The 49,394-nt window shown below is 37.8% G+C and carries 56 protein-coding genes, 2 pseudogenes and 1 riboswitch (1 of these 59 only partly in view); of the genes and pseudogenes, 17 read left to right on the top strand and 41 right to left on the bottom strand.

All coding sequences use genetic code 11. The features are described from left to right. Positions 1 to 692: 692 nt before the first annotated feature. From N0M92_RS18100 to N0M92_RS18085, 4 genes are all read right to left on the bottom strand, one after another. The gene (locus N0M92_RS18100; protein WP_260287125.1) at positions 693 to 1,700 is read right to left on the bottom strand and encodes a ketoacyl-ACP synthase III; all 1,008 of its coding nucleotides are present in this window, start codon (positions 1,698 to 1,700) and stop codon (positions 693 to 695) included. A gap of 266 nt (positions 1,701 to 1,966) precedes the next feature. Beyond that, a complete protein-coding gene (locus N0M92_RS18095) occupies positions 1,967 to 2,479 on the bottom strand; it encodes a DUF3189 family protein (protein WP_260287124.1) in 513 nt (170 codons plus the stop codon). A gap of 228 nt (positions 2,480 to 2,707) precedes the next feature. Next, on the bottom strand, positions 2,708 to 3,802 hold the full coding sequence (locus N0M92_RS18090) for a D-alanyl-D-alanine carboxypeptidase family protein (RefSeq protein WP_260287123.1): 1,095 nt from the start codon (positions 3,800 to 3,802) through the stop codon (positions 2,708 to 2,710). Between the two features lie 533 nt (positions 3,803 to 4,335). Next, positions 4,336 to 5,307, bottom strand: coding sequence for an acyltransferase family protein (locus N0M92_RS18085; RefSeq protein ID WP_260287122.1), 972 nt, complete (start codon positions 5,305 to 5,307; stop codon positions 4,336 to 4,338). 381 nt (positions 5,308 to 5,688) lie between these two features. Here N0M92_RS18085 and N0M92_RS18080 point away from each other — a divergent pair, with 381 nt between their 5' ends. Continuing rightward, a complete protein-coding gene (locus tag N0M92_RS18080) occupies positions 5,689 to 6,081 on the top strand; it encodes a thiol-disulfide oxidoreductase DCC family protein (protein WP_260287121.1) in 393 nt (130 codons plus the stop codon). 101 nt (positions 6,082 to 6,182) lie between these two features. Here the strand turns inward: N0M92_RS18080 and N0M92_RS18075 are convergent, their stop codons facing one another. From N0M92_RS18075 to N0M92_RS18040, 8 genes and pseudogenes are all read right to left on the bottom strand, one after another. After that, the gene (locus N0M92_RS18075) at positions 6,183 to 7,118 is read right to left on the bottom strand and encodes a DUF3238 domain-containing protein (RefSeq protein ID WP_260287120.1); all 936 of its coding nucleotides are present in this window, start codon (positions 7,116 to 7,118) and stop codon (positions 6,183 to 6,185) included. Between the two features lie 7 nt (positions 7,119 to 7,125). Further along, positions 7,126 to 7,521 carry a hypothetical protein gene (locus N0M92_RS18070; protein WP_260287119.1) on the bottom strand — a complete coding sequence of 132 codons (396 nt, stop codon included), beginning with the start codon at positions 7,519 to 7,521 and terminating at the stop codon, positions 7,126 to 7,128. Between the two features lie 154 nt (positions 7,522 to 7,675). Further along, positions 7,676 to 8,122 (bottom strand): glucose starvation-inducible protein GsiB, encoded by a 447-nt coding sequence (gene gsiB / locus N0M92_RS18065; protein ID WP_260287117.1) that lies wholly within the window; start codon positions 8,120 to 8,122, stop codon positions 7,676 to 7,678. Between the two features lie 182 nt (positions 8,123 to 8,304). After that, positions 8,305 to 8,502 (bottom strand): annotated as a pseudogene (locus tag N0M92_RS18060) (KGG domain-containing protein); the annotation flags it as partial. A 156-nt stretch (positions 8,503 to 8,658) separates the two neighbouring features. Continuing rightward, complete coding sequence (locus tag N0M92_RS18055) at positions 8,659 to 8,814, bottom strand: YvrJ family protein (RefSeq protein ID WP_260287116.1); 156 nt, start codon at positions 8,812 to 8,814, stop codon at positions 8,659 to 8,661. Between the two features lie 51 nt (positions 8,815 to 8,865). Next, entirely contained in the window at positions 8,866 to 9,084 is a 219-nt protein-coding gene (locus tag N0M92_RS18050; RefSeq protein ID WP_053536155.1) for a DUF2922 domain-containing protein, read from the bottom strand. A gap of 37 nt (positions 9,085 to 9,121) precedes the next feature. Beyond that, positions 9,122 to 9,340, bottom strand: coding sequence for a DUF1659 domain-containing protein (locus tag N0M92_RS18045; RefSeq protein ID WP_192206341.1), 219 nt, complete (start codon positions 9,338 to 9,340; stop codon positions 9,122 to 9,124). A gap of 157 nt (positions 9,341 to 9,497) precedes the next feature. Next, a complete protein-coding gene (locus N0M92_RS18040; protein ID WP_260287114.1) occupies positions 9,498 to 9,779 on the bottom strand; it encodes a DUF2798 domain-containing protein in 282 nt (93 codons plus the stop codon). A gap of 129 nt (positions 9,780 to 9,908) precedes the next feature. On the opposite strand from N0M92_RS18040, the gene N0M92_RS18035 reads away from it, so the two are divergent. Both N0M92_RS18035 and N0M92_RS18030 read left to right on the top strand, forming a co-directional pair. Continuing rightward, positions 9,909 to 10,772 (top strand): LysR family transcriptional regulator, encoded by an 864-nt coding sequence (locus N0M92_RS18035; RefSeq protein ID WP_260287113.1) that lies wholly within the window; start codon positions 9,909 to 9,911, stop codon positions 10,770 to 10,772. Positions 10,773 to 10,992: 220 nt separating this feature from the next. Beyond that, positions 10,993 to 11,640, top strand: a complete 648-nt coding sequence (locus N0M92_RS18030) for a hypothetical protein (protein ID WP_260287112.1) — start codon at positions 10,993 to 10,995, stop codon at positions 11,638 to 11,640. Between the two features lie 46 nt (positions 11,641 to 11,686). On the opposite strand, the gene N0M92_RS18025 is transcribed toward N0M92_RS18030, so the two are convergent. The 3 genes from N0M92_RS18025 to N0M92_RS18015 form a co-directional block, all read right to left on the bottom strand. After that, the gene (locus N0M92_RS18025) at positions 11,687 to 11,941 is read right to left on the bottom strand and encodes a sigma-G-dependent sporulation-specific acid-soluble spore protein CsgA (RefSeq protein ID WP_260287111.1); all 255 of its coding nucleotides are present in this window, start codon (positions 11,939 to 11,941) and stop codon (positions 11,687 to 11,689) included. 102 nt (positions 11,942 to 12,043) lie between these two features. After that, the gene (locus N0M92_RS18020; RefSeq protein ID WP_063235187.1) at positions 12,044 to 12,241 is read right to left on the bottom strand and encodes a helix-turn-helix transcriptional regulator; all 198 of its coding nucleotides are present in this window, start codon (positions 12,239 to 12,241) and stop codon (positions 12,044 to 12,046) included. A gap of 10 nt (positions 12,242 to 12,251) precedes the next feature. Next, positions 12,252 to 12,764 carry a DUF6773 family protein gene (locus N0M92_RS18015; RefSeq protein WP_260287110.1) on the bottom strand — a complete coding sequence of 171 codons (513 nt, stop codon included), beginning with the start codon at positions 12,762 to 12,764 and terminating at the stop codon, positions 12,252 to 12,254. Between the two features lie 128 nt (positions 12,765 to 12,892). Here N0M92_RS18015 and N0M92_RS18010 point away from each other — a divergent pair, with 128 nt between their 5' ends. Then, positions 12,893 to 13,024: a hypothetical protein gene (locus N0M92_RS18010; protein ID WP_260287109.1), complete on the top strand. Its 132-nt coding sequence runs from the start codon at positions 12,893 to 12,895 to the stop codon at positions 13,022 to 13,024. A gap of 28 nt (positions 13,025 to 13,052) precedes the next feature. Here N0M92_RS18010 and N0M92_RS18005 read toward each other — a convergent pair whose 3' ends face one another. Further along, entirely contained in the window at positions 13,053 to 13,622 is a 570-nt protein-coding gene (locus N0M92_RS18005; protein WP_260287108.1) for a dihydrofolate reductase family protein, read from the bottom strand. Between the two features lie 192 nt (positions 13,623 to 13,814). Here N0M92_RS18005 and N0M92_RS18000 point away from each other — a divergent pair, with 192 nt between their 5' ends. Both N0M92_RS18000 and N0M92_RS17995 read left to right on the top strand, forming a co-directional pair. Then, entirely contained in the window at positions 13,815 to 14,741 is a 927-nt protein-coding gene (locus N0M92_RS18000; RefSeq protein WP_260287107.1) for an NAD(P)-dependent alcohol dehydrogenase, read from the top strand. A 154-nt stretch (positions 14,742 to 14,895) separates the two neighbouring features. Beyond that, positions 14,896 to 15,249 carry a hypothetical protein gene (locus tag N0M92_RS17995; protein WP_260287106.1) on the top strand — a complete coding sequence of 118 codons (354 nt, stop codon included), beginning with the start codon at positions 14,896 to 14,898 and terminating at the stop codon, positions 15,247 to 15,249. Positions 15,250 to 15,448: 199 nt separating this feature from the next. Here N0M92_RS17995 and N0M92_RS17990 read toward each other — a convergent pair whose 3' ends face one another. After that, on the bottom strand, positions 15,449 to 15,769 hold the full coding sequence (locus tag N0M92_RS17990) for a hypothetical protein (protein WP_260287105.1): 321 nt from the start codon (positions 15,767 to 15,769) through the stop codon (positions 15,449 to 15,451). 482 nt (positions 15,770 to 16,251) lie between these two features. Then, a riboswitch (purine riboswitch) is annotated at positions 16,252 to 16,355 on the top strand. A 176-nt stretch (positions 16,356 to 16,531) separates the two neighbouring features. Here N0M92_RS17990 and N0M92_RS17985 point away from each other — a divergent pair. Beyond that, positions 16,532 to 17,413, top strand: coding sequence for a 5'-methylthioadenosine/S-adenosylhomocysteine nucleosidase (locus N0M92_RS17985; RefSeq protein WP_260287104.1), 882 nt, complete (start codon positions 16,532 to 16,534; stop codon positions 17,411 to 17,413). 262 nt (positions 17,414 to 17,675) lie between these two features. Here N0M92_RS17985 and N0M92_RS17980 read toward each other — a convergent pair whose 3' ends face one another. Beyond that, entirely contained in the window at positions 17,676 to 18,062 is a 387-nt protein-coding gene (locus tag N0M92_RS17980; protein WP_260287103.1) for a hypothetical protein, read from the bottom strand. Between the two features lie 297 nt (positions 18,063 to 18,359). Between N0M92_RS17980 and N0M92_RS17975 the strand changes: the two genes are divergently transcribed. Next, on the top strand, positions 18,360 to 18,740 hold the full coding sequence (locus N0M92_RS17975; RefSeq protein ID WP_397443874.1) for a hypothetical protein: 381 nt from the start codon (positions 18,360 to 18,362) through the stop codon (positions 18,738 to 18,740). Positions 18,741 to 19,063: 323 nt separating this feature from the next. Here N0M92_RS17975 and N0M92_RS17970 read toward each other — a convergent pair whose 3' ends face one another. The 5 genes from N0M92_RS17970 to N0M92_RS17950 all read right to left on the bottom strand — a co-directional run bounded on the left by N0M92_RS17970 (position 19,064) and on the right by N0M92_RS17950 (position 23,656). After that, complete coding sequence (locus tag N0M92_RS17970; protein WP_260287102.1) at positions 19,064 to 19,444, bottom strand: hypothetical protein; 381 nt, start codon at positions 19,442 to 19,444, stop codon at positions 19,064 to 19,066. 196 nt (positions 19,445 to 19,640) lie between these two features. Continuing rightward, entirely contained in the window at positions 19,641 to 20,366 is a 726-nt protein-coding gene (locus N0M92_RS17965; protein WP_260287101.1) for a ZIP family metal transporter, read from the bottom strand. 167 nt (positions 20,367 to 20,533) lie between these two features. Further along, positions 20,534 to 20,872 (bottom strand): hypothetical protein, encoded by a 339-nt coding sequence (locus N0M92_RS17960; RefSeq protein WP_260287100.1) that lies wholly within the window; start codon positions 20,870 to 20,872, stop codon positions 20,534 to 20,536. 606 nt (positions 20,873 to 21,478) lie between these two features. Continuing rightward, positions 21,479 to 22,789, bottom strand: a complete 1,311-nt coding sequence (locus tag N0M92_RS17955) for a short-chain fatty acid transporter (RefSeq protein ID WP_397443875.1) — start codon at positions 22,787 to 22,789, stop codon at positions 21,479 to 21,481. A gap of 660 nt (positions 22,790 to 23,449) precedes the next feature. Beyond that, positions 23,450 to 23,656, bottom strand: a complete 207-nt coding sequence (locus tag N0M92_RS17950) for a hypothetical protein (protein ID WP_260287098.1) — start codon at positions 23,654 to 23,656, stop codon at positions 23,450 to 23,452. Positions 23,657 to 23,849: 193 nt separating this feature from the next. Between N0M92_RS17950 and N0M92_RS17945 the strand changes: the two genes are divergently transcribed. Then, entirely contained in the window at positions 23,850 to 24,344 is a 495-nt protein-coding gene (locus N0M92_RS17945; protein ID WP_260287097.1) for a hypothetical protein, read from the top strand. An 18-nt stretch (positions 24,345 to 24,362) separates the two neighbouring features. Beyond that, entirely contained in the window at positions 24,363 to 24,875 is a 513-nt protein-coding gene (locus N0M92_RS17940; RefSeq protein WP_260287096.1) for a hypothetical protein, read from the top strand. Between the two features lie 78 nt (positions 24,876 to 24,953). Here N0M92_RS17940 and N0M92_RS17935 read toward each other — a convergent pair whose 3' ends face one another. Further along, positions 24,954 to 25,136, bottom strand: a complete 183-nt coding sequence (locus N0M92_RS17935; RefSeq protein ID WP_260287095.1) for a hypothetical protein — start codon at positions 25,134 to 25,136, stop codon at positions 24,954 to 24,956. Positions 25,137 to 25,169: 33 nt separating this feature from the next. Further along, complete coding sequence (locus N0M92_RS17930) at positions 25,170 to 25,310, bottom strand: hypothetical protein (protein ID WP_260287130.1); 141 nt, start codon at positions 25,308 to 25,310, stop codon at positions 25,170 to 25,172. Here N0M92_RS17930 and N0M92_RS17925 point away from each other — a divergent pair. Then, a pseudogene (locus tag N0M92_RS17925) lies at positions 25,255 to 25,506 on the top strand (L,D-transpeptidase); the annotation flags it as partial. The gene N0M92_RS17930 and the pseudogene N0M92_RS17925 sit on opposite strands and share 56 nt — an antisense overlap. Positions 25,507 to 25,577: 71 nt before the next feature. Here the strand turns inward: N0M92_RS17925 and N0M92_RS17920 are convergent. Then, positions 25,578 to 27,032 carry an Msr family ABC-F type ribosomal protection protein gene (locus tag N0M92_RS17920; protein WP_260287094.1) on the bottom strand — a complete coding sequence of 485 codons (1,455 nt, stop codon included), beginning with the start codon at positions 27,030 to 27,032 and terminating at the stop codon, positions 25,578 to 25,580. Between the two features lie 727 nt (positions 27,033 to 27,759). Between N0M92_RS17920 and N0M92_RS17915 the strand changes: the two genes are divergently transcribed. Together N0M92_RS17915 and N0M92_RS17910 are read left to right on the top strand one after the other, a co-directional pair. Then, entirely contained in the window at positions 27,760 to 27,888 is a 129-nt protein-coding gene (locus tag N0M92_RS17915; RefSeq protein WP_260287093.1) for a hypothetical protein, read from the top strand. A 67-nt stretch (positions 27,889 to 27,955) separates the two neighbouring features. Next, the gene (locus N0M92_RS17910; protein ID WP_260287092.1) at positions 27,956 to 28,105 is read left to right on the top strand and encodes a hypothetical protein; all 150 of its coding nucleotides are present in this window, start codon (positions 27,956 to 27,958) and stop codon (positions 28,103 to 28,105) included. Between the two features lie 324 nt (positions 28,106 to 28,429). Here the strand turns inward: N0M92_RS17910 and N0M92_RS17905 are convergent, their stop codons facing one another. The 3 genes from N0M92_RS17905 to N0M92_RS17895 form a co-directional block, all read right to left on the bottom strand. Then, on the bottom strand, positions 28,430 to 30,031 hold the full coding sequence (locus N0M92_RS17905; RefSeq protein WP_260287091.1) for a sodium:solute symporter family protein: 1,602 nt from the start codon (positions 30,029 to 30,031) through the stop codon (positions 28,430 to 28,432). Further along, a complete protein-coding gene (locus tag N0M92_RS17900; RefSeq protein WP_214793556.1) occupies positions 30,032 to 30,172 on the bottom strand; it encodes a hypothetical protein in 141 nt (46 codons plus the stop codon). A 96-nt stretch (positions 30,173 to 30,268) separates the two neighbouring features. After that, positions 30,269 to 32,035, bottom strand: coding sequence for a sigma-54 interaction domain-containing protein (locus N0M92_RS17895; protein WP_260287090.1), 1,767 nt, complete (start codon positions 32,033 to 32,035; stop codon positions 30,269 to 30,271). Between the two features lie 335 nt (positions 32,036 to 32,370). On the opposite strand from N0M92_RS17895, the gene N0M92_RS17890 reads away from it, so the two are divergent. The 4 genes from N0M92_RS17890 (at position 32,371) to N0M92_RS17875 (ending at position 35,801) form a co-directional block, all read left to right on the top strand. Continuing rightward, on the top strand, positions 32,371 to 34,329 hold the full coding sequence (locus tag N0M92_RS17890) for an oxidoreductase (protein ID WP_260287089.1): 1,959 nt from the start codon (positions 32,371 to 32,373) through the stop codon (positions 34,327 to 34,329). Between the two features lie 158 nt (positions 34,330 to 34,487). Then, positions 34,488 to 34,706, top strand: coding sequence for a helix-turn-helix transcriptional regulator (locus N0M92_RS17885; protein WP_260287087.1), 219 nt, complete (start codon positions 34,488 to 34,490; stop codon positions 34,704 to 34,706). Between the two features lie 17 nt (positions 34,707 to 34,723). Next, on the top strand, positions 34,724 to 35,116 hold the full coding sequence (locus N0M92_RS17880; protein WP_260287086.1) for a hypothetical protein: 393 nt from the start codon (positions 34,724 to 34,726) through the stop codon (positions 35,114 to 35,116). 271 nt (positions 35,117 to 35,387) lie between these two features. Further along, positions 35,388 to 35,801 carry a (deoxy)nucleoside triphosphate pyrophosphohydrolase gene (locus tag N0M92_RS17875; protein ID WP_260287085.1) on the top strand — a complete coding sequence of 138 codons (414 nt, stop codon included), beginning with the start codon at positions 35,388 to 35,390 and terminating at the stop codon, positions 35,799 to 35,801. A 5-nt stretch (positions 35,802 to 35,806) separates the two neighbouring features. Here the strand turns inward: N0M92_RS17875 and N0M92_RS17870 are convergent, their stop codons facing one another. From N0M92_RS17870 to N0M92_RS17815, 12 genes are all read right to left on the bottom strand, one after another. Beyond that, a complete protein-coding gene (locus tag N0M92_RS17870; protein ID WP_260287084.1) occupies positions 35,807 to 38,605 on the bottom strand; it encodes a DEAD/DEAH box helicase in 2,799 nt (932 codons plus the stop codon). A gap of 482 nt (positions 38,606 to 39,087) precedes the next feature. Then, positions 39,088 to 39,384: a hypothetical protein gene (locus tag N0M92_RS17865; protein ID WP_260287083.1), complete on the bottom strand. Its 297-nt coding sequence runs from the start codon at positions 39,382 to 39,384 to the stop codon at positions 39,088 to 39,090. Positions 39,385 to 39,690: 306 nt separating this feature from the next. After that, the gene (locus tag N0M92_RS17860) at positions 39,691 to 40,200 is read right to left on the bottom strand and encodes an ankyrin repeat domain-containing protein (protein ID WP_260287082.1); all 510 of its coding nucleotides are present in this window, start codon (positions 40,198 to 40,200) and stop codon (positions 39,691 to 39,693) included. A gap of 238 nt (positions 40,201 to 40,438) precedes the next feature. Further along, on the bottom strand, positions 40,439 to 40,894 hold the full coding sequence (locus N0M92_RS17855; RefSeq protein WP_260287081.1) for an SMI1/KNR4 family protein: 456 nt from the start codon (positions 40,892 to 40,894) through the stop codon (positions 40,439 to 40,441). A gap of 139 nt (positions 40,895 to 41,033) precedes the next feature. After that, a complete protein-coding gene (locus tag N0M92_RS17850; protein ID WP_260287080.1) occupies positions 41,034 to 41,315 on the bottom strand; it encodes a hypothetical protein in 282 nt (93 codons plus the stop codon). A gap of 4 nt (positions 41,316 to 41,319) precedes the next feature. Beyond that, positions 41,320 to 43,149: a ribonuclease YeeF family protein gene (locus N0M92_RS17845; RefSeq protein WP_260287079.1), complete on the bottom strand. Its 1,830-nt coding sequence runs from the start codon at positions 43,147 to 43,149 to the stop codon at positions 41,320 to 41,322. Positions 43,150 to 43,868: 719 nt separating this feature from the next. Then, entirely contained in the window at positions 43,869 to 44,201 is a 333-nt protein-coding gene (locus N0M92_RS17840) for a YxeA family protein (RefSeq protein WP_260287077.1), read from the bottom strand. 116 nt (positions 44,202 to 44,317) lie between these two features. Continuing rightward, positions 44,318 to 45,277 carry a DUF418 domain-containing protein gene (locus N0M92_RS17835; protein WP_260287076.1) on the bottom strand — a complete coding sequence of 320 codons (960 nt, stop codon included), beginning with the start codon at positions 45,275 to 45,277 and terminating at the stop codon, positions 44,318 to 44,320. Between the two features lie 86 nt (positions 45,278 to 45,363). Further along, entirely contained in the window at positions 45,364 to 47,211 is a 1,848-nt protein-coding gene (locus N0M92_RS17830) for an ABC transporter permease (RefSeq protein WP_260287075.1), read from the bottom strand. Then, complete coding sequence (locus tag N0M92_RS17825) at positions 47,201 to 47,962, bottom strand: ABC transporter ATP-binding protein (protein WP_260287074.1); 762 nt, start codon at positions 47,960 to 47,962, stop codon at positions 47,201 to 47,203. Before N0M92_RS17825 ends, N0M92_RS17830 begins: the two co-directional genes overlap by 11 nt. Before the next feature lie 111 nt (positions 47,963 to 48,073). Then, on the bottom strand, positions 48,074 to 49,072 hold the full coding sequence (locus N0M92_RS17820) for a sensor histidine kinase (RefSeq protein WP_260287073.1): 999 nt from the start codon (positions 49,070 to 49,072) through the stop codon (positions 48,074 to 48,076). Continuing rightward, on the bottom strand, positions 49,069 to 49,394 hold the 3' portion of the coding sequence (locus N0M92_RS17815; protein WP_260287072.1) for a response regulator transcription factor. 367 nt of this gene lie beyond the right edge of the window; 326 of the gene's 693 nt are visible here — the last part of the coding sequence; its start codon lies off the right edge, out of view — the gene reads right to left on this strand; the stop codon is at positions 49,069 to 49,071. The genes N0M92_RS17820 and N0M92_RS17815 overlap by 4 nt, the downstream gene beginning before the upstream one ends.

Here is a 49,394-nt window from a genome sequence, read left to right as displayed (position 1 = left end):
ATTATCAACTAGGCACGGAACTAATTCTAATTCAAATAAATTTTATTTTCAAGTATTTAAATAAATTAAATAAAAACTAAAAAGTGCCAAATCCGGGATTTAGAGGCAAAGTAATGAAACGGGTTTTCCTGTTCACTCCAAAAAAAGGTGGAATCAGGATTTTTATATTTACGGACGCTGCCCCTTGTTTAAAGCAAAAAAACTGCCATAAAGACAGCTACGATTTTCAGCTAATGCACCTGATATTTCAATAAGGCCTAAATTATAAGTTACTAAAGACAAGAACTATTTTTTAAATAATAATACGTATTTCCCTTATACTTGCGCATATTAAAAACAATAACATTGAAAGCGAGATGGATACGTATTGTCTAAACAAGGGATGCAAAACAAGGATCAAACGAGAAAGCAAATCGAGAAACAGGATAAAAGAAATGATGTTGAACTAGGTAATGAATTTCAAATTGGAAACACAAGTTCACAGAGCCCTAAAAAAAGTGGACGTCAAGTAAATAAAAAATAACCCCGATTTTTCGGGGTTATTTTTTCTATTTTGTAAAATCGCAATTTAATTTTTCTGAAATAAAGCAGACAGCACTAATATTAGCTAGTAGTGAAAGAAATGCAGCATTTCCATAAGTACATCCTTAATCATCAAATCACTGTTTAGCTAAATGATTACTTTGTATACATCACAACGGTGTAGGCGTATTAATTTGTTCGTCAAAATTTACTTCTAAAAGTTGTCCAGCGTGAACCAATCCAGATCCAAATCCGCACATAAGAACTCGGTCTCCATTTTTGACTTTTCCCTTACGGATTCCAAGATCAAGAGCTAAAGGAATGGTTGCAGCAGAGGTATTTCCAAAGTTGACTAAGCTATAAAGCGTTTTTTCCATTGGGTATCCTAATTTTTCGCAAATAGGCTCTATCAACCTTAAGTTAGCACTATGAGGTATAAACCAATCAACTTGATCTAAACTCGTTTCCGTTTTTTCTAATATCTGTCTTATACTCTCAGGAACATTCCTTACAACCCATCGAAAAACTTCTCTACCATTTTGTACAAGATATTGAGTATCTATTAACTCAATCCCATTGATCTTTTTTGATAGTCCAGACCGATATACATGTTGTGCTCCCCTCCCATCACTTCCTAGATGGAATCCAATGAAACTTTTTGATTGCTCATCTCTTTCAACTAATACCGCACCAGCACCATCACCAAATAAAACACATGTATTTCTATCTGTATAATCTGTAATTTTTGAGAGTGTGTCCGCTCCAATAACTAGTACCTTTTTGTGGAGCCCAGAAGAAATTAAACTGTGTGCTGTATGTACTGCATAAACAAATCCTGCGCACGCTGCACTTAAATCTATGGCACCTGTTTGGGATATATTTAATTGGTCCTGTATGATACTTGAGACAGATGGGAATGGGAAATTTGGTGTGCTTGTTGCCACAATAATCATATCAACATCTTCGACTTTTTTTTTATATCTGTGCATTAAATCTTTTACTGCAGATACACATAAATCACTGGTAAATTCATCAGGACGGGTTATTCTTCGTTCATGAATCCCGGTTCTTTGAATAATCCATTCATTATTCGTTTCGACCATTTGCTCAAGTTCAAAGTTTGTTAATTTTTTTTCCGGTACATATGTCCCGATAGCTGTTATTCTGGCCCCTATCATACGCTCACCCCATATATTTAATTAGAAGTTAGTATTAATACCTGGTACTAACTATAACAATTTATATTGTTAATTTTCAATTTTAATTCCTTTTTTTTCTAAAACAAAAAATACTTACTCCATATTGAAATAAACTGCCCCTTTAGTTCCATAAAAAGAGGCTTTTGCAACAACCCTTTTCCATCCAGGAACATAACAAAAAAAGCCAACATCATTTGTTGACTTAATATATATCGACATTATCATTTTATTAAAATTCATTACTGTTACTTATATATTTCGTTTTCCAATATAATCACTTTTTCCCCATTCGCCGCTTTCCCGATTTGTTTCGTATTTTCAACCAGCCGAAAAATATTATCACAGCATTGTTTGGCACCTATAAGTAAAAATGGTACACCTATAAAATCAAGTTTCAATGCTCTTGATAAGTATCCCCCTATAGACATAGCAATAGGTACAGTTGGTGAAGTATTGGAGAATACTATTACTTCGTTAAAATGAAATTTTTCTTCTAGCAGTAAAGTCAATTCTTTTAATGCTGGAACCACAAGTTTGTCTCTTCTATGTCCAATTGTATAAACGGAGTTGCCTTCTTCATCAATCCCGCGAAAAATTAGCTTTCCAGCATCTTCTTTCGTAAATTTATTAAAATATTTTACATTTATTATTTCTTCCGAAGTTAATTTTCTTTCCGATTGAGGTAATTGTTTTAAATGATATGCGGCAGCCAAAGACGTGGTATGTGTTCCCCCATAATCATTATAGATATACATCATGAAATCATCCCTAATAGTCATATTTAACACTATTATGGTCATATACTCCATTTCCAATTCGGTTGCGGTACCTCTAAATGAATATTCATATCCTGGGATCCTCATAAAAAGAAGAGTACACCTATTTGTCATTACAAGTGCACTCTTCTATCCCCTTTAATCCGGGGTATGTATAAGGCAGCGCCTCTGATTCCATGCGGTCATTTTTTCAGTAAAAAATGACGAAGCCTACCGATGGTAAAGAAAATTCATTAGCTTATTATCATCGATTGTTTCTTTTTTAATCGGGGCAGGCAATACTGTGTTTCTGACATCAGCTACCATTTTAAGGTCAAAGGAATCTATTGCTTCCCCTTGTTGGTTCATGATTGAGAGAATTCCATCATTACTCGTTTTTAGACTTGGTTGATCATTCATTAAATGAGTATAGTATAAGTCTTCGTTCAGCTTGTAGGAATTAGAGTAGTCCGCTGAATAAAGTATGCTATTTTTATCAATTTTGCCTGATTTAAAGTTTTCAAAGCCATAGTTGAATAAAAGCTTAGTATCAGAGTAAGCAACCTTGTCTGAAGGGGCTTTCAGAGTGACGGCAATCAATTCTTGTTCTCCCCTAGTGGCAGTAGAAATCAGAGTGTAACCGGATTTACTGACGAAACCGGTTTTCCCGCCGGTTATTCCTTTATAGGGGAGTTCGCCTTTTAACATTTTATGATGGGTAACTAGAGTGGTGTCCCATGTTTCCACTTCCCATGGTAATTCCTTCTTCCCAAAATACTCACGGAACGTTTCATTTTTCATTGCATATTGGGTAATTTTCGCAAGGTCACTGGCTGTCGTTACATGGTCTTTGTCAAATAATCCATGCGGGTTCGTTAAATGAGTATCGGTGACGTTTACTTCTTTTCTTAAAAACTCATTCAAATCTTCCATGAACAGTTTTTCACTACCAGACATATGCTCGGCAATTGCGATGGCTGCATCATTTCCGGAGTTGATCAGCATTCCTGCAATTAATTTGGAAAGCTCGATTTCCTCCCCAGGTTCCACAAATACCGAAGAACCGTCTGCCTCCGCTGCTTTTTTGCTTATCGTCACCAGTTCGTCCTGATCCCCGTGTTCTATAGCATATATAGCCGTGGCAACTTTCGTTAGACTGGCTGGATACATCCTTTTATTCATATTTTTTTCGTATAATACATTCCCACTATTCGCATCAATAATGATCCCTGCTTCACTATTGAGAGGTAAGTCAGATTCTGCACTTACAGTCGTAGAGGCGAAGGGGATTAAAGCCAAGATGAAGATGAAGAAAAACTTTTTCATATGCCTCTCCTTTAATGATAGTCAAATTCTATATAGTCATAATAAAATAAATCCGAAAGGTAAAAGATGTTTTATTGAAAGTGAAATACAAAAGTAATTCCCCTTTAATAATTTTGGAAACATTTCGGTTAACGGCCTTCATTTTCTTTCCTAAAATAACTTTATAAGGATCATTGCCCTTTTATTGGAGAACCCATTTAATCCCCTTTAAATAGATATTTTTGTAAATCACTAAATCTTTTCATGAAAAAAACCCTTCAAACTGAAGGGCTCAGACTGAAGACAAGCTCGATGAATAACTCAATTTTTATTTAGGTTTATAAAACCTGGAACGTCGCTTTCCGCGGGCGGTCCGGGAGCCTCCACGGCGCTTTTGCGCCTGCGGGGTCTCCCCTTGACGCGCTTTTCCCGCAGGAGTCTCGCACCTTCCGTTCCAATCAACTTTGTTTTAAAATTTTGATAAAACCCCTTTTGCCTACTAACTCAACCATTCAAACTGAAGGGCTGGTTACTTTATAGGTGTTGAAAATCTGTTATGTTTTCATTTTCATTCCTATTAACATACATTCCACTTTTACAATCGGCTTTCTTGATAATATAAATATAATCGTTACAGATATGGCTAATAAAACATAATATTGGCCACTTTCTTTGATCCATTCATAAATAAATGAGTTATAAACATATTCCAGAATAAACATATGAAAAAGATAAATAACTAATGTAATCGATCCTATTTCAGTAAAAAATGTCTGCTTTCTAGGAACAATACAAAGGAAACTATAAGTGGCCGCTCCCATGATTAAATAAACGATCAGCTTATATACAAAACCGAGGGCAATGGGACCTTCCATTAATTCCTTATAACCTAAACGGCCATAAAACCATTCCCTCCAGGTACTTTCACCAAAGAAATAAATGCCGGCAAAGATTAACCCTAGTACACCCCAGCCGATTAGGGCATTCCTTTGCTTTTTAACCCATTCAAAATGATTTTTTTCTAAAAAATGTCCAATTAAAAAGAAAGGAAAGAAAAAGAACGTTCTCGACAAACTTAACCATTCACTTACTTCACCAATGTAACCAATTATTAGAGATACGATTATCGAAGAAACGATCCCATATTTCCTGGAGGTAAATATGGACAATAATATATTCCAACAGAATAAGCTTATTAAGAACCATAAGGCCCACCTGGGGGTCAATATTGAGAATTCAATTGGTTCATCAAATAGCTTCTGATAATAGAAGGTATAAATTACCTGGAATATTGCATAGGGAATCAATATTTTCTTTATTAGCATCCAAAAGTCCTTTTTACTTTTTATCTTTCTTGAAAAATAGCCGGATACTAAAATAAAAGCTGGCATATGGAATGAAAAAACAAACAAATAAATAGTTAAAATCCATTCGTTTTCTTCTACCATTCGAGCTAATGTGTGTCCTAAAACCACTAGTACGATTAAAATAGCTTTCGCATTATCAAAATAAGGATCACGTTTCATTACATCTTACCTCCTCTAAGGAAACTGCTCGTTATATCTCCTAATCCTTAATTATGCTTTGAATGAAAAAACCGGCTTTCCTCTAAAAAAGGATTGCCGGCTTTTTTACTAAAGGAAATTCAATGGAGTATCTACCATATCATAGCTTGTTTACAGGATAGTTAATGGAAAATAACAGTTTGATAACAGAGACTTAAAAAAGGGGGCCAACCGCCAATTGCAGCCTTCTTATGGCACACCCGTTTAGTGACTGGCCGGAACGTATAATCCCTTCCAAAATTTCAAATCTCCAAGCAGTTCCATACGTTTTCGCCTTACCAAAACGGGTAGTGTATTATAGAAGCATGAGTATGATAACGTCTCTCTATAGGAGGAATATTCATGAATCCGGTCATTTTATTTGATGGTGAATGCAACTTTTGCGATTCGAGTGTCCAGTTCATCATAAAGCGGGATCCGCAGGGGCTTTTTCATTACGCTTCGCTTCAAAGTGAGGCGGGACAAGAGTTGCTGAAGAAGTATGATGTTCCTGCAGATATAGATAGCATGGTGCTGATCGAAAGAGATAAGGCCTACTATAAATCGTCTGCAGCCTTGAGGATTTGCCGCCGCTTGCAAGGGACGTGGAAATTGCTTTACGGTTTCATCATCTTTCCAAGCTTCATCCGGAACTTCGTGTATGATTATATTGCCAGGAACCGTTACAAATGGTTCGGAAAGAAAGAAGAAAGCTGTATGCTGCCGTCGCCAAGTGTTCGAAAGCGTTTTTTATAAAAAAGACCTCATCAACGAGTAAAAAGGACTTTAAGTAATTCGAGGTCCTTTTTGTTTTTTGTATTAGAAATGCTATCCGCCATCATTGCTTTTCGTCCTTTTCATTGTGTAAATGTGGAATATCTCCATAAATGGTTGGCCGTAGGATGCGCCATCATTTCAAGCCCTTTGTTTTCCGCTAGGTGCAGGGGGTCCCAGTTCTGTTCATCTGCCTCCTTTAGGTAGACTTCGTGATGCGGTGCCTGATCATGATAGCCGGCTATATTGATTTCGCCATTTCGGTAAAAGGTCCCGATCACTTTATAATCCACGGCAGGAGAAATGATGATTGGGTTGCCTACGGAGTGTGTCAGCTGAATCGTCGTTTTCTCATGATTGGATAATACGCGCTTCACTACAATGTCTTCATCCGAGGCCACTCCTTCTTCAAGGAAATCCCCATCATGATTGTAGGCCTCACTTTTCCCGACTGCTTTGGTACATTCAATCTCGGCTTCACTTTCCTTTTGGTGAATGTACACATCGACCCTAGTCCGGAAACGGGATGATTCAGGATCAAACCCGCGGTTGTCTCCTTTAAAATAGGGAACCTTTGAGGTAAGATTGGGGTTCTTCAACCACCCTTCCGGTAAAAAGGTGGAATAGCGCAGCTGCCAATTTCTTTTCTTTTTACCATCCACGTCGTTTTCAACTGGGTGCAAAAGCTGTTTTACAGGTCCTATCCTTTTTGTATTCGTTATTTCCTCGATCGCTGCCTGTGCTTGGGATGAACCTTTTTTTACGGCTCCGACAATACTCGCTACAAGGGATTTCACGGCATAGGACTCCTGCTCTGAACGCGGAAGGGGCCGCTTTGCTTTAATGGTATATGTGTATTCCTGCTCATCACTAATACTCCGGTCACTGAAGGAACATCCACCCACTTTCCCAATATCCACGCCGTTTCGGTAAACCCGATACTCTTTTATTCCCTTGATGGGCTCCCATTCCAGGCTGGCTTGGCCTTTCGCGACAATCGTGGTGAATACCAAATCCAAAAGGATATTATCCTCTTTTCGCGGTCGTTGATGTCTGTATTTTCATCCTGTTCACTGCCTGTTTTTTTTCATTCAAGCTATCTATCGTGTACGTATAGATGGTTCCTGGAGTCAGTCCCTGATCTGCCATCCTTGGCTCCGGGCCGCTGTAAATCAGCTCTTGCCCCCTGAATACCCGATAGAAACCACCTTCATCTGGCCATATAAGCTTTATGGAATCTTCATTCCGTTCGATCTTACACATCAATGAAGCCGTTTTGAATACCGCTTGATGCTTCCTCTTATTGGAAATGAGATAAGCGATGCCCGCAAGACCAACAGCAAGCAATGAATGCCATGCAGTGAATGTAACTCCGCCTACTTTTAAACGGGGAAATGAATCATGGACAATCAACTTCTTCATCACCTCTTTCTATTCCAGGTGTTATTTCTTTACCCACTTTAATTTCCAAGCACACTTTGTAATGTGCTGTGAAGGGAATTTCCATGTGATGGCATAAAAAAACCGAGGGAATGGTTACTCCCTCGGTTTTTCATGAGTTTCCTCGAATTATATTTTAACGGCGGCTTTTTTCCCCGCCTTTGCGTCCTGCTTCTTCACGGCTCATTTTTCCATTACCGGAACCATCTCGTTGATTGGCCCGTGCCTCTCCGCCTTTTTCGCCGATTTCCTGATAGAATTCCTTATCATGATTTTCGGATGTCGCTTCTCCGCCTTTTTGCCCAATCTCTTGATAGAATTCCTTATCATGATTTTCGGATGTTGCTTCTCCGCCTTTTTGGCCAATCTCTTGATAGAATTCCTTATCATGATTTTCGGATGTCGCTTCTCCGCCTTTTTGGCCAATCTCTTGATAGAATTCCTTATCATGATTTCCTGCTGTCGCTTCTCCGCCTTTTTGGCCAATCTCTTGATAGAATTCCTTATCATGATTTTTCGCTGTAGTTTCTCCACCCTTACGGCCTGCTTCTTCACGACTCATTTTATCATTGTTGTTAGTCATTAAAAATTCCTCCTTATTATTCGGATTTTCATTGAACTAGCTACAGATGTCATGTACCCGCTTAAACAGAATAAAACTAGAATCAGCTAAATGCTTCGGGTCGCTTCCTTTATTTAGCGGCGACTTCTTTCTCCGCCAATGCGTCCTGTTTCTTCCTTGCTCATTTTTCAATCATCGGACCCATCACGTTGATCGGCTCGAGCCTCTCCGCCCTTTTTGCCAATTTCCTGATAGAATTCCTTATCATGATTTTCGGAAGTGGCCTCTCCGCCTTTTTGACCAATCTCTTGGAAAAATTCCTTATCATGTTTTTTTGCTGTTGCTTCCCCGCCTTTGCGGCCAGCTTCTTCCCTGCTCATTTTTTCATTGTTGTTAGTCATTAAAACTCCTCCTTATTGTTTGGGATTTTTGATGAACTAGCTACAGTTTTATGTATACCCGATAGTTTTGATATGAAACTAGAATCTATTAAAACTTTACCATTTAAAAGGAAAAGCATCATGATTGATATCACCCATGATGCTCCCCTCTTATCCTTAACCTGACTTGGGAATCCCTTCTCGCAGGCGATCTGGCAGCTCTACAAGGGTTTCATTCAAAGTATCCAATTTCGTTTCAATCCTATGAAGCAAATAAAGGGTAACAAGGATCGGGAACCCAATATCACTGACAAATGGCAGGATTTGATCCACTTTTTATTCACCTCAATTCATGTTTGTCCAACAAGATGACTCTCCCGTCCGTCAGATAAGTTCCACTTCCTCGACATTCCGCTCGACAAGGCGCGCCGCCTTCAAATCGACGAAATCCCCGGAAGATGTAACGAACACGTTCCCCGCAATGATTTTTTCCATTGCCAGTTTAACCGTATTTACCTCGACCGGCTCCTTCGGATTATCAACGGAAATCGTCGCTGACTTTCCTTCCTCCGTAACGAAAATCAATTCCAGTACTTTAGCCATTTCCAATCACCTCCCCCTCGTACGACATCAAAACCGTTTAGCCTATCAATGAATACGTATCCACCCGGGTCACTTCACCCATTGGATAATTCTGCACACTTGCGATTGAAACAGCTGCCGAAAACAACTGATCCGCCGTCGCCTCGACCTTGATGTTCGAAAATGCCCTCCGCTTGAAAACGAGAGCCCCTTTTTCATTTAACCCCGTCTCAAAATCGATCCGCAACGTACTTGAAACTGGAATCTGACTTGCCATAACACTCACCCCCTTTCACACTCTATATAAACGTTTATGGGATGAAAGTAGCATGGGTCCTGAAATTTTTCAGGGAAACGAATAAAAAGCTCCCCATCATTCGGGCAGCTCTTCAAAATCCATATTTTAACTACTTTTCAGGAAATCCATTAAAACATTATCCATTGTCTTCTTCTCTTACTAAAAAATCTTTCTCGTTTATTGGCGGTTTTTCTACAAAATTAATTCTTCTCATCATTTGTTGTATTACTCTCGGAAAAAAGTAAGCCCCAAAGAAAGCACAGATAAAAGCCTGTGACCAAGTTTTTAACCATGTAGATAAGAATATATGATCATAGCCACTATTTATTGAGACTAATATAAATGAAATAAAAAAGGACATACTAAAAGCCATAAAAAATGCAAAAATAATATTTCGGTATTTAACGTTAATACTCATTATTTTTCTACTTCAACTCCTGACCAAATAATTCTTCACAACTATATTTTATTTCTTCCATTTACATTAGTAAAACCAATTTTTATAATAGTTCTATTAGAATTACTAATGCAAAGGGGGTTAGTGGGGTTGAATTCGTATTATGCTTTTATCAAAACCATAAAAACAGGCAGTTTCACAAAAGCTGCCGAAGAACTTGGCTATACTCAGTCCGCCATTAGCCAAATGGTGCATTCATTAGAGGAAGAACTTTCCACCACTCTTATTCTACGTTCTCGAAAGGGCATTACACTGACACCAGATGGCGAGGAATTTTTGCCATTTATCAGGAAGATTTGTAATTCACATAGGGAACTGACTGAAAAGCACAAAGAAATGGAGGGACTGCAAAGCGGCCTTATTCGAATTGGCACCTTTTCCAGTGTTACATGTCATTGGATACCAGGAATGATCAAAGATTTTAAGGAACTTTACCCAACTGTCCATTTCGAATTACATCAGGGAAATTATACGGAAATCTCAAATTGGATTAAAGAAGGAAGCGTAGACTTTGGCTTTGTGAATTCAAATGTTTCGGACCTAACTACGATACCCCTGCAAAAAGATGAAATGCTGGCTGTAATGCCAATGAATCATCCTTTAGCATCTTCCACAAAAGTATCATTGAAAGAATTGCTAAAAGATCCTTATATCCTGTTGGATGAGGGAGTTATAAATGAACCATTAATAGGATTTAAACAGTACAATTTTGAACCTGATACACAATACCGGGTATTTGATCCCTATGCGATTATGTCGATGATTGAACAAGAGCTTGGCATTTCGATTTTACCGAAACTTCTCTTAAATAAATGTCCCTATAATATTGTAACGAAAACGATCTCTCCCTCCATTATTCGGACAATTACTTTGGCATACAAGGATAAAAGGATATTGCCAATAGCAAGCAGGTATTTTATTGACTTCATTATTGAAAGGTATAGGGAAAATTAAAAATGCCAATTCGTTGTTGCAGCAATTCCTGAGCCTAAAGCCCGTCCCGTTGTTTGCTTCATAAATCCAAATACCGTTTTTGCTATTCAGCTTATTTTCCCTTTGAATTATTTTTTTATAACTGATTTTTTGTGCGAAGATAAATGGCATTTGGCTTTAAATGGCACGTCATGTTCGTGTTTTCTGGGAAATAATAATCACGAAAGGATGTGGATGTGGAATGTCATTAGAATGGTTTGACAGAGTTAGCGGGGAATTGCAGGATCATCTTCAATCAATTTGTGAGAAATACGATCGTAATGGCAGTATGATTGTGGAGCGCGGGTCGAAGCATCCACGGATCGAGTTTTATACAGAGCTGGATGACAATGAAAGGAATTATTTTTCCACGCTGTTTTTTGATCCGTATAATGAAGAATTTTATATGGAATCGTTCGAGCCGGATTTAGGGCAAATCAGCAAGGTCATCCTTTCAGACATTGAAGATATCGTCGATGCTGTCCACGAGAGCTTCCATAACTATTTGGAAGAGGATGATGTTGATTATGCTTACGAATATGATATGGATGATGAAAATGATGATTTGTATGATCCGGACGGCGAGGGTTCCGATATATACGAAATCGATGTAGAATGGGAAACGCCTGAAGTGACCGCCTATATCCAGGATAATGAAGTCGAGGTCACCTACCAATTCGGTATCGTTCAGGAAACAGGTGATGGTGTGCTGAAACGGATCAACCGGATTCGGACAGCGGATGATGACCTGATAAAGGATGAAACGAATTTCATTTTCAGTAAGGAAGAAGCAAGCACGATCATCGCCATGATCGCCAGTCATATGGATTCACTTAGTGAAATGGAATAAAAAAACCAACAAAACCTTGTCCATGAACATCATGGACAAGGTTTTATCATATAAGAATCAGTTCATATACCTCTGATAATTGCGTGACCCGTTCCGTATCACTCGCTTCCTTCGCATGCTTGATTTCCTTAGGAAGAATATGGTTAAGGAGGCTGGCTTCCCTTCCGGATAGCTTATTGACGAGTTCTTCTTCAGAATGAAAATGCCCGCTTTTGATTTTATTATAAATGTCCTGTGCTTCAGGATATTGGTCCGTATAGTTAGATAATATCTCACGTAAGTAACCAATCGTACGATCCATCAAACCATCCCTCTCAAATTTTTTCTTACATGCTATACCTTCCCCCATTCTTTGATGATAAATTCCTAAAAAAAAGATATCCAAATCAATGGATATCCCTAATCAGTCTTCCTCCCAAAACAAATCATCCAATGTACGCGATAATGCTTTACAAATACCGACACACAAACTTAAGGAGGGATTATACTTTCCTGATTCAATCAATCCTATCGTTTGCCTGGAAACGCCGACAATTTTGGCCAGTTCATCTTGTGACAAGTCCTTTTCTACTCTCGCAAGCTTCAGTTTTATATTTTTCAAGGGAAGGCACCTACAATTTCTTATTATCTTCGCTATTTTTCATTCCGATCTTCTTCGCCAGCAAGTATATACCGCCAAAAAACAGAAGTAAAATCGGCAAATAGATCATAACGGATACAAACGATACCAATACAAAATACCATACGCCCTGTGAACTGCCCTCCGCATAGGATACAGCACTATTCACCCCCATGAATATAGCGATGATGAGTGCAAAAATAACCGACCCAAGAATCGTCTTCCTGCTCATCGGCGTTTTGCTTGTGCGGTCATGCATCTCCACTTCATCCCAGAATACACCTAAGAAAATGGAACGAGCTAAGTAATACAGCCCTCCTGCAACAAGGATCACGACTTCCAAATATAACTCCCCGCTGCCTGCACCATATTTATATAGTTTGAAAAGTGCACTCACCAGGCAAATGGCCAAGATGACGTGGTACATTTCTTTATAAATTTTATTTCTTACATGCTCAACCCGCTCATCCGTGACTTTTTTCGTTCGTTTAAATAAATCCATCATCGATCGACCTCCATTTAATTCCACCGCTTACCCTTATTATATGATTTATTTTACTTTTTGCAACATATATATTACATTTTATAATTTATAAATTGCAATATGCATAAAAAAAGGTACCCACACATCAAGTGTGGATACCTTTTTATGGTTTTACTCGTAAGTTTTGGGGATTTACTCGTGAATTCCAAGCATTTACTCGTGAGTTTTGGGGTTTTACTCGTGAATTTCAACGTTTTACTCGTGAATTTATCATTTTTTAAAATGGAGTTAAAATTTTGATCATTTAAATCATTCTTCATTAAGATGATAGCAAAGTTGAACAACGCCAGAGGAAAATCTTTTTGTATCAACCAGTTTTAGATTCAATCTCTCCTTCATGTCAATAAACAAAGGTTCTCCTTCCCCTAAAACAACAGGGTGAACAGATAACCTAAATTCATCAACCAGCCCAAATCTTATAAAAGATGTAATAAGACTTGCCCCGCCATAAAGCCAAATGTCTTTACCGGGCTTTTTCTTTAATTTATTTACTTCTTCAACAATATGATCATTTATGATCGTCACTTTATCATCAGTGCTTTTTTTTGTTTGGGAAAACATGAATTTTTCTTTGCCATGAACTAAATTCCACATTTCTTTTTCAGTATCAGATACCTCATTTCCTGGAGTATATTGTCCCCATAATTCATAGCTTTTTCTTCCATAAAAAATAGTATCAATTTGATTTAAGAAATCCGTGAACCCCATTTCAGGGTCCATAATGCACCAGTCAATTTCTCCTTCCGGCCCTTCAATAAAGCCATCTAAAGTAACTGCCAAATCTAAAATTATTCTTCTTGGTCTTTCGTTAATGGCCATACTTTTAGCTCCTTCTTCTTATAGAATGTCCCATATGGTTCGACCGCTCAGCGAGACACTTGCCCCTGACCGATGCCGGACAACACCTAATGCTTTTAAGCATTCATTCTTCCGTTTCGCTTACATGTAGTTTTATCTTACAACTTCCATCATAGTATTAAAAGATTGTATCAAAAATGAAGGAGACTCGCGATGAAAGCAATGGTATGCACAAAATACGGTTCACCCAATGTACTGGAACTCCAAGAAGTAGCAAAACCAACCCCTAAGGACAACGAAGTTCTGGTAAAGGTTCATGCGGCAACAGTGGCTTCAGGGGACATAAGAGTCCGTAGTTTCAATAGCCCCTTCTTGTTATGGCTGCCGATGCGGATTTTCCTGGGTCTTAGAAAACCGCGAAAACCGGTACTCGGAGTGGAGTTGGCCGGGGAAATAGAGGAAACAGGCAGGAATGTGAAAAAATACAAAAAAGGCGACCGGATCTTTGCCATGACTGGAATGAATTTCGGGGCTCATGCCGAATACACATGTTTACCAGAAGACGGGCCAATCGCAATGAAGCCTGCCAACGTTACCTATGAGGAAGCGGCCGCCGTTTCTTTTGGGGGAACGACAGCCCTTCATTTTTTCAGAAAAGGCAAGATACAGGACGGACAAAAAGTCCTCATCTACGGTGCATCCGGTTCGGTAGGGACTTCAGCCGTGCAGCTTGCCAAATACTTTGGCACAGAAGTTACCGGAGTATGCAGTGCCGCTAATTTTGAATTGGTGAAATCACTGGGAGCAGATGAGGTAATTGATTATACGGAAGAGGATTTCACGGAAAGACAAGAGCGATATGACATCATCTTTGATGCAGTCGGGAAAAGCTCGAAAGCCGCTTGCAAGAAAGCACTGACCCCGAACGGGCGATATGTGTCCGTCGAAGGGCAAGGAATAGCAAAGGTACTTACGGAAGATTTATTACTCCTCAAGGAGCTTATCGAAACTGAAAAAATAAAATCGGTCATTGATAGACGCTACCCCCTGGAACAGCTTCCAGAAGCTCATAGATATGTAGAACAAGGACATAAAAAGGGAAATGTCATCATAACTTTGGTTGATCATGGCAGACCCTGAAATAACCTACTTCTAATGCTTGGACATGAATATACCCCTTGGATCTGAAGGGGTATTTCGTCACGTGATTATGATGTCATTATGCAGGAAGTGTTGAAACTTCTTCCAGTAATAAACGTATATGGAAGGTATATAAACATTCCTGGAGGACTCAATGAATATAGATGCAATCGTACGATTAGTTTTAATGTTAGGGATTCCGGCCTTCATGATGTGGAGGAGTTATAAAAAGATGTCAGAAGAAGAACGAAATGATGTGAAGACCGATTTTACGAGTAAGCGTTTTATCTCTACAATTGGTTTAGTGGCACTCAGTCTACTATTCTTTTTGCTTGAACCAATTTTTGAAATGACTTGGATGAAGATGATTGGCGCTGTATTTCTATCTATCGGAATACTGGTGAGCATTGTTTTGACATGGATAGATGCCCCCTCGAAAAGGAAGGCAGTGCTAAAAATTATCACTTTATTAATCGGCCTGTCTATCATATTATGGGCGAATTATTAAATAGGTGCAGCCCTCTGCACCTATTCTTATCAGTAGGGAAGAAGGTTGAATAAAAAAGATTTTCTATATGCAGGGGTCGGGTAGTATTTCGAATTTTGACGGTGCTTGCATTTTACCAACCGGCGTATCTAAAACAATGAGGAAGACCAAAAAAATAGCCCACTTATAGGGCGGCAATCTCCAATATGTATTGATTTATTTATACCTCTCCTTTTTCTAATTTTTCATTTAAAAGTATATAATCATTTTTGTTAAAGGTTATCGCTACTCTATCTAATCTATCTCCATTTGGATATAAATATAACTGTTGATTGAATTTTATACCTAGAGGTACGACTGTTTGATAAATAAGATTTAAAATTTTAAAACATTCTAAATCCACCCCTTCTTTCAAATGATTTTTAACATGAATAATTACTAGATCTTCAATATTTTCAAACCTAGGTTTTCGAGGAGAAATATTATCAGCTTTACAAAGTCTTTTTAATAGATTTTGATAATAATCATGATTTTGTTTCAAATTAACCACCTCCTATTTTATTTATTATATAACTAAAATACACATTATAGAGGATGAGGTAAACTTTGTAACATTTGCATCTCGAAGTTCATTTCTCCATCTCCTCAATGTCTAAAATTTATATGTTAAAGAAATGATATTTTAACACCAGCATTTCTTTTTTAGAGATAGATTTCTTATTTCGCATGCGCATTTCCCTCTATGATAGATTTAAAATTTGCGCCGTGATTAACTTCTACACAAAAGAATTGCCCCCTTTCCTCCCAAGGTGACAATCTCACTTTTCGTTATCACATCGAATCCAGAACTAAAGAAATAAGCAGGCCGACTGCGGTGAATACGGATAACTAAAAACCCTTTTAACATGAAAGAAATTATCGGATTTTAACGCCCCACCTCCTTAAAAGCGAACATTAAATTATATTTATATTTTAATGTTCACTTCTTTATTGATTATCTATTATTTGTTTGTTATATTAGCAAAGTAATAATCGTAATTTACTCGTATATGCTCGGAAATATGGTCTGAGCGTTTCTACCTGGTTCCCGGTGAAAGAACTAGACTACGAGTTAAAGTATTCGGCTGCCCGCTTTCTTGAGCAGCAAATGATTTAGCATGATAATCATTTTGCTTAATCATCTTTACTTTGACTATCGTAGGTCTAGAAGGCAGTAATCATTCTGCCGTTCTGGACCTTTTTCTATGACCGCAACTGCGAGTGTATATCAAACAATCGGATAATATGTTTAAGGAGAAATTATATGAGAAAAAACATGTTTAAAAAGTACACGATATTAGGAATCATTACATTACTTTTCGTGTCGGTGATTGCGGCATGCAGTTCTGCTTCCAAAAATGAAACGGCCGAAAAAAAGACTCAAAGGCCTATCATGATCCAAGGTCCAATGCCAATCGAAGCTGAAAATTTCGCGAAAAGATTAAAAAATGTTAAAGAAGAAAAATCAGGAGATTTTGTATTTTACATTGGAACGTTAGACAATTATCCTGTAATCGTTGCAAAAACAGGTAAAGGGATGGAAAACACGGCTGCCGCTACAGCATTGGCCATTGAAAGATATAACCCTATTGCCATCATCAATCAAGGGACATCAGGCGGACATGATCCAAACTTAAACGTTTTTGATATCGTTTTAGGAAAAAGAACGGTAAACCTAGGTTCATTGAAAACGGCAGATAAAACTGAAAACCAAGGAATTGATCCAACCATTTGGAAACCGATGGACCTAATGGCTTCTGAAGGAAGTGCAGGAGAAGATCCTAACGCTGAAAAGCCACGCTTCTACGAGGGAGATAAGGATTTACTCGCTGCTGCTCATGCAGTTAAAGATACTTACACAAAAGGTAAGGTTGTCGATGGCACTATCGGTTCAGCAGACGTTTGGAATAATGAAGTGGATCGGATTAAGTGGTTCCATACGAAATATGGTACATCTGTTGAGGAAATGGAAGGAGCTTCGGCTGCCCAAATCGCAAAAGCTTACGATGTTCCCTTCTTAGGTATACGAGTGCTATCCAATAATAAAGTGAATGGCGGTAAATATAACCCGAATACAGCAGCAGCCAATCAAGAATATGTTTATGAAGTAGTCAAAAAATATATCTCTACGATGCCAAGCAAATAAGACTGGCCCGGAAGCATAGTATCCCTATAATAAAATAAAGAAGAGCACATATTAGATACGATAAAAAGTATGCTGTAAACGTTGATTTTTTATATAGTAAAAACCCACTCAATGAGTGGGTTTGGTTTTTAGGTGGAGTTAGTTTTTATAAAAAAGATTGATCATTTTGTGAACCTTAATGAACTAACGCACCCGTTAGTTCATTAAGGATTATTGTAGAGTTGACACAAACTTGACGCAAAATGTGTTACACAAGGAAGTATTAATGAGAAGGCTTTTTCTCCAAAATACTTTTAAAGCTTTTTCTGTAACAAAACAACAAATAACTATACATGATTACAAGTATTACTGCTAAAACGAGTAACGAATGATCAAGGAACAAATGAAGTAAGAAAATGTTGGCTACAATTGGAGACAATATTGCAAGTGCTAATGGGACAAATCGATTACTTAATAGTAAAACTCCACAAACGATCTCTAAAAACTTTTCAAATATTAACAGATATTCAAATTTGAATAATGCCATCGCTTCAGGGCTAGTAGCAATAAATGGTTCAAAGTCAAAAATGACAAAATAACCGTTTAGACCTGCAATAAGGAAGATAAAACCTAAAAGTGTTCTGGAGAGATGTAAAAGTACTTTATTCAACCTACACACCACCAATTTGATTTAAGTTATTATTCTAATTTTATTCTAATTGGTTGCTGCGCAGTACGAATACACTACACTTATTAAACTAAACTGCCCCTTTAGTTCATTAAGAAAAAAGACGATTAGCTATTTGCTAGTCATCCTCCAAACGTCATTAGAAACTGGTTTAAGGAGCTGCGCCAATATATCCCGCACGAAAAGAGCGATAAAGGAAACGGCTATAACATTTATAAGCGTGAAGGAATAGAACGCTTCAAAGAGATACAAGCCCTTCACCGCGAACAAAACTGGAGTATGAAGCAAATAGAACATTACTTTGCTACTGGAGGGGAATCATTTAAGCCAGAACCAGAAAAGAAAGCCGGGGAATTGATCGCGGAAGAATTAAAAACCATACGTGAAGAAATGGCGGCACTTAGGGAAGAAAATAAACAAATGAAAGAACAGCTGGATAACCAAGAAACTTTTAATAAAGAGTTTGTTATCCCAGGTATCCAACAAATAAAAGGTGAAGTATCTAGCATTAGAGGAAGTATAGAACGCGATAAAGAACTGGATGAATCCAATAGGGCAGCAAAGGAAGCTAAACAATTAATAGCAGCAGCCAACGAAAATCCGGATACTAACCTGGATAAACAAAAAAAGGGCTTCTTTGCTCGACTTTTTGGAAAGTAAACAAAGAAACAATAGGCGTCTTCTTTAAAGGTATTTATTTAACGTAAAAAAAGGTAATTCAACTGAATTACCTTTTTTATTAGTGCTAGAACTTCCGGTAAGGTGCTTTATGTAAACTACTTTAAAATGGAAAAAATATTTATTTGATCCAACTTTATTACAAAGCTACAACTAAACAAAAAATATAAAAAAAACACCACCCTTAAAAGAGTGGCTTCGAAAATGGACAGTTATTCTCACATATATTCCATCGATATATAAATGAGAATGTACTAAAATGTGATGGAATAGAAAAAGGGTTCTTATCTATATGTGCTCTTCTTTTATTCGCTGGGGGCTGTGCCCGATTCTTCCTCCTTGCAAAGTAATAAGCTGAGGTTATTCAACGTATGGAGTCTAGCGGTAAAAATGAATAAATCGCTGTAGTTGTTTTCAACGTACTCCTCAATGATTCCCATCCCTTTCCTGAATCTATCAACTAATAAATGCGTGTAGTTTTCATCCCATGTAAACCGATTGATTCGTTTAAGTTCATCTGCCAATACTTGAAACTTGAACTCCTCGACAAGAAGCTTCAATTGATACAATTTATCTCTATTTAAACAAAAGCAATTATTTTCATTTTCATGATTTTCCCGGACGAATGTAATGAAACCATTCATATTATCAGCCAGCATATTCGCTATTCGCATCTCGAAGTTCATTTCTAACATCCCCTCAATGTCTAAAATCTATATGAAGAGTGTATGATTTGAAATGATATTTTAACACCAACAATTATTCTTTTAAGATAGATTCCCTTATTTCGCCTATGCATTTCCTACTATGATAGATTTTACACAAAAAAATTGCCCCCTTTCTTTCCAAGGGGACAATCATTTTTTCGTTATCACATCGACATTACATCGAATCCAGAACCAAAGAAATAAGCAGGCCGGCGGCTGCGAAAATGCCCGTCATCGGTCCTCCGTCTTCATATGCTTCAGGCATCATCGTCGAGGCAATCATGGCGATGATTCCGCCTCCTGCAAATGCTGCCATCGCTGCCAGGATATAGTCCGGGGCATGATCGAGGAATAGATAGCCCGACATCGAGGATAGTGCCGAAATGAGCAATACGGATAACCACATCAGCATGATTTTCTTCTTCGAATACTCACTTTTGAGCAAACCAGTTGTACTTGAGAGCCCCTCCGGAATATTACTGATGAAGATGGCAATGACCAATAACCAGCTTACCGAGCCACCGCTTATTAAGCTTGCACCAATCATGATCGACTCCGGTATGGCATCCATCACCGTTCCGATGAAAATGGCTAGACCAGCTTCCTTCGTAGAGCTATTATTGGACCGTTTCCTTTTATCCGCACCTTTTTTGGAAATAAGAAAATTCAAGGCGGTAAATACGACGGCCCCTGTTATGAATCCGATCGCCGTCGCCCAGATCCCTCCATCACTCACCGAATCGGCAAGCAGCTCATATGCCGCTGCACCAATCAATACACCCGTACCAAAAGCCATAATATAGCCAATGATGTTTTTCTTTATCGGAATGAATATGGCGGCTAATGCGCCAAGCAGGACAGCCGAACCCGAAACCCCTCCCCAAAAGACCGCATTCCACATAGAATTCCCCCATTTCCTTTTTATAGGATAGTGTACCCTGGTAGATGCTGGGGTAAACAAGGGGCTGCCTTTTGTAAATTCCAGCAAAAAAAAGCAGTTATATTCGCTGCCATGGTTTTTATGTATAGAATAGTAGATTCGTCATGATTATCCTGCCCTTCGCTGCCTTATATGACTGATATTTGCGGTTTTCCTTCTTCTCTTTCACTAACCTTTTCTATTTTATCGACAAACATTTGAAAAACCTTTCTCTTTTCTTCCAGCTCTTTTATCGATTCTTTCAATTCATTCAATTTTTGTTCAAAAGGTTTATGATAGAGCTCACGGATATTTCGAATGATTTCATCATTTATAGTGGATTGTACAACTTGTTTGGTAATATTGAACTTATAGGAATAAACCTGAAGATCACGCTTAACCTCTTCATATTCCTTTTCTATCCCTTTTAACACATCACTGATTTCTTCATTCCATTCTACTAAAGCATTTTTCACATGTTCCTCCACCTTTATTCCCCCTCAAAATCCGTCTCCATAAAAACTTATTTTATCAAAACTTCATTTCGGTTTCTTTTCGGCTAAGTTACTTAACATATAAGTTTCATTAAAAACAGATAACAGCCTGCAGCGAGTTAGAAACACTTTTTTAAAATTACAATGTAGCCTGACATGTCACTTTAGTCGATAATTTTAAGTGCTATTTTGCACATTCAACCCAGGCTACCTGTATTTTTTAAGACGATAAAGAGGTTTATGTTAACTAACTTATTTTTTATTAAAATTGCATATCTAAAGGCTAGTACCTGAAGCATCGTCCACTTTTGTATTAGGGTACAGGCACATGCCCATCAAGCTAAGAAAACAGGTCACCCCCGAAACGATAAAGGTTACAATAAGTGCAGAATTTTGTTTTGGGGTTGTATAAAATTTTAACTTGATGGCGATGTGGGTGCATCCCTGTAGAGAAAAAGTTCACATTCTTAACGTTGTAAATCCACATTTTCCTGACAACACTACAAAAAATAAAAGAGCTATTCAAATTTAACTAGTTGAATAGATCCTTTATTTTTCATTCATTATCATCCTGAATACTGTCTAATCTAAAAATCCTTTTTAGAAAAACAAAAGTCCTAGTGAAATAACAATACCACTTACAAAAAGAGTCAATACACAGTAACCCATAATATCTTTTGCCTTTAGACCAGCAATAGCAAGAGCAGGAAGTGCCCAGAATGGTTGGATTAAATTAGTCCATGCATCTCCCCAGGCAACCGCCATAGCCGTTTTTGGAATGGATACATCAAGTGCTATCGCTGCATCCAGCATGACAGGAGCTTGAACCGCCCATTGACCTCCACCAGATGGTATGAAAATATTGACCAATCCTGCACTTAAAAACGCAAATAACGGGAATGTAAATTCATTAGATATTGAAACGAAACCATTAGATATAACAGTAGCTAAACCTGATGCTGTCATCATACCCATAATCCCCGCATAAAAAGGGAATTGGATGATGATCCCACTCGCTCCTTTTACTGCATTAACAACAGCCTCTAAAAAGTGTTTTGGAGTACCATGAAAGAGAATTCCTAAAAATAAGAATAAGAAATTAACAATATCAAGATTTAGTTTAAAACCGTTAAGTACAAAATAATAGAAAAGAAAAACAATCCCTAATATCCCAATTGATAGAGAGATAATCCGGCTATTCTCAAGCCTCTCAGCAGGAGTCAAATCCTCTTTTTCAATAGTAGCTGCCTGGACATCATCCTCTAGGAGAGCAAGATCTACAGTCACTGTTTGTTCCTTTGAAGGCATCATGAATCGATTAACTAATGGAACGATTATGATTAAAGCTATAACAATAAAAAGATTAAAACTAGAAAATATCGTTTCACTTGTTGGGATAATACCAATTAAATCTTCGGAAAAGTGGCCTGGAGTAGCAATAGTCAATGGAGTTGATCCAGATATTCCGCCATGCCAGATGAGAAATCCAGAATAAGCACTCGCAATTAAAAGGCGATAATCAACATTTTCTACTTTTTTCGCTAATTCTTTAGCGAACAAAGCCCCAATAACAAGTCCGAATCCCCAGTTTATCCAGCTTGCTACGAGAGAAACGACACTTACAATAATAATTGCCTGACCTGGAGATTTAGCCATAGATGCAAGAGCACCTAATCCCCTTTTAAAAATTCTGCTACTAGCCAATACATGTCCAGTTACTAAAACAAGAACCATCTGCATAGCAAAAAGAAGCAATCCCCAAAATCCATTTCCCCAATGCTGAGTCATCTGATAAGGTCCGCTATCGGTGAAAATAAGTCCCAATCCAAACACAACAAAAGTTAAAATAATAACAAATATAAATGGATCGGGTAAATATCTCTGCATAACACGATTAAAAAAGGCTACCATTACTTTCAACTTTTTATCCTCCTTTTTAAAATCAACCCCCCTTTGTAATTTCTACAATTATTAACAAATTCCTCTATCTATCCGTGAAGCTAGATTTGCTTCAGGTATAGGTTGTGTTCATTGTGGAAGTAAATCTGTTAAACAGTTGAGAAGTTAAGATGTTAACAGGGTTAGTCCATAGAAAGCAAAAACGCTCAGAGCCTTTTCACTCTAAGCGTCATAATTAAAAGGGACATTTATTCCATTAAAGCTCCCGATTATTGAATAAAAAAATCAAATAAACAAGGATAAAAGATAATTAAAAGCTTTGAGTTCAATTTCCAGAAGTGCTAAGAGATAAATAGTCTGTCTGTGAAATAACATCTACTTCTTGTCCATCTTTTTCGTAAACGGTTAAACTACCTTCTCGCTCTTTTTTCTCCCAACCCCATAGTTTAATGATTGCTTGGCACCTTAAAGGCAGACCATTTTCTTCTGAAGCGGGACCCCAGTTATAAGCTACCAGTTTACTCTTATTAGCTGTTATTTCAGCAGTTTTGGGTACTGGAAACCCCTCGAATTTTTCTGATTCCTCATAAGAAAAAAAATTATTAAGGGAATGCCAATTAATAAAGCAGTTAATGCAATTAACCCACCTACTATTTTTTTATTAATCTCTGTTCATCCTTCCACGTTGTTTTTTATTGAATTCAAAATCACAACAAAATCTTCTAAATTTCTTTCACCGTTAAACTGCCCTTTTGTTGAATAAGCTTCCGTAGATACAATACCATAAAAAGTAAATTCCCCCCTCCTCTTTTTATAAGCAACAATCCTTACGAAAAGAGCCAAAGGAAAAGAAAAGCCTTGCAGCTGGCGGATAACCAATCCAGAACTTCTGCAAGGCTTTTTACTTTTAATCAGTGCCGAAAATGGGCATGGCTTGCTACTTTGTTTTGAATCGGGTCCTGTTGACTCAAAAGCTTCCGACTAATTATTTTTTAAAACGTTGAAATATAATCTTATTCAAGGGAGTATATTTCTTAAAAGTCCTAATCATATCATGCTAAGGGGGAAACAAATGAATGACATCTACCCCAATCACAGGGAAGTTTATCTTGAAGCCATTGATAAAGCCTTAGAAAAAGGTCTAGCTGCTAAAGAAGTCGTCTGTTCCATTACGACAGGTTTTCGAGATATTCCATCCATCCGGACTGCACCGGGGCTTAATCCTTACCACGCTTCAGTAGCTGATATTGGCTACGGATTTGATTCTGTACGTGGAACAATCATGAGGATACAACAAGGAGAATCCATTTCTCTTGCAAAGGATATGCTTGTGTTTGAACTTGATACACTGCGTATTAGCGAAAAACAATTAAGCCCTAATTTTGAACTAGCAGTAAAAGGTGCGAAGCCGGATACTTTTTATTTGATTGAACAAAGTAGATATTTAAACCGCCAAATCGCAGAATCAATCAAAGAAGCGATACGTCTCGGCAAAGCCTTTCTTGGACCTGAATGGAAGATCATCCGTGCACGAATCCAGAATATTCAAGCAATCCCGCGTCTATAGGAAGGAGAGAAGAGCATATTGCCTAATTCACAACCCATGGAAATAAGTATGGTAGATCACCAACATTTGATGGAATGGTGGAAAACAACGGAGTCAGCTAAAATAGTGGTTCAACATTTAATTTCGTTGATAAGTGAACTTCGATTGCACCCAGAATCCAGTCACGCAGATGGAATGGTTCTTTTTTATCGGGCCGCTTCCGAAATTTCATACGGTTACGCCGGGACACGCGGATGCATCCGAAGGGCTTTTACAAGTGAATATTCTTATGCACTCAGGAAAAATATGGTGATGTGTCATAGCTTCGCACAAAAATACTCAGTTGATACGAAAGTTCTCCTTGAGCGTGTAGCAAAGCAAATCACAGGACCAAACGCCCTACAATTGGTAGACCGCATAAGGGGAAAATTAATTGAGAATGACGTGATGTTAAGTGATATGGCTAAAAGAGCTCAAACTTTCTTTGGAAAAGAACCCTTCCAGTCCATTCAAATGGAAGTAAAGCAATCCAATACATTGGCAAGAGAATAGTCTTAGGCTACCCAACCCTAACTAAAAAGAAAGCGTCAAGCAGCCCTAAATTTACTACACGAGTGGTGTATTTCGGGCCTACTTTTTGTTTGTTTCATTTTTCACTCTGCATATAGAAGGTAAATCAGATGACCGCGGCAAAACTTTATCTATCTCTTCTTTATTCATAAGATCTATGTTTGGTAGAGATTCATACAAATAGTGGAAATGATGATAGGGACTTAAACCGCTCTCCATTGCCGTTTCGACCACACTATACATGACGCCCCCCCCCCTCTAGCACCTCGCAGTATATTAGAAAACAACCAATTTTCTCTCCTGATGACAAAGGTTTAATCGTACGTTCACTTCAAAAAAGTTAACAGGTGCAAAATAATAATATCCGATTGCCGTTGGGAGAATGCTGTCCGATACACCGGTAGGACAGTTCATCATTATCAATAAAGCCCCCCAACCCTGGAGGCCCATTCGGGACAATGTGGATGAGTTTATCAAAAGAACACTATGGCATCCATGGAACGGATGATCCAGCTCACTTGGTAAAGCCGTATCAAAAGGATGCATTCGAATCCATAATCAGGACGTGGAGGAATTATCAAGGATTGTTCCAATCGGGACGATTCATCCTTAATGTGTTTAGGGAATGATGATAAATAAGCCGATGGAATTGCCCCATCGGCTTATTTTGGCATGAACGTAAAATCACACTTGAACCAATTTCTTCGCCTGAATTTTATACTGAAGATCCGCTACATGGTTTATGAACGCTTGATCATGGGATACAAATATGATCGTCCCTTCATATGCCGCAATAAAACGTTCTAATGCTTCAATGGCCGAAATATCCAGAAAATTGGTCGGTTCATCTAAAAGCAGAATGTTGTATTCGCCTAAGAACAACTGACAAAGTTGGAGGCGAATCGCTTCGCCGCCACTTAATGACTGAACACTTTTCAGTATATCCGTCCCGACAAACTGCATCGAATGCAGGATGCTTCTTAAAAATCCTTCATCATATTCTGAGCGGTTTTCCAAGAATTGCAGAACCGTTTCATCTCTTGCAAATCGATAGCTCATTTGACGGAAGTAACCTATTTTCGCTTTTGGAGAAAGCGCCAAGCCTGCACCATCATTTGCAATATGGTGAAGCAAAGTACTTTTACCGGTGCCATTGCTGCCTGTAATGGCTATTTTTTTACCTAGCGGCAGCTGGAAACTCACTTCATCCAATAATACTTTTTCCTTCACTTGAAGAGTCAATCGGTCTGCCATGATCGGGAACTTATTATGCAATTCCAATTGCTTTGACTGGCGAAATACGATTCGCCTTTCCTCTTGTACAGCATCGACTTCCTGAAGCTTTTCCGCTCGCTGCTCAATTGCCTTCGCTGCACGTTGTGCGGCTTTTTGGCTTGTGCCTTTCGATTTCGTCATGAACGTCTTATTCGGTTTTGCATTCGCCTCTTTTTTCGATAACCTTCCAGCTTGGGCGATTTTTTCAGCTTTTTTCATTTTTTCCTGCGCTGCTTTTTCAAGCCGGCTTCTTTCCTTTATGAATTGTTCATGAGCCTGCCTCTGTTGTTCACGTTGTAACTGCTTCTGTGCCATGTACTCGCTGTAATTTCCTGAATATACGTGTACCTTGCCTTCATGCACTTCCCAAATCGTTGTCACAAGTTCATCCAATAAAGCCCGGTCATGACTAATTAATACAAGCGCACCATAGAAATAGCGTAATTCATCAAGTAAAAACGAAATGCCGTCTTGGTCCAAATTGGTTGTCGGCTCATCGATAAGTAACGCTTCAAAATGGTGGGTAAACAATTGGGCAAGCTTCAGCTTTGTTTGCTCACCGCCGCTTAGCGATCCTGAATCTCGCGGAACTGCCAATTTTCCCAGTAACGCCGGATCAGCCTCTGTAACAGCAGGCGCTTCTACTTGCTCAAAATAACCACGATCAACATAACCCTTTACTTTTCCGCTTGCCGGTTGAATTTCCCCGGCAAGTAACTTCAATAACGTACTTTTTCCTGTACCATTTTTCCCGACGATGCCGATGCGGTCAAATTGATGTACAGCCAATCGTTCAATCTTCAATATCTCTTTATCTAAATATGTCACTTCGACATTTTCTAATTCAAAGCATATTTGTTCCATATTCGCTACCTCCGAAATTTTTGATTTCGTATCGATAGCTTGGATCGATACGAGCTTCTATTTCAAGCTCGCATCAAAAGAATAATAAGAACTGCAATGTACATTCCCCCTAATTCAAAGTCACCGCTGAATGATCACATATTCGAAATTTCCAAACTCGTGAAAAGTAACATCATCATGTAAAAATCCCGCCAAAACAAAAAGTACACAGAAGGCTCTGTGTACTGAAAAAAACGGCATAGATACCCGGTAGAACGACAAAACTCCTACAACATATCCATCCTATACACACAGCAAATAACCCCTTATACAAAGTGGCTTTTTCCTATAATATGTGTGTATATCAGTATAGTTGTAAAAATGCCACGTTTATCGCTCCTTTCAATTCTTGCCCCTATTCTAACCAGAATATTTCCAATAGTCAATAATTATTGTTTTATATAACGGATGATTAATGACTCTGGACTTTTTGTTTTGATTTCGGGTTTTTGAAACAAAAAGTGAAAAAACAGTTTCCCGAATGAATTTATTCAAAATTTCACTCTCCAAAAAGTAATTATCTTACAATTAAGTTTTGCATGTTAATATTAATAATTAAGTAGGTAAGAGCTACAGAATAGTGGAAATACATATAAAGAAGACATAGATCAACAAGCTAAAGACAGTATGGGGGGATGTCAAAAATAAAACAGGCTGCTCTTTTAAAATCTTATAAGGAGTGAAAAATATGAACAAGAAAATTATCATGTGGGTTACTGGTGTTCTTGTAGCCATCATTCTTCTTGGGTCAGCGGGTATGACATTCTATAAATACGCTCCAACTGAAGGAAAAACAACTACAGAATCCTTTGAATGATTTTATTTATGGTTTCTGTTCCAATAAAGCATAGTTCCAAATCGAAATAATAAGGAGTAGATGCTTTGTGAAAATTGATCCAGAAAAACAAGAATTGATTAGGACATACTCTTTAGTTGCTATTGCAGCAAGCCTTATAGTCATTGCCTATAATATAAATGCCTACTTAGGTGATGTTGTTCAAATGTTGGCCGCACTTGTAAACAAAGGGAATTAATCTAAGCTAGTGAAATAGGCCTAATACGCCAACCTTTTCCTGTCTGCGTTCGCCAAGAAACGGAAAAAGAACCACTCATCCCTCCAAGATGGCAATGGTTCTTCTTCTGATTCTTCTGATTAAGAGTTATTAGTTGTGACCAACCACTCTTGCTAGTTGTCAGCCTCATGTTCCCTTATTGGGCTGTTTTTAGTTTATGTAAAATAAGGATAACATACCCCCATTTTAAAGTGAATATTCATAGAAAAATAGTCATGGTGATACATAGTTTGAAATTTAGCTAGTTTTCAGAAAAAAATGACAGGGATCTCCCCTGCCATTCCATCAATTCATACTGATCGGCCAATAATAAAACACTAGCGTAACCATGATAATCATGACGCCGCTGATCATTAAATAGGTTGGGTATCTGCGGGTGATGTTCATTTCTTTTTGCTCGTCTATTTCAATGGGGGTTTGAAGGATATTGGCTTGAAACTCCCTTTCTTCGATGGTGATCGTTCCATACTTAGAGCCAATGATAAGTGCGCCTATGCTTAAGATTAAACCTATGATGACAGGATTGAGGTAAACGGGAAGGCTTATTCCGAACATGCCGAGGCTTTCTCCGAGAATCACGCCAAAGAAGCCGAATACGATGCTCCAAAAGGCTCCTTCTTTCGTTACCTTCTTTGAAAATACGCTTGATATGGCAATCGGTCCCCATGATGCCGCAAATAATGTAGCCGCAAAGTAGCCGATCCACATGACGGCAGGCGGCTGGAACAATCCAATCAATAGAATGATCAGGCTGATCACGACCATGGAAATGCGGCTGGCCCGTAATAGATGTTGATCGGTGTATTCCTTTTTCCGGGATTGTTCCATGATATCCCGTGTTATGCTGCTTCCTATAATCTGAAGGAAGCTCGAACAGGAGGATAATGCCGCAGCCATGATGCCGCTGACGATGATGACGCCAAGCCATGTCGGGACAATATTCATCGCTGCCCAAATGAATACCTTTTCCGTCGGGGCGATATCCGCTTTAATGGTGGTGATTGTCGAGATGCTGATATGAAGGAACAAATAGACGGTTAAAATGGATATAGTTGCCCATACGCCGGCTCGGATGGCTACGTGTTCATTCTTAGCCATCAAATATCGGCTGCTTTGCCATGGACTCACTGCAATGACAATGCCCCAGACCAAGCCCATGATGACTGCCCAGGCCAATGCTTCCCAAGGCGTGCCCATCGTTGCCCCAGATCCGGTGATGCCATGCCAGCTTAATAAATCAGGCCGTTCGGCCAGGTTTGCCGCTTTAGTAACGGCATCAGGGAAACCGCCTGCTGATTTTATAATATAAGGAAAGCTAATATACGTTGCAATCGAGAATAAAAAGAACATCACGGTATCATTCACCATGACCCCCTTCGCACCTGAGAGAATGGTAAAGGATGAATACACGACCCACATGATCACCAGGGCCATTGGATAGGAAACACCGGAAACCTCGGCCAATAAAACCGCTGCCCCTTGGGTAACGGCAACCAAGTATGCAGCGATTCCGAGAATCGTCGTGATGGCAGCTGCCAGCCGGACCTTTTTGGAATGAAAGCGGTTACCAAAAAATTCAGGAACGGTCAATGATTTACTTCTTCTTAAATACCTGCCAAACAGGAATACCCCGAATATATAGCCGCTTGCATTAAAGATAACGAGGATAAGCAGCAGGATCGGATACCCTTCATAGGAAAATCCCGCTTCTCCCATGAAAGATACCGTACTTAGGAAAGAGGCAACAAGCGTACCCGTTATCATCAATGTGTTTCCGCTACGTCCAGAAACATAATACTCCTCAGAGCTTTTCACTTTCCTGAATAAAAAGATGCCGATCGAGACATACACACAAAAGGATATGATAATACCAAGCAGAAAGGCCACTTACATCCCCACCTTTTCGATCGGATCTTTTGCTTTTATTTCTTCTTGATTCTTTTTCATTTTCACTAAGAACACCTTCGTGATCCACCCCATGACAATTAAGGAACCCCCATAACTTAAAGAGAAAATCAACTCACCCATTTTTTGACCCCCTTATCAAAATAGAAATAATCAATAGTTAAATATGCAATATCCATACCAAGTTTTTGAATATTCAGATTTCAATAGAGGTTAATTTTATTTATCATCATGATAGCTAAATTGGTATTTGCCTAGTTTGCGCATGATCGTCGTTTGGCTAACCTCCAGGGCCTTGGCCATTTTTCGGGTAGATTTATAGGTGGAAAGGGCCTGGGACAATAGTTGCTTTTCCGTTTCCTCTAACGCTTTTTTCAAGGGAATGATTCCTGTTAAATTGACTAGCGCCGTATCTTTGTAGGTTAAATCGGAAGGCAAATCCTCTATCGTTACGATAGGTTTTCTAGCCGTCACGACAATCTGTTCAATTACATTTTCCAATTCGCGAACATTGCCCGGGTAATCCTGCAGCTGCAGAATTAACTTTGAATGATCATCGATCGTGATGGATTGACCGTACTTTTCATTGAATTTCTTCAGAAAATAATCGGTCAATAATAGAATATCTTCCTTTCGCTCACGCAGCTGCGGTATTTCCATCGGAACGACATGCAGCCGATAATAGAGATCTTCACGAAACTGATTATGTTTGATCATTTGCTTCAAGTCTTTATTCGTAGCGGAGATAATGCGAATATTCACCTTTTTCTCCTTCGTTCCTCCCACCTTCATGAACGTTCTCTCCTGGACCAGATGCAGGATTTTCACTTGAATGTCGAGCGGCATTTCCCCGATTTCATCAAGAAACAGCGTGCCGCCATCAGCACTCTCAACAAGCCCTTGTTTCCCATGCTTATTGGCTCCCGTGAATGCACCGCTTTCGTAGCCAAACAGCTCGGATTCGATTAATGCCGATGGAATCGCGCCGCAATTCACTTGAATGAATTTCTTATCCTTTCTACTGCTAAGATCATGAATGGCCCTTGCTAATACGCCTTTCCCGACTCCGGTTTCACCATGGATGAAGATCGATGAATCCATCGGTGCGACTTTTTCAGCTAATTCCAAAACCTTTATCATCTTATCGGAATTTGTAATGAAGTTATTGAACGAAACGGTTCTCGAATTCTCATGCTGGGCCCGCTGGTTTCGAAGATTCACTCTGTTCAATTTACTCTTCATCTCAACCAATTCCGTAATATCCCTGGAATTCGAAACAATTCTATATAAGTTCCCCTCCTCATCAAAAATCGGCTTCGCGGTGCAGAATACAGTCAGCCCATGCGGATAGGTTTGTTCCGCTGAATGGATCGTTTTCGTTTTCATCGTTTTTAATGTAACCGAATTGACGATCAATCCCTTTTCAACTAACTCTTTAATGTTCTTATTAATAAAGGCCTCCGGCGGCAGCCCTGTAAGCTTCTTGCACGCTTCACTCACGAATAACGTGTCCCCGTTGGCATCGGTCACGAAAATTTCATCATAGCTGGAATCCAGGATTTGCGTCAGCTCTTTGACCTTCTTTCTTGTCACCTCAAGCTCTTCATACAGTGATTCATTTAAGCTTATTAAGCTCTTAATCTTCTGTTCAAGCAGCATTTCCCTGACTTCAGTGATCGGATAGCATCTATATTGGTTATCGCCATGTTGAATCACAAAATCATAGGTGCACAGATCCACTTCACTTAGCTTATCTAAATCCTCCACAACGACAAACGATGTATTCAGATAGGCCGTGATTTCTTGATCATGACCCTCACTATCCAATCTCTTCAAAAAGAAACCTTCCTCTAAAATACCGAGGATTTCCAAGTGATTTTTCATGATAATAAAAGGAGAAGAATTGATTTTCAGTAAGGATTTTATATCCAAAATAGAAATATCGGAAAATACAATTAGTGATTCTTTTTTTACTTCCGTATCCACACAATCACCCCATCATTCGATTTCGAACCGATTTTGTTACACTTTTTTGGGCGGCAAAGAAATAAGCGCCCCTCTCATTAGCAACGAATGTCCATATACCAACCAAATTTAAAGCTGAACCTTTTATGAATCACCACTTTTCAAAAAAGGTTCAGTTATCTATATATAAAATACTAGATTCATGAGCCATACCCTCTTTATCAAAGTAAAAAAACGATAATGAACCCAAATTCCCGAACGGCATGATTATTGCATATTGAACCTGTATAGGGATAGGTAGAGGTTATTGTCCTCTATACTCTCATTCTATCTAACATTAGGGAGTGGTCATGATCATGGCTCAATTCAAGAATCTGTTTACCCATTTAACGATCGGTTCTACTGAATTAAAAAACCGGATCTTAAGTACAGCACATCAAACAAATCATGTCACGGACGGAATCCCCACTTCGGATATGGTCGCCTATCATGAAGCCCGTGCTAAAGGGGGCGTCGGATTGATCATCCTTGAAGCGGCATCCGTACATCCATCCGGCATGCTAACGTCCAAAACGATCGCAGGATATGACGAAAGAATCGTCGATGCCTACAAAGAGATTTCCGAAACGCTCCATACGTATGGAACGAAGGTTTTCTCGCAGCTATTTCATGGCGGAAGGGAAGTTGTATCGAGCGACTACCGAAATGCGGCATGGGCGCCATCAGCCGTTCCCAGCCTGCGCTTCGGCGTCATGCCAAAACCAATGAGTTTAGAAGATATTGAAGGAGTGATTGAGGGGTTCGCCCATTCAGCACAGCTGGCAAAGGAAGGCGGACTTGATGGAGTCGAAATTTGCTGTTCACACGGATATCTTCCTGCCCAGTTTTGGTCGGTGCATACAAATAAACGCTCCGATAACTACGGCGGATCTTTTGAAAATCGAATGCGATTCATCGTGGAAATATTGGAGAAGGTATGGGAAAGAGTCGGGGAAGACTTTACCGTCGGCATTCGCATGAGTTCGGATGAACTGACGATGGACGGGACCACGATGAAGGATTCCGTGCAAATCGTCGAATATCTCGCGGAAAAAGTCCGATTGGATTTCATCAATGTCACGGCCGGAGATTCAAGCACCTTCGAGGGATCAACACATATCGTGCCGCCATCACCGATAAAGCACGCTTACCTATCTCCACATGGATTCAAAATCAGGATGGCGGGAGCCGTACCTGTATTTGTCGGCAATCGAATCGTCGACCCCGTTGAAGCGGAACAGATCGTATCCACCGGAAAAGCCGATGTCGTCGGAATGACTAGGGCCTTAATCGTCGACCCTGACATGCCCAACAAAGCAAAAAACGGCGACCTGCAAGCAATCGATGCATGCATAGGCTGTTTACAAGCCTGTATCGGTCACTATCATAAAGGACTGCCGATTGGCTGTGTCCAAAACCCGACAACAGGTAAAGAAGCATGGATATTACCAGAATTAAAGAAAACGAGAAACAAACAGAATGTCCTGGTCATCGGCGCCGGTCCTGGCGGATTACAAGCAGCCATAACTGCTGACCACCTCGGTCATTCCGTTACACTGATCGATCAAAGCAAATCAATCGGCGGCCTGCTCCGCACCATGCGCAAAGCGCCGATGCGGCATGAACTGGCAGAATCGATGCTCGATAACTACTCCCGGAAACTGATGAGAAGCAATATAAATGTGCAATTAGGAAAGACCGCCACCGCCCAAGAAATATCCGAAGCGAACCCGGACGCCATCATCTGTGCAACCGGCTCACGGCCCTATACACCAGCGATCGAAGGAATCGATGACCCACGGATCATCATGAGTGATGACCTCTTCAGCTCAACAAAAAAAGTTGGGGACAACGTACTCGTATTCGACTTCGGCGGCGACTGGCCCGGCATGGAAGCAGCCATCTATCTAGCCGAAAAAGGACATCGAGTCACACTCATTTCATCACGACTGCACATCGGTGAAACCGTCCACCAATATCTCAGGAACGAATACCTAAAAAAACTATACAACCTAAACGTCAAACTCCTACCCCATTACGACATCGGAGCAATCAAAGAAGATCACGTCATCATCCGGAACCTATTCACCCAACAAAAAGAAGAACTAACAGATTGGGACTCCATCGTCCTCTCCCTCGGCCGCATTCCCAATACAGAACTATTCGAAGAAATGAAAGGCCATGCTTCTGTTGTGAAACAGATAGGGGACTGCCTTGGACCGCGTACTATTGAGGAAGCGACGCATGAAGGGATGATGAGTGCAATAAGTTTATAGGAGGGGAGAGACATTCCTTTGGTGGGGGTGTCTCTTTTTTGATTATATAGGTCTGGCACGACTGGCTCATTTTTTCTCCATTTCAATCTTTTTATCCTTTAAAATGTATTATTTTCAATCCATTTTGTATATAATACTATACATAAGAGGTGAAAAATTTGAAAAGAGGAAAAGTAAAAAACAACGTGCGGTATTTTCGAAGATTACATGATTTTACCCAAGAAGAACTTTCGGATCGAATAGGTGTACATAGACAAACCATTGTTGCTTTGGAAAAACAAAAATACGAACCCTCAATAGGAATTGTTTTAATGCTCTCTGCTGTATTAAATGAACCAATTGATAAATTATTCTTTTTTGAAGAAAAAACAAATTAAAATCAGGAGGGATCTTTATGCGTTTGAAAAAGTGGATGATTTTAGTTGGTTATATGTACTTATTCTTTTCCTTTGGATATTCATGTTATTCAAATTTCACAAATGATGGTAACCTATGGTTTTTATGGGGGATAGCTTCTTTTGTTATTGGTTATCAAGTAATCAATTTCTTAGTCAAGAAGAAAAATGATAAGTGGAACAGTAGTTACGTTGTTGCAGATCAACGTATTTTTCGCAAAATTCTAATTTCTCTCTCTATATCATATGTTTTTATTCTGATTTTTTTATTGATAGGAACAATTGGATTCTATAATGATTTTATATCAGGCTATAATATTTTGGTCGGAGCTATTATTTCAAGTTTGTTGGTTTTTATGATTTCCCAAATTGTGCAAGGTTTTGTACACTAATTCAATAAAAAATTTCATATAGGTTGTAAAAAAGTTAGTAAATCCTCCCTTATAGAATTGTAAGGTAAAAAATTATAAGGAGGATTTTACATAACAATCATTAAATCATTATCTTTAAATGCGCTAGAAAAACAATCAATTTATTCAATTTATCAAGAGTTTTAGTGATTTTCAATCTTACTGTTCTATTCTGATTATTCCCCTTCAGTTTCTTTTAATTATATATACCGTAATGGTATGATTACATAGAGCAAACCTATAGGAGGATAACATGAAAAAGCAAGTTAAAGTAGTTGCAGCCATTATTGAAAATGAAAAAGATGAAATACTATGTGCGTTACGCTCTCCAGATATGAGCATCCCGAACATGTGGGAATTCCCCGGTGGAAAAGTAGAAAAGGGTGAAGATCTTTTTACTGCTTTAAAAAGAGAGATTGATGAAGAATTAAAATGTAAGGTTGAAACAGATACTTCAATCTTTAATGATAATACGCATGAATATGAAACATTCATCATTAACCTACTGTCTATAAAATGTAGAATTATTGAAGGTACCCCAACTGCCAATGAGCATTCAAAACTAATATGGTTAAAGCGAGAGAATCTAAGCTCTTTAAAATGGGCTCCTGCTGACATTCCAGCTGTGGAACAATTAATCAATGAAAAAAATAGTCTTCTCAAATGAGAAGACTATACTCTTTTAGTAAACTCCGTATATAAACTAGCTGGGACCTCATTCTCTAATTCCATTGTAACGGTAATCGGCTTTTCCCCTTCATATTCCACGGTGTTACCCTTCCCGATATAAATATAAGGTTCTGTCTTTCCATCTATTTCTTTATACTTTCTAATAAATAAATGTAAATGTATCCCTCTATCCTGGTTGAATACAATATTCTTTCCTCTCTCAGAACTTGGGGCTGTACTATTCGGAGTCTGCCATTGAAAAATACGCTCATTTATAAATTCATCGTGGTAATTTATGCTCTCTTTAATATCTTCTTCTTTGTGTAAATCAATAAATAAGAAATAGTCATTTCCATTCGAAAGTAAACCAGAGCCCCTAAATGCACTGTGGCTTTTGCGATAATTCGATAGTAATGCAGCATCACCCATCTGATATTGTTCATACAGCTTCAAATGTGGCACACCATAGTAATCTTCTTTAAATTCCTTTTCATATCTAATGATTCCATAAATAATAAGATCTTCTACATATGTTCTATATTCTTCATTCTGTAGAACCCTTTGATAAGAAGATGTCTTAGTTAAATGACCATTTTCAAGTGCAAATAACTTTAAGTTCCTCTTTTTTTGACCAGGATCATAAAAATCCTGATTTAGACACTGAAAGGCATGCAATACGCTATCTTCATCTACCTCTTTAACTAACTTCAATATCTCTTGTTTTGCGGTTTCTAAAGTAATCTCATCATGATCCAATAGATATTTAGCAATCGCAAACTCATACACTCGCTTTAAAGGTAGCTTACTCGATAATTCCCTTATTACTCCTTCAAAAGCCTCGTCTAGTAATAGCCTTTTCAAGGAATCCTCTTTTTCTACTTTTGCTACAAATTGCAAATAGGTTTTTTCGCCATTAATAAACTTAATCGGATCTGGAGCTCCATCAAATTTCATATAATCCATTAATAAGAAAGGAATTTTACCTTGATTCATTTTCTTAAATTCAAAGTACTCTTCCTTCAAATACTTCAAAGAATTAAAGTTTTCCTTATCAATCTGCGCCAATATCCGTTCTTCAGAGATTTTATCCATTTGAATATGTGTACAACCTGGAATATTTGCAAAGCCAGTTGCAATAGCAACCTTCAAGCTCTCTTTATCATAATATCTACTACCATTCAAAGCGATGGCAATTAAGAACGTTTTACTATGATTCCCGATAAAATCAAGAACTGTTAGGAAACTCTTGTCTTTATGTTTACGTAGCCCCCGTCCTAGCTGTTGAATAAAAACGATCGGCGAATTAGTAGGTCTTAGCATTAATACGGTATTTACAGAAGGAATATCAACACCTTCATTAAAAATATCAACGGTGAAAATAAATTCTAAATCATCATGATCATCTTCTAATCTTTTTATATAATACGATCTCTGCTCGACTGAGTCATTTCCAGATAAACAGATACTTTGAATACCCCTACTATTAAATTCTTGTGCCATATATTGTGCATGTTCCACAGTTACGCAAAACCCTAAACCTTTTCTTTTGTCCCCGTCATGGCCATAGAAATTCATATTCTTATTAATAAAGTCGACTCTTTCGTTAACCTTTAATCTCTTCGTTATCTCCGCTACATCGTCAATATCTACATCACTTAAATCAATTCCCTCAATGTCGGTAATACCAAAATAATGAAAGGGAATAACCAGTTCATCCTCTAAAGCCTCATGTAAACGAACCTCCAAGGCAACATTATTATCAAATAGGTCAAAAACATTTTGTTGATCGCTTCTCTCTGGAGTAGCTGTCATTCCTAATGTGAATTGTGGGTCGAAATATTCTAGCACTGCTTGATAACTAGGACTGGTTGCATGGTGGGCCTCGTCAAAAATAATATATTCAAACTCGTCTCGTTTAAATTCTTCGTAACATTTAGACACCGTTTGTATGGTAGAAAAAATATAATCAGCATTTTTTTGCTTTTGATTCCCAGTCAGTAATCCAGATGTCAGTTTTTCATTAGGAAGGAGCTTTTTAAAGGTTTCTTTTGCTTTTTTTAATATTTCTTCTCTATGTACAATGAACAGTAATCTTTTAGGCTTGAATCCCTTTACGTCAAAAGCAGACATATACGTTTTACCCGTACCTGTTGCTGCTATAACTAAGGCCTTCTTTTCCCCAAACGATCTAATTCTTTCAAGGTTTTCAACCGCACGTTTTTGCATGTTATTAGGAATGATATATTCAGAGCTTTCATAAATAAATTGCTGCGTATTCGTATAGCCCTTTAATTTACTCAGAAACTCTTCATACTTACTAATAAAATTGTCATCCGCAACGACACTACTATTCCATAATCCATCATATTCCTTTAATACATCTTTAAGAAATTGAGCATCCTCTTTAGCAATAATCTCAATATTACTCTTAAGGGCACTTTGAGTAATATTAGAAGAGCCAATAATCACCTTATAACTATCCTTAAATTCAAAAATATACGCTTTCGTATGAAAACCAATCGCCTTATCCGTTTCAAAAATCTTCAAATGGATATTACTAAACTCATTTATTTTTTTTAACGCCTTCGCTTCAGTAAAATTCAGATAAGTAGAAGTAATAATCTTCCCCTTTACTCCCCTTTTTTCCGCGTTCTTGAAAGTATCCAACAAAAGCTGAAGACCACTATAATTAATAAAGGCCACGCTGAAATAAAACTTTTCACACTCATTTATTGAAGAGATTAATTCATTTAATAAATTACCCTTGTCTGAATTGACAATTAGCTTTTTCTCGATGCTCATGATTTGCTCCTGACTGTTTGATATATAAGGTTTTTTAGATATAAATGATTAATTCAATAACTCAAGAAACAATAATACATTTTTTCTGGTTTGTAATTAACAGAGAAAGTTTCTCTTCAACTGATGTTTGGAATAGTGTATCATACACATGTTTTAAAAAGGATATCCTTTTATACTAAATTGATTTTACAATTGAAGTGTTTCTTCTATTTTTTAACCCTAATTTCATTTGCTTCTACATAAATTTTCCCTTTCCCATTTTTTCATTTTGAAATAGCCTAAACTCAAACGGTATCTCTACGATTAGGAAGACTCTTTCCACTTCATCTAAATAATTAAAATATCCTATAATGAACTTATAAGAACTTAGTCATATATAACTTGTTATAGGTGAAATGATTTTTCCAATAAAATATCCCAATAGAATAACGCTAATGGGATGTTTTATTATCTTTTATAAATAAATAATTTAACTACTACTTTTATATAACTATTCTGGTTTTTAACTTATTAAGATGATCATTATCAGGTTCTTTACTCAGCCCCAGCTCAAGGTACTTTGAGGCTTCCTCATAATAATCTAATTTTAATAATAACCAACATAGTCTTGAACAATCAGTTGCATCCGCCTCATCTATTCTTTCTTTCATTTTTTCTACAAGTTTACTTAACATTATTTGTTGTTCTTCGATATCTAGTTGAAATATCCCCTGTGATATTAAATGATTAATCTTATTAGTAGCGTCACTAATTTCGGGAAACGGTATAATAGGAATCAAACATTTTTCAACTAAAGCATGTAGGTTAGAATATTATTCCCTTCTATTAGTCATATTTTCAACACTTGTAGAACCTCTTTTTACACCACGTCCAATGACTCCTCCATAATTCAAGACCAAGTTAGACTAACTTACTCAGGGCAATATTCAATCGCTTTTTTGTTATTTATATCGCTTAAGACCTTACTAAAAGCACTTGTTTGCTAAAGGCAACCAAGTGCTTTTATCGGGTTCTTGATAGAATAACTTATAAAGTCATTGTAACCATTTATTATACTATCCCATAGCAATACTATTAACTCTTTTCTATTCTTTTTCATCCATCTTCTGCTTTAAATATTCAGCAATTTCTGTTTGCCCAAATTCTCTAGCATATTCATATGCATCCATATTCTTAATATTCTCTCCCGTATATCTAATTGAAATATCTATTCCTTTTTCAACTAGAAACTCCACAACTTCTTTATGCCCACCATAAATCGCTCCAAATAATGGATTTCTTTTTACTAAGGTCACATCTAATTCTGCGCCTGCCTCTATTAAATACTTTACTATCTCCAAATGCCCCGCTCCTGCAGCCAATCTTAGAGGAGAAGCATCAAATATATCACCTTTTGTATTAACATCGATTCCTTTATGGATCAGATATTCTACTATTCCAAAATGTCCTTTCTTTGCTGCAACATGTAACCACGTACCAAATGGTGTCATTGAATGTAAAGATTCTGGATTATCACCTATTAAACGCTTTACTTCATTAATATCACCAAGCTTAATAGCATTTCTTATAGTTTTATTTAGACTTTTTTCATCCATAACATTACCTCCTGTATTTCTTGTACTAGCTATGTCTCCTAAATTTTCAAGAGCTTCAATAGACATTAGTCAATTCACAACATTCCCCAAAGCATTAATACTATGTTAGGTGCCCAAACAAATCTAAATAAACCAAAAATGGATAGTCCCTTTGATTTTCGCAAGGCTCTATCCACTTCTTCTTATATAAAAACGATTCTTACTTTATAACAAGATAAATAACTATTACCCTCAGCTTTTACCAATCTTCTTCATCTTCATCCCAGTTTTCTTTTGCCTCTTCAAGGCGTTCGATAAAATAGTCTAAGAAATTATCGGCTAGTTTAACACCATACCCCTCCTGATTATCCCACGTAATAACTGGGCATTCTCCATTCATCATTTTATTAGTATCGAGGCAATAGGCAAATTCATCAATATCTTCTATAACCACAAGTCCATCGATTAAACCATAATACTTTTGATGATCTTTGGTAGCAGTCACTACTGATGCACCTACTAAATCATATCCAATTATATCAATACCAAAACTTCCACCTGAGCCATAGTTTTTTAAGAACCATTTGTAGCTTTCCGGTAATGGGACTTGTAATTTTTTTTCAGTTTCTTTAACTTGATCTTCACTTACTCCACCCGTAAAATCATCATCTTCGACATACTGCTTAATAAATTCCTGTATAGCTGAATATTTCACCAAAATCACCTTCTAATATTGAATTTCAAAGTCCTTTCAAATATATTGGTTCTTGTTATCCATTTAAAAGGTAATCATAATAATACGGTTAACTCAGAAAAGCCTTGAAAGACCTACGCTTTCAAGGCATAATTTTAACTTATCTATACCGCCAATTTATCTCCCCATCTTCATGTATTGCCGGTAAATATATTCCCTTTTTATTTTGATGCTCATCAATAATAAACCAATTATCATCGTTCAGCCAATCTTCATTAAAACTATCTTCCTTGAATTCTTTCTCCTCATTAACAAGAGCCGCTAGAAAATCTTTATATTTTTTTATATTTTCATTGGCTATGATAGATCCATAAAACCACAGGCCTTCTTTATAATCATTCTGTATTTCACCCAAACATTCATTACGGAAATATAAGAACATAACCTCACTCCTTTGGAGAAATTATTATAAACTTGCTAGGAACTTCTCCTCTTATTAAATATTCATTATCCCTTTCGGTCCAAGTTAACGCTCTTTTCTTCCAAAAATCAGAAGAAGAATCATTATTGATTAATTTCTTAATTTGCTTTTGAGATAGTACTGCAACATTGTTTACTTCTCCGTTTCTTATTGCTTTTCTCAATGCAGAGATATCTAATTCTATTAAAGTATCCCCATAACCTTCTATTATATTTTTGTTAATCGTAAAACTGGTATAAGGGCTATTCGATTTTGCCCCCTTTCTAAAACCACCTAAAATGTGCTCTGTAACAGTAACTTGACGTCCTTTATACAATCCCGAAGGGTTTGCAGGAACCAAATTACCTGACTCTGCAATAAAAGGCTTACCTATTCCATTAGGTCTTTTAGGAGAATGTAGTAAACTATCCCCTCTATATAAATTACTACCTTGATTAACTATTCCCCTACCACTAATCTCAGACTCCACTTTCGCCATAGAAATTAACTGTTCTTTTAATCCAGCACCATTAACCACATTATAAGGTACACCCCCTGCCAACGACAGTTGGTTTTTAGGATTGTATGGCAATAGGTTAGGAATTGAGGCCAGTTCTTTTGCCTTCGTAACGCCTTTAACTGCAGCGGCTTTGGTTGTCGCTACACCAGTTTTCGTTACGGCTCCTGCGCCTTTTGTTCCTACTACTGATGTGACGACTGTTCCGAGGGCATAGGTTACCCAATGAGACCGGGAATAGGCATCGCCATTTACCATATCCCGTTCATATGAGTCGGAGATGGATTTTGATATATATTTATAGGTTTGAATCGGGTGCATGATTGAGTTTGCTACACCTTCGACCGTTTCCCCAGGGTCTGTGACAAAGTCCCAAACTCCTGTCACGAAGTCTTTTCCTACATCAAAAAGGCCTACGCCGATTCCTTTTGCAATGTCTGCTGTTTGCTTAGCCGATTCTAGCTGCATGACATATTGCTGCTGGGTGGGCGCTAAGTTTTCATACCCGATCTTTTTGGCGATTTTGAGGAACTCATCTGGATCTGTTACATGTTCTAGTTGTGCCTTCAAATCCTTGATCCGGCGATTCTCCGCTTCCTCTTTCTTAACCTTCAGATATTGCGCGCTCTCTTTTTTCCTGACTTCCAGGTTTCTATAGGCTTCACTATTTTTATAGGCTGTGGCATTAAAGTAGAGAGGGGATACTACTCCTCCCCTTGTGCTGGAGACTTTCAATTGCTCCATGAGTGCCGTCACTGCCGCTTGGTCCGCTTCTGATTTGGCATATTCAGCCGTCCACCTATGATCGATTTCGTTTACTTTGTCTATCGTTTGGTTCCGTTTCCTTTCAGCTTTCTCCATATTCTCAAAGAACGCATCATCGGAAAAGGGTTCTAACTGAATGATATCATCAATTCCAGCCATTATTTTTTTCAAATCATTTTTTTGGGCTGTGACCATTTCCTTGGAATTTCGACTGGCGCTTTCCAGCTCTTCCTCTAAAAAAGGGACCGTGACCACGGTTTCACTCAGGTTCGCTTCGATTGTATCTCCTTGAACTCCACTTAAAAAGGCAACATGCCGATCGATCAGACGTAGCCAAGAATCCACAACATCGATCTGTGCTTTGTAAAATCCTTTAATGGCCTCTGCGCCTTGGCCCTGCAGCTCATCATCCAAATGAACGATACTCCTAAATCCTTTTTTTAATTCCGTGAGCTGTTCTTTAAGATCCTTATATTGTCCGACACGCGTTTGCATGGCAGAGACTAGTGTTTGAGATTCGTAAATCATCGACATAATAGAAAGTCCTTTCAACTACTTTTCTTATAACTTGATTTCATTTATATGTAATATTTTTATTCACTGTAAAATTATGGACTAAATATATTTTAGAAGAGTTTCTATATTTATTCAAGAATTGAAGGGGATTTCACTAAACAATTGTTTTATCAATAGGTTCATTCTTACCAATGTGAATGATTGATGCAAGTACTTACACGACAAGCGAAAAGACGCGCTGACCAAAAGAAAAGCTGGGTGATTAAAAGCCGGTTTTCTAAATAAAAAAAGACCCCAAACCAACAAGGTTGTGAGCTCTTAACCTAAGCCTAAAACAATTTGAGACGCTGTAATGATGGCTAGCGACACTGACCATCAATGCGAGTTCTTCAGTTGCGCAGGTTGGGAAGTAGTTCATTTTTTCACATATTTACACTTTATATTTAATGAGATTAATTAAAAATTAGATTCAATAGTAACGTGATGAGATTGTAGATAATTAACACCCATTAAAAACAACGTAATTAACAGTGGCTTTACTCGTTATGTAAGTAATATCGGTCATTACGGTACAGGGTATTTAGAGGTTGTAATAGCTAGCGATGAAGATATCGAGAAGGCAAAGCATTTTATTCATATGAGTTATGACACAAGTGTAATCCTAAAAGCTGTTGAATTAGCACTACATAAAAATCAACGGGCTTGCGTAATGCTTGCCCGTTACTTGAATCTAGTTTTTATAGATTTAATTTCTTTTTAACCTCTTTAGACAAATCATCAGCTTCAATCACCTCAGGATCTCCGGTATATCCATCGAGACTTCTAGGAAGACGTAAAAGCGTTCCTTTTTTGTATGGTTCTTCAACATAAAAATATACAACCTTTTCTTTCCCATTCTCATCGAATCCTTTTACATTATAAACATATTGCCCCTCATTATTAGTTTGTTCTGCTTCTTCATCGATTTGCACATAATAATCTTTTTCATACATCACTTCTTTTTTACCACAACCGACTAACATAAAAGTCGCTAGACAACTAAATATCGCTAATGATTTAATAATTTTCATATTTACTCCTCCTCGTATGATAAGCTTCAAATGAAGGTCACATGCTTCATTCAGTAGCTACTGCTGAAAACCATATTTTTATTTTTCAAATCTCACTTTTAACCAGATTTCCGCTGTTAGTCGCCTTTTTTGTAGTGCTGAGGCACTTTTCCATATGTGCCTATACGCCATAATAACTCGATCGGACCCATCTTAAATCGCTTAAGCCACATGGCACTATAAATCATTTGAAGAATTAATATTCCTGCAGAAATCATTATTAATGTTGTTAAATGAACATGATTGTTCAAATTAAATATAGAGTCAATGCATATAATCAAGAAAGTTTGCATTAAATAATTTGTCAATGCCATTCTCCCTATATTCTTCAAAGGAGAAAGCCATTTTTTTACTGTTGTCCGCTGAAGAAGTAGCGTCAACGTTGTAACATAAAACAGGCTGACAGCGAGTCCGCCAACAGTACCAGCCACATCGATCATACCAGTGGTTGATGTAATCCTGTACTGCAAGTATAAAGATATTGGGATAGCTGCCAAAGCTATCAATTGCAGTCGGCGAATGGTCTTTTTATACCTATTTAGACTCTCAAAAACTTGTAATTGCCCAACACATAAACCAAGTAAAAACATTGTAAAAATCATAAACACATAGCCGATCCAAAGAGATGGAATCAACAGAATGACTGCGATTATAAAATTTGTTTTAGGTTTGAATTTATAAAATGGAATTAAAATAAAGCCGCATATGGCATAAGGAAGTAACGCTTCCCCTGGCTGGAAGAGATGATGAATAAATCCAATAGCTAATAAAATTAGCAACCGACGGATAAATAGTTTTCTTCCATTGTTCCCATTTGCGTTGGCTCGGAATAGAAACAGATAAAAGCCAATTCCAAATAAGAAAGAAAAAATCGGGAAAAATCGCTGACCCACGCCATAATCCAAAACGACCCTTACAACATAATCAAGTGTTCCCTGTTCAGGGATAAGGTAGTTAATCATTTGTGTAATGTTAATCAGAATAATTCCTATTAGGGCAAAGCCACGCAAGAAATCTAATTCATCTATTCGTTTCATAAATATCACTCCGCCTATCAAGTAGTCTAAGATAACAGTATGGAAAGAGGATTAAAAGAAATCCTCTTCCATTTGCTGTTTGCATATTAATTTGCCAGTTTGTTTAAATAACTCCGTCGAATGATGAAAAAACTTATAACAAATAGCAGTAAAAATATACCTACACCGAGCGCTGTCATTTGATAGAATGTAGATGAAATATAGTTGCGCATACTAAACATCGCTACAAATAAAACAATAGCTGCGATGGTAAACGGGATAAAAGTTAAAGTGGCCAACTCCCTCGTTACAACAGAAGATAGTTCTTTAACAGAAAGACCAATTTTTCGAATGCCCGCATATTTTTCCTTTTCTTCTGCGAGTGACGTTTGCAGGTAGAAATAAAGAATACTCATTGCTGCGCTTAAAAAGATCAAACTCAACATAAATCCGATGAAAAACATGATACTCTTCACAAATTTTTCCGCATCATATAAATCAATTTTAGAAGCTGTTAAGCGAATATCCGGCTCTGTATGAACCCGTGATAAAATGGTTTCAGCTACTTCTACCTTGTCCGTCCAATGATCTGCCTCATAAGCAAACACTTTATAAACTGGATAATCAATGGTTTCATATACGTCATCAGGAACGATAAAATATGCATTTCGTAAACCTGTTGATAAAATATTTTTTTCTTCTAGACCGGCATAATGAAGTTCTCCAAACGGGTAATCATGAATGATTTCAGTATTTGGACGTACCCCCTCATTACCGGCTGCAACATAATACTCGTTATCCCCTAGTTTTATCGGCTTATGCAAACCAAGAGCATTATAATTCGAAACGGACATAAAGCCAATCCGATGTTCATCCTCGGCTTTGAAGGCTGAATAATCGGCAGTATACTTCCCTTCTTTGCCTAATGTTTCTTCAATAAACGTAATATCTTCCTTCTCGGCCTCCGATGTGTTACTAGGAAGGGAGATATATTGGAAGCTGTAAGGATATACGGCCTCAGTATTTTCCTTCACATTATAGTAGGAGCTATATAGAACGCTTGTACATACAAAAACACCAAGCAGTAAAACCGTTAAAAGGTATATGATATGCGCATGGGAACGTCCTTTTGCCTTTAAGTTGGAAACAAACAGCATATTCGTTTTTCGAAAATATGATGGTCTTCTTTGCAATAGACGAATGGCCCGCAGCGCACCTTGAGTAATTATGAAATAAAGGGATAATAATAGGCTGGCAATTAGAGCAATATAGCCGAGCGATTCAAAAGACTTTATCCAACTCATTTCCTTGATTATTGACACGAGTAAAAAGGCACTGACAATAGCGGATAGCACTAGTTTCAATGGTGCTGATGCAATGAGCCTTTCCTGTGTCACATCTGATTTTAAGAGCTGTACGATTTCTTCTTTTTTAATAAAGCGTGTCATCCATTTTGATACAACAATAAATAAAATACCGAATAAAACAATCGTTAACATGATGGATTGTAAGGGTACATACATACCAAAGCTATCCGCACGTAATATCCTTTTAGCCACCATTAAAAATAACGGTGCGATGATAAGTCCGAGTGCAATCGCTGTGATAATTGCTGCTCCGGCAACAAGCATATTTTCTCTAAAAACCATTTTGCGGATTTGCTTCATGGAGGCACCCGTCATCATAAATACGCCAAGCGTTTTTGTTTTCTTTTTTAAAAAAGCAAACAGCGAATAAATGATAAAGACAAATGAGAAAATATAAATAAAGAAGCTGGCAAGCATCATTGTTATTCCCAGTGTGCTTGTGGTATCAACTTCCGCCATCATCGGATGGAAAGCTGTTGTCGAAAAAAGAAAAAAGATGAGAATCGAGAACACACTGCTTAAAAAGTAAGAAATATACGTCGATTTGTCTCGTAAAATATTTTGGACGACAATATGATTAAAACTCATGCCGACCACCGCCTAAAAACGTGAGGGTATCCATAATTTCTTGATAAAATTGCTGTTTGCTTTTACCCCGATGTATCTCATTAAAAAGAACACCGTCTTTTATAAAAATGACACGCTGGGCAAAACTGGCAACATAAGCATCATGCGTCACCATTAATATGGCTGTGTTAAAAGACTTGTTAATCGATTCAAACAATCCCATCACATTATTTACGGCTTTAGAATCTAAGTTTCCAGTTGGCTCATCTGCTAGCAATAAGCTTGGTTCATGAATGACCGCTCTTGCAATCGCCACACGTTGTTTCTGTCCTCCTGAAATTTCAAATGTACGCTTTTTTAAAATCTCTCCAATCCCCAAAAAATCGATAATATTCGTTAAACGCTGTTTCATTTCTTTCTCATCTATGGAATCAAGTGTCAATGGCAATAAAATATTTTCTTCTACTGTTAATGTATGAACCAGGTTAAAATCTTGAAAAACAAAACCAAGTTCTGTTCTTCGAAATTTTGCCAATTCATCCTCATTTAACTCATATGGATTTTTGGAATTGATGGTAATAATCCCATTGGTAGGCCGATCAATTGTGGAAATGCAATTAAGGAATGTTGTTTTCCCACTGCCAGATGGTCCCATCACGGCAACAAATTCATTTTCAGCTAAATGAAAATCGATCCCTTTTAATGCCTTATATGTGATTTCTCCTGTGTATTCTTTTTGAAGTTGCTTTACGCCTAAAATCGTGTTTGCCATATGCAATTCACTCCTTTGTATCTTTCGTTGCTTTTAGTATAGCCTCTCCTCCTGCTCCCTAAAATCTTTGAACATGACAGCAAGATGACAAAATTGTCATAATTAAAACGGCTAACCTTTGGCAGCCGTTTCTATATTTCCCGAAAAATCAATGATAAAAGTTGTTTCATGATGGGCGGAATATAACTTGTATGGATGATTTAATGTTGACAGAATTTTTTTTACTAAATAAAGCCCGATACCAGTCGCTTCAACCTTAGTACGGCCTTTCGTACCTGTGTAAAACAATTCAAAAACACGGTTTATTTCGTTTGCAGCTATCGTTTCCCCTTTGTTTTTGATCAATAGTTGACCATTGTCATAATGAATCATAACGGAAGATTGCTTCTCTCCATATTTGACAGCATTACTCAATAGCTGGTAAATCACAACCTTTGTCCATTTACGATCCGAATAGATCCATACGTCATCTTGTATCGTAATTTTTGGAAAGATTTCTTCCTCAATGAAGTAATCCTTTAAATCATTAACCACTTCCTGTATGACACCTTTTAATGGAATCGGCTCTATCTTTAGATCTGCTAATAATTTCGTGGAGCGGCTATAAGTCAGCAGCTGATTTAAAGAGAAATTCAGTTTATCGCATTCTGCTTTAACTTTTAGCCATTCCACAAGTAAACCTGGTTCCTTCGACTGATTGGATTGTACTAGCAATTGAATGACAGAAAGGGGCGTTTTCATTTGATGAACAGCATGAGAAATCAACAATTGCTGTTCATCTAATACAGCTTTATGCTCGGCTTCTTTTGAAAGGAGGAGGGACTGTATGGATTGCATTTGTGCCGCATATTCCTTTTCAATTGGAGCAGCCGGCTGGTAAATCAAAAGGCTGTCTGTCGTCATATTCTTGCCATTTAAATGTAGATACATTTTTTTTCGGCGTACATAACGAATGAACAGGAAAATGGCTAGGAATGTAAGGGATAAAAAGACAAAATATGCATAATGATTTTCCAAACCATCCAGCCGCTGAATGACAATTGGCAAGCTAATAAATGAAATAATATATAGGATAATAAAGCTTAAATGATCCCGTAAAAACAGCTTCATATGCTTTTCTCCCTTAACTGATAGCCAATTCCCCGGATTGTTATAATTTCAAGCGAAGAATTAATCGCTTCTAGCTTCTTTCTCAACCTTTTAATATTAACGGTAAGCGTATTTTCCTCTACAAACGCCTCTTCATCCCAAATAGATGTAAGCAACTGTTGCCTTGTGACAACATTAGGGAATGTTTCAAGAAGGATTCTACAAAGCTGAAGTTCCTTTACAGTCAATAGCTCCTCACCATAAGATGTATATAATCGAACAGTATCCAAGTTTAAAGATGTGTCTCCCTCTTTTAAAATGTGAGTTTGCGATTCTTGTGCAT

It is taken from the genome of Peribacillus aracenensis, from assembly GCF_025175645.1.
In the GTDB taxonomy this organism is placed as follows: Bacteria; Bacillota; Bacilli; order Bacillales; family DSM-1321; genus Peribacillus; species Peribacillus aracenensis.
This window is presented reverse-complemented; position numbering and strand designations above follow the sequence as displayed.

Coding starts and splice junctions, on each gene's coding strand:
- N0M92_RS18100 (WP_260287125.1), bottom strand. CDS start 1,700: ATGATAGGGGCCAGAATAACAGCTATCGGGACATATGTACCGGAAAAA.
- N0M92_RS18095 (WP_260287124.1), bottom strand. CDS start 2,479: ATGATGTATATCTATAATGATTATGGGGGAACACATACCACGTCTTTG.
- N0M92_RS18090 (WP_260287123.1), bottom strand. CDS start 3,802: ATGAAAAAGTTTTTCTTCATCTTCATCTTGGCTTTAATCCCCTTCGCC.
- N0M92_RS18085 (WP_260287122.1), bottom strand. CDS start 5,307: ATGAAACGTGATCCTTATTTTGATAATGCGAAAGCTATTTTAATCGTA.
- N0M92_RS18080 (WP_260287121.1), top strand. CDS start 5,689: ATGAATCCGGTCATTTTATTTGATGGTGAATGCAACTTTTGCGATTCG.
- N0M92_RS18070 (WP_260287119.1), bottom strand. CDS start 7,521: ATGAAGAAGTTGATTGTCCATGATTCATTTCCCCGTTTAAAAGTAGGC.
- gsiB (WP_260287117.1), bottom strand. CDS start 8,122: ATGACTAACAACAATGATAAAATGAGTCGTGAAGAAGCAGGCCGTAAG.
- N0M92_RS18050 (WP_053536155.1), bottom strand. CDS start 9,084: ATGGCTAAAGTACTGGAATTGATTTTCGTTACGGAGGAAGGAAAGTCA.
- N0M92_RS18045 (WP_192206341.1), bottom strand. CDS start 9,340: ATGGCAAGTCAGATTCCAGTTTCAAGTACGTTGCGGATCGATTTTGAG.
- N0M92_RS18040 (WP_260287114.1), bottom strand. CDS start 9,779: ATGAGTATTAACGTTAAATACCGAAATATTATTTTTGCATTTTTTATG.
- N0M92_RS18030 (WP_260287112.1), top strand. CDS start 10,993: ATGTCATTAGAATGGTTTGACAGAGTTAGCGGGGAATTGCAGGATCAT.
- N0M92_RS18025 (WP_260287111.1), bottom strand. CDS start 11,941: ATGGATCGTACGATTGGTTACTTACGTGAGATATTATCTAACTATACG.
- N0M92_RS18015 (WP_260287110.1), bottom strand. CDS start 12,764: ATGATGGATTTATTTAAACGAACGAAAAAAGTCACGGATGAGCGGGTT.
- N0M92_RS18005 (WP_260287108.1), bottom strand. CDS start 13,622: ATGGCCATTAACGAAAGACCAAGAAGAATAATTTTAGATTTGGCAGTT.
- N0M92_RS18000 (WP_260287107.1), top strand. CDS start 13,815: ATGAAAGCAATGGTATGCACAAAATACGGTTCACCCAATGTACTGGAA.
- N0M92_RS17995 (WP_260287106.1), top strand. CDS start 14,896: ATGAATATAGATGCAATCGTACGATTAGTTTTAATGTTAGGGATTCCG.
- N0M92_RS17985 (WP_260287104.1), top strand. CDS start 16,532: ATGAGAAAAAACATGTTTAAAAAGTACACGATATTAGGAATCATTACA.
- N0M92_RS17975 (WP_397443874.1), top strand. CDS start 18,360: ATGAAGCAAATAGAACATTACTTTGCTACTGGAGGGGAATCATTTAAG.
- N0M92_RS17970 (WP_260287102.1), bottom strand. CDS start 19,444: ATGAACTTCGAGATGCGAATAGCGAATATGCTGGCTGATAATATGAAT.
- N0M92_RS17965 (WP_260287101.1), bottom strand. CDS start 20,366: ATGTGGAATGCGGTCTTTTGGGGAGGGGTTTCGGGTTCGGCTGTCCTG.
- N0M92_RS17955 (WP_397443875.1), bottom strand. CDS start 22,789: ATGGTAGCCTTTTTTAATCGTGTTATGCAGAGATATTTACCCGATCCA.
- N0M92_RS17945 (WP_260287097.1), top strand. CDS start 23,850: ATGAATGACATCTACCCCAATCACAGGGAAGTTTATCTTGAAGCCATT.
- N0M92_RS17935 (WP_260287095.1), bottom strand. CDS start 25,136: ATGTATAGTGTGGTCGAAACGGCAATGGAGAGCGGTTTAAGTCCCTAT.
- N0M92_RS17930 (WP_260287130.1), bottom strand. CDS start 25,310: ATGATGAACTGTCCTACCGGTGTATCGGACAGCATTCTCCCAACGGCA.
- N0M92_RS17920 (WP_260287094.1), bottom strand. CDS start 27,032: ATGGAACAAATATGCTTTGAATTAGAAAATGTCGAAGTGACATATTTA.
- N0M92_RS17915 (WP_260287093.1), top strand. CDS start 27,760: ATGAACAAGAAAATTATCATGTGGGTTACTGGTGTTCTTGTAGCCATC.
- N0M92_RS17900 (WP_214793556.1), bottom strand. CDS start 30,172: ATGGGTGAGTTGATTTTCTCTTTAAGTTATGGGGGTTCCTTAATTGTC.
- N0M92_RS17890 (WP_260287089.1), top strand. CDS start 32,371: ATGGCTCAATTCAAGAATCTGTTTACCCATTTAACGATCGGTTCTACT.
- N0M92_RS17880 (WP_260287086.1), top strand. CDS start 34,724: ATGCGTTTGAAAAAGTGGATGATTTTAGTTGGTTATATGTACTTATTC.
- N0M92_RS17875 (WP_260287085.1), top strand. CDS start 35,388: ATGAAAAAGCAAGTTAAAGTAGTTGCAGCCATTATTGAAAATGAAAAA.
- N0M92_RS17870 (WP_260287084.1), bottom strand. CDS start 38,605: ATGAGCATCGAGAAAAAGCTAATTGTCAATTCAGACAAGGGTAATTTA.
- N0M92_RS17860 (WP_260287082.1), bottom strand. CDS start 40,200: ATGGATGAAAAAAGTCTAAATAAAACTATAAGAAATGCTATTAAGCTT.
- N0M92_RS17850 (WP_260287080.1), bottom strand. CDS start 41,315: ATGTTCTTATATTTCCGTAATGAATGTTTGGGTGAAATACAGAATGAT.
- N0M92_RS17845 (WP_260287079.1), bottom strand. CDS start 43,149: ATGTCGATGATTTACGAATCTCAAACACTAGTCTCTGCCATGCAAACG.
- N0M92_RS17840 (WP_260287077.1), bottom strand. CDS start 44,201: ATGAAAATTATTAAATCATTAGCGATATTTAGTTGTCTAGCGACTTTT.
- N0M92_RS17835 (WP_260287076.1), bottom strand. CDS start 45,277: ATGAAACGAATAGATGAATTAGATTTCTTGCGTGGCTTTGCCCTAATA.
- N0M92_RS17830 (WP_260287075.1), bottom strand. CDS start 47,211: ATGAGTTTTAATCATATTGTCGTCCAAAATATTTTACGAGACAAATCG.
- N0M92_RS17825 (WP_260287074.1), bottom strand. CDS start 47,962: ATGGCAAACACGATTTTAGGCGTAAAGCAACTTCAAAAAGAATACACA.
- N0M92_RS17820 (WP_260287073.1), bottom strand. CDS start 49,072: ATGAAGCTGTTTTTACGGGATCATTTAAGCTTTATTATCCTATATATT.